We start from the raw sequence: 41,429 nt of genomic DNA, 5'->3' as shown, positions 1-41,429 counted from the left end.
TGAGACGTCGAACACCTCCCTCAACGGCGTAGGGGCCTTGTCCGTTGCGGACGCCGACGTCGTCACCTGATCAGTGGCCACACTGAAACGGCTCAGTGACTTCGGCGTCCCTGTCGCCGTGGAACGCAGTGACGGGGGCCCGGCCCGCAACGTCAGGGTCACCGTGGACACCTCGGGGTTGGACGGCGTCGCCCGGGCGAGCAAGGGCGGCGGCGGGAACTGCACCCAGGACGGCCCGGTGTTCACCTGCCTCTACGGCGACGTGCAGAACGGTGACGGCGAGTCCAACAACCCCTTCACCCTCAACGGCGTGGACGGTGTCGAGCCAGGCGACAACGGGACCGTGACATACACCGTCGTCGCGGACAACGCGGCACCGGTGACCGGGACCACCCGGATGACCGTGGGCGAACCTTCGCTCCACACCCCGGCGGACGGCGAGTCGGTGAAGGCGGTGGCGCCGGGCACGTCCCGGAAAACGACGCCCCGGTTCGCGAACCACAGCCGTTTCACGGCGGAACAGGGTGTCGCGCTCCGTATCACCGCGGACGACGGGCTGCTGCTGACCTCGCGCCCCGACAACTGCTACTTCGACACCTCCTCCACCTCGGCCTGGTGCGAGTTCCCCACCAGGGCCGCACCCCACACGGCCTACCGCACCAATGCCCCGGTCCGCTACACGGCCGCCGCCGGAAAGCTGCTGGGCACCCTCTCCTACACCTGGTCGTCCGAACCCGAGCGTCCCACCGAACTCACGGTGCGCGGCACCGAACCCCCGCTGACCCTGACCAGGACGGCCGACCGCGGCCTCACCGGCGACACCGGGTACGTCAGGGCCACCACCACCGTGCAGGTCGACTACCAGCCGGTGACCGCGACCGTCCGGGGCCGGGTCGGCACCACGGTGACGGTCCGGCTGGGGGTGCGCGACAACGGACCCGGGCGGCCATGGGGTGCGGAGGCACTGGGCCGCTTCGAGGTGGTGCCGCCGGAAGGCACCACGGTGACCTCCATCCCGTACACCTTCGAGGACGATGGCGGCGACTGGGCGTGCACACGGCCGAAGAAGCACGGCGGGGCGTTCGTCTGCGAGATCGGTTACGACGGGTTCTCCGAGGTACGGTACGTAGGAGGGACGACCGTCATCGGGTTCAAGATCCGCATCGACCGCCGGGTCCCCGGCGCGAAGGGCACCATACGCACGTTCAACCCGTTCGACCGGACCCCCGGCAACGACAAGGCGGTCATCGCGTTGGCCGCGTCCCCCGCGCTGCTGGCTCGCGACAGCGCGGCGTTGTGGACCGCCGTCTCCGCCGCTGGGGTCGCCGTGATCGTCACCCTGGCGATCGTCCTCCGGCGCCGCCGCAACAGCGCCGCCGCCGGCGCGAACTCCTGATAGCGCTACAAACTGTCCGCCCCACCTGCGCCGTACAGATGCGCTGCCTGTCCTTGCTCCTGGGCAGCCGGGTCTCCGGCGCCAGAACCCACTACGACCGCGGGCGCGCCCATTGCGCTCGGCGTATTTCCGCACTGCGCGATCTCTTCAACCGCATGATCTGATGCCTGCACGGCTTCATCGACAACCGCGTCCGCGGAGCTTGCCTATGCACCACCGGGCCCGTGACCAGGCCCAACTCGCCGCCGAAACCAGCAGGTTCTTCCCTCGGCGTCAATGTCAGCCACACATCGTCCGCGGCTACTTCGGTGGCCCCACGTGCCCTACACCCTCGAACACGAACCTTGCGGTGTGAGCGGTTGTGCGCCCTTTTCCAGGCTGAGAGTTCGGCTTTGCCTGGTTCACGGCGGTGCGGGATCACCAGGCCGGTGGCGCGGTAGCCGCCGTCAGCGATCACCGTGGTGTTGTCGACGACGGCTTTCGCTCCGGACAACTCGCATGCCTTGCAGTCGTTTGCGGTTGCCGGGCAGAGGTCGCCCAAGCGCGACGACCATCCGGGTATCGGCGTGGATGACGACCTGGTGACTGGTGGAGTACCCGTATTTTTCCGACTGCTCGGCCACCGCGTGGTCGCGTGTGGGGACCAGGGTGCCGTCCACGATGAGCACGGTGTCCTTACGGAATCGTTGGCGCGGCCGCAGTGCGAGCAGGGTGCGAGGCGGTTGATGATGCGGTCGGCCGCAGACTTCGAGATTCGGATCCGCGGCGCGAGCCGGTGCAGCGTCAGGTTCGTGCACCAGGACGCCGCGACCAGCAGGACGCGGTCCTTCAGAGGCCGGCTCGACGGCCGGCTTCGGCGGACCGTGTCCGCCCCTCGTGGCGCAGGGCGGTCACCGGCTTGCCGAGGCGGCGCGGGCTCAGCCCAGTGAACGGGCCTGTCCGGTACGGCTACGACGCCGTGATCGCACCTGTGACGGGAAGATCGTGGCACCGCGCTGCGAACAGCTCTGGACGGAGGCACGCATGGAGACAGACTTGGTCAGTCGTCTGGAAGAGGCGGCGAATCGGTTCGTGGCTCTTCACAGATGAGGGGGTAGCTGCGGGCCTGGCTTGCGGGTCTTGGGCCACCCGATTTTTTTTGCTGTCGTTGGGAGTTTGCGCCCCGAGAGCGCAGACTTGCACGTTTGGGTCCGCTGCTGAGACCTCTTACCGGGCCGTGCTGATGCCAGGCTGATCGAGGTGGGTCAACATCGAGACTCCCTCCTTCGGCGTCCGCCCCGGGATGCCCCGCGAACGCCCTTGGCGCCGTGGTATCGATTGCGTAGGCATGAGGTCCTTTGGTGGCGGTGGGACTCTGTCGCGGTCGGCCGGACTCAGTCGTCGGTGGACGCCCCTGGTCCAGTCGCGGCGTACCGGGCGGCGATGGTGCGGACGGCCTCGTCGACCACCTGGGCGACACGTTCGACGCTCACCTCCCAGCCGGGCACCAGGAGGGTCGGCCAGAAGACGTAGTTGGAGATCATGCCCAGGAACTGGGTGGCTGCGAGGTCCACGTCCTCGATCCGCACCGTTCCCGCCTCGTGCTCAGCCAGGAGGTAGCTGCGTACGGACTCGAAGTAGGGCATCTTCCCGTGCGAGAACTGCGCTTGGGCCAGCTCGGGGAACCGCGGCAGCTCGGCGATGACGATCCTGAACAGGTCGGTCATCTGGGCACGGCCCAGCAGCTCGGCGTAACGGCGACCGATGATGCCGAGCCCGTCGACGACGTTGCCTGTCGGCGGAGGATCCTCCTCGTCGGAGGTCGACCAGGACTCGGTCACGATGGCGTCGAACAGGGCGGCTTTGGTCGGAAACTGCTTGAACAGGGTGGCCCGCGAAACGCCCGAGCACTCCGCGATCCGCGCCAGCGACGTCCGGTCGTAGCCCAACTCGAGAAACAGCGCGGTCGCGGCCGCCACGATCAGCGCGCGCTTCTCCTGGGCGACCCGCTGGTGATACGTCGTCACGACCTTGCTCATGGGCCGAGCATACGAGGTGAGTGGCTTGACTCGCCACTGCCGTCGACCTAGTGTCACGGCGATGGTGAGTGGTCTGGCTCACCACTGGCCGCCGTTCATCACTGGTGATCCCGGTCATTCAGCCACGTACCGAAGGAACATCTGATGCCCCGCTTCGACAACCAGACCGTGCTCGTGACCGGTGGGACCGGCGGCCAGGGCTCGAGCCACGTGCGCGCCTTTCACGCGGAGGGAGCGAACGTGGTGATCGGCGGCGTCGACGCGGAACGCGGCGCCGCTCTCGCCGACGAGCTCGGGACCCGCGCTCGCTTCGTCCGCCTCGACGTCACCGACGAGAGCTCGTGGTCCGCCGCAGTGCTGGCCGCCGAGAGCGCCTTCGGTGCCCTGAACGTGCTCGTCAACAACGCGGGCGTGCAGAATCCGCCTGCGACGATCGAGTACACCGAGCAGTCCACGTGGTCGCGCATCCTCGACGTCAACCTCACCGGCACCTTCCTCGGCATCAAGGCCGCAGCCCCCGCTCTGCGCCGCGCGGCAGGGGGCGCCATCGTCAACATCGCCTCGACCATGGGCCTGGGCGGCACTGCGTACTACGCGCCGTACGTCGCCAGTAAGTGGGCCGTGCGAGGTCTCACGCAAACGGCGGCGATCGAGCTCGGCCGCGACCACATCCGGGTGAACACCATCCACCCCGGCGTGATAGCGACCCCGTTCATCCAGGAACCAGCAGTCGGCGCCACCACGGCGATCGCCGACTTCTACTCACCCGAACCGTTCGCTGTCCCCCGCCTCGGAGAGCCGACCGAGGTCACCCGGCTCCTCTTGTTCCTCACGTCATCGGACGCGTCGTTCATCACGGGGTCGGAGTACGTCATCGACGGTGGACTCCTCCTCGGCCCCGCCCTTCAGACCGAGACCGCGTGAGCACTCCAGACACGACCGGGTCGAACGACTCCGCACGGGACGCGTCTTCGTCCCACCTGCCCGATCACATCCGACGAGCCATCGAGATCACCCCCGCCGCGGGCACCGGGGAACGGATCATCGACATCACGACGCTGGGGCGCCGCACCGGCCGAGCGCGCCGCATCGAGATCTTCTTCTACCGAGCTGCGGCCACCACCTACCTCTGCAGCGGCGCCGGCGGTGCCGCGACCGACTGCCATGCGAACCTTCTCGCCGATCCCGACTTCACCTTCCACCTCAAGAACGGGATCCGTGCGGATCTGCCAGCACGGGCCACGCCTGTGACCGACCCAGCCGAACGGCGGGCCGTGCTGGCGGAGATCGTCGCGGATCTCAATCAGCCCCACGACCCCGGCACTATCCGGCCGACCCGGCACGAAGACTGGGCTGACAGCCGACTGATGCGCATCAGCTTCCGCCATCGGACGTGATCGCGGATCCCTCGGCAGATGACCTGCTCCCAGGGGCTGGGGTGTGGTCGCGGCCAGAGCACGGCTGGGGTCTGCTGCGAAAGTTGATCTCGATCGTTGATGGTCATGTCCTGAGGGACGTTGGGATGTGACGAACGGCCAGTGGGCCCGACTTGAGCCGCTGTTGCCGCGAGGCGTCAAGTCGGACCGTCCGCTCCCTGTGTGGTGACCGGCGCCGCGGGGGCGTCGTACGGGCGAGGGCAGGCGCTGATCCGCTTGCTTGAAGTGCACTCCACGGCCATAGCGTCGAGACAGCGAACCGAACGCCCGACGCGTCGACGCGGCATCCGGCACGACCAACGAGAAAGACGGCAAGTGGTAGACAACCAATTCACAACGCATGCAGAACTCTTCGATCTGCGTGGAAAGCGCGCGCTCGTCACCGGTGGCACCAGAGGCATCGGGATGATGATCGCGCGTGGCCTTCTCCAGGCGGGCGTCCGCGTGGTCATCAGTTCACGCAACGCAGAAGCGTGCGCCAAGGCGCAGGAAGAGCTGTCCACATTCGGTGAGGTGCGGGCGATCCCCGCAGACCTGTCCCGCCACGACGAGTGTCGGCGACTGTCCGACCTCGTCACCGCCGACTCCGAGCGTCTCGACATCCTCGTCAACAACGCGGGCGCCATATGGGACGAGCCGCTGGCGACGTTCCCGGACGCGGCCTGGGACACGGTCGTCGACCTCAACCTGAAGTCGCCGTTCTGGCTGGTCCAGGAGCTGCTGCCCGCACTTCGCAAGGCGGGCACCGCCGACGATCCCGCGCGGATCATCAACATCGGCAGCATCGCCGCCATCCACATCCCCCAGCGCCCCAACTACTCGTACTCCAGCAGCAAGGCCGCACTGCATCAACTCACCAGAGTGCTCGCCAAGGAACTGGGACCGCAGCACGTCACCGTGAACGCGGTGGCGCCGGGACCGTTCCCGTCGGCAATGATGGCTGCGACCCTCGATGAGTTCGGCGAGGCGATCGCGGCGTCGGCCCCCCTAGGCCGGATCGGCCGCGACGACGACATGGCGGGTGTCGCCGTGTTCCTCGCGAGCCGGGCAGGCGCATACCTGACGGGCACCGTGATCCCTGTCGACGGCGGCATCGCCACAACCGCGTAGGCCGCCCAAGGGCGTTGCAGAAGGCCGCAGTCAGCGCATTTTCCTTGTATGCGTGGGGTGTTGAGGGCTGATCCGTTGTGGGTGGGGACGTTCACGGGGCTGCGGATGAAGCAGTGCGAGCGGTTGCGGGAGGTGGGGCGGGAGCGGGGTGGCGATGGGCCGGGTATCGGTCAGCCGTGGTGTCTGCGGCTCGCCGACCGGGTGCTGCTGGTGGCTGTTTACTACCGGCCGAACCCGACCGGCTCACCCCCACCCCAGTCCGCCGGGGGTTCAGAAACCTCCGTCTGAACCTGCCTTGCCCGGCCCGTGCACCCGAACCCAACCGGCCTGGCCCCGGCGGGCCGCTCGGCTCGAAGAACCAGCACCGGGATACGGGGCGCAGGTGCAACGGGTTGGATAGCTGTCGTGGGGTCGAGGTGTGTGGCGGTTCGTGTGAGCCGTCGTCGTATTTGAGGGGGATATTCGGGCTGCTCTGCCAGCGGCAGAACAGCGGCCGGACGGGCTCGACGATCACTACAGTCCCGTCTTGTGACGACGATGACGACGCGTACGGTCGCGTACCCGGCCGACGGTTTGACGATGGTCGGGCATCTCGCGCTCCCGGCCGGTGTCGGCCGTCGGCCCGCGGTGCTGCTCGGACCGGAGGGTATGGGGCTGAGCGACGTCGAGCGCCGCCGGGCCGATGCTCTCGCCGAGCTGGGATATGTGGCGCTGGCCTTCGACCTGCACGGCGGGCGCTATGTGAGCGATCCCGAGGAGATGCTGGCCCGTTGCATGCCTCTGCTCGCTGATCCCGACCGGATGCGGCGCATCGGCCACACGGCACTCGACGAGTTGCGCACCGAGCCGCGGACCGATCCGGACCGGATCGCCGCCATCGGCTACGGCACCGGGGGCGCCATCGCGCTGGAACTCGGCCGCGACGGCGTCAACCTCCGCGCGATCGGGACAGTCAACGCAACGACCACGGGCCGACCGGGCGAGGCAGCGCGCATCCGTTGCCCGGTGTGGGCCGGGGTCGGGTCGGAGGACCCGATCATGCCGCCCGCGCAACGCGAGGCGTTCACCGCTGAGCTGCAGGCCGCGGGCGTCGACTGGCGCCTCTCGGTCTACGGCGGCGCTTTGCACGCCTTCCACCACCCGACGGTCGACCACCCCGTGGTCCCCGGTGTCGGCTACCACCCGCGGCACGCGCAACGAGCCTGGCGCGACGTCGTCGACCTGCTCGCCGAGTGCCTGCCCATGACGGAGGACCTGGGGGCATGACCCGGGCAGACATGCTGGCATCAGGCTTGGTCGGCGTCAGGCCTGGGACGCCTCCTGCTCATCCTGGCGAACCTCGAACTCGACCGCTGACAGACGATCAGGACCCAAGACAGCCGCCCACCACCAGCACGAGCACCCACGAATCCCGCCACACCATCAGCCGCACCAGCGAAAATCAAGATGGTGGATCTTCAGCGATGAAGATGCGACTGGACCTCGGTCAGTCGATGCCTTCGATGATGCGGAAGTCGCGCTCGACGCCGTCAGCAAGTGCGGCCAGCGCCTCCTGGTAGGCCGGACTCTCGCGCGCCGCGACGGCCTGTTCGAAGCTGTCGAACTCGATCAGGATGGTGCGCTCGGCGATTCCGGCGTCATACGCCACCACCCCTCCGCCACGGGAGATGACCCGGCCGCCCCCTGCCTGGACGGCCGCAGGGGCCAGCTTGTTGTACGCGGCCAGCTTCTCAGGGTCTGAAATGGCGCGGTAGACGCTGACCCAGTAGCCCTTGGGCATGGAACCTCCAGTGTTGAGATGAGTGCATCCAACTTACGAGTTGGTCGCGGACGAGCGTCGGCGGGCGAGAGCAAGGCTTGCCAGCGTCGTGATCGCCATGGCACCGATGCCGACCAACGCCACGGTGGTGTAGGCGCTGTCGTCGGGGAAGAGGTGGCCGGGGCCGGTGCCCGCGGCGAGGATCAGGCCGCCGATCGCGCTGCCCAGGGAGTACCCGACGCTGCGGACGGCGTAGTTGAAGCTCATGGCGCTCGACGTCTCGCTCTTGGGGGTGACGGCCAGGATGACGCCGGGCATGGCGGCCGAGAAGCTGCCGACGCCGAAGCCCAGCACGCCCATGGCCGCGAGCAGTTCGGCCAGGTTGGACCGGGCGGTGGCGAACAGGACGAACTCGCCGCCTACGATGACGGCGCTGCCGGCCAGGAGCAGGGGGCCGTCGATCCGTTCACGGACCCACGGAGTGAGCTTGCCGGCGACGAACCCCAGCACGGAGAACGGGATGAGGACCAGCCCCGCCACGAAGGTGGTCAGTCCGAAGCCGTAGCCGGCGCTGTACGGCGTCTGCGCGTAGCGGGTGATGAGCGTGAGCAGGAGGTACATGCCGCTCCCGCCGACGAACATGGCGATGTTCGCCCCGGCGACCGCCGGGTGCCGCACCGCCCGGACGTCGACCAGGGGCGTCTTGGCCAGCAGTTCGGAAACGATCCGGACGCAGAGCAGGAGTACGGCGGCGACGGCAAGGGTCACCGCCACGGCGAGGTGTCGGCTCCACAGGCTCCTCTCGCCGGCCAGGAACAGGACGAGGAGCAATCCACCCGCCAGGACGAGCGCACCGGCCACGTTCATGTCAGCGGAGCGGCCTTCGGGAGCCGCGGGCATGGAGCGCCACGCGGTCACGAAGGCGATGGCGGTGACGAGCAGGCCGAGGCCGTAGGCGGCCCGCAGTCCGCCGAACTCGGCGAGCAGCGCGGCTAGTGGGTAGCCGACGCCGGCTCCGATTATGGAGACCACGGAGATGAGGGCGATTGTGGCCGCGCTGCGCTCCTCGGGCAGATGGTCGCGGGCCACGCCCATCATCAGCGCCGTGAGACCGAGCCCGACACCTTGGGCCGCTCTGCCCACGAGCAGCCAGGCGAACGGCAGCGGAAGCACGGTGAGGGCGCTGTCGGCGACGACGATCGCCAGCGTGGCGAGAATCGTGGCCCGCCGGTGCGGACCGGCTCCGAGCCGGCCGAGGACGGGTGTGGCGACGGCGCCGCTGAGCAGGGCGATGGTCAGCGTCCACTGCGCGCTGTCGAGGGAGACGTGGAACGTGGTCGCCACGCTGGTGATCAGCGGTGTCCCGAGGCTGGCGACCGCGGCCACGACCAGGGCGATGAACGTCAGGGCGGGGACCAGCAGACGTCCCTCGGAACGTATCAGGGCAGTGCTCATGGGCTGGTCATGGGCCTGGGCCGCGGTCACCGGTCCGACTCCTCCCGGGCGTGGCTTTCGAGCTCCGCCAGATGCTGCAGCGCCGGAAGGGCTGCCGCCAAGGCCTCGACCTCGTCACCGGTGAGTTCGTCGATCAACCGCGCGTACGCGTCGACGCCCGCCCGGCGTCGCGTCCGGACGTACGACGCGCCGGCCTCGGTCAGGCACACCAGCGTGACCCGCTTGTCGGACGGATCGCCCTTCCGCTCGACCAGCCCGGATTCCTCCATCACCCGGACCAGGACGGTCATCGCGGGCTGGGTGACGCCCTCGGCCACCGCCAGATCGGTGATCCGTCGAGGGCCGGTCTTGTCCAGGGTGGCCAAGGTGGCGGCGGACGTCAGGCTCATGTCGCGGGGAAGGCGTCTCACGGCCCTGGTGGCCAGACCGTAGAGGGCTGACCCGATGGCATCGGAAGCGCCGTGCGCGGCGTCTCGGCGACTCACGCCTGAAGCATAGCTGCTTTATATGAATCCTTTATGTATCTCTCGATCTGGCGTGCGGCGACGAATCGCGCACCGCAGCTTTGAACACGGTGCACATGTCGATCGCGACCACCTGGCCCCGGCCCGCCAGTGGCAAGTCCGGGCGCCGATCCACGTCGACACACTTGCCTCGATGCGGCCCTCGACCTGCCCCAGCAGCGCGGCACCGCCGACCGGGCGTGGCTACGGCGGCGCGATTCGGGCTCTGGCACAGATCTTGGGGAGCGGTCGCGGAGCGTCACCAGGTCCCCGTCCCGAGCGATTTGGTCCCCGGGGTGGGGCGGGGAAGCCTGCCCGGCTGTATCCCCGCGCTCAGAGCCAGGGAGCCTCGCCCGATGTGTTGTCGGTGGTGGATGCAATGATCGCCGTTGCTGGCGTGAGTGCGCTGGTTTCACGACTCGGGGATGGCTCGTATGGACACGTGGCAGGAGCTTTCGGTGCTGGTGGAGGAGCGGCTGAAGGCCATCTCGCCTGGGGAACGCGGCGTTTTTGCTGCTGGTGTCGCGGAACGGCTCATGAGCTGGCACGAGGGACTGCCCACTGACGAGCAGGCGCCGTTCACGGTGAGCCTTCGTCCCCTGTTGAACTCCGTGTGGGAGGGCGTCCTCGGTGACTCGACGGCCTTCTCGGCGGTGAAGCGCGGTGTCGCCGAGTACATGCTCAGCGAGTACTGCCACAACGACGGCCAGGACGGGCCCGATGATGCAGACGAGTCTGCCGCAGCGGCGACGTTGTATGCCGCGCACGCCTATCTGTTCGGCTGCCACGACTTCGCCACCTGGACCAGTCGCCGGGCGGTGGAGGCCGTTGACCAACACCTTGAGTTCCTGGCCGAGCAGGAAGAAGACGACCTCGTCCCTGATTCGGACGAAGCGCTGACCTCTGAGTTGCAGCGGCAACTGCGGGACCTCGACCTCATCGCGAGCTACTCGAAAGATCTTCGCTATTCCAGCATGGGACTGACCATCGACACTTCGATCCGACTGCGGGTGGAGCTTCGAGCTCCTCTCTCCAGCCGGGCGTGAGTGTCCGAGACTCAGGAGTGGCTCGTCGCCCGCCTTGACCACGGCCACGGCCTCACCTGGCCCGTGCTGATCCGCCATCGCGCCCGAGGCAGCTGGATCCATCCGCTCACCCCGCAACTCGATTGCGGACGGCTGCTCGTGCGTGAGACGGCGTGCGCCGTGCCGGCGAAGAGCGGTTGCTGACGCTCCATCAAGTAGGTGCGGAGCTCCGTACTTTGGAGCGGTCTTCAGTGACGGTTCCGTTCACGCAGGCCGACGCACCGTTCTGGAAAGCGCTCGTGTTCGACGGGATCGACGAGGTGGACGTCGAGGAGGTAGCCACCGCCTTCGGGACGGTCGAGATCGTGGCCAGAGGCAGCAAGGCCGGTGCGGCCTGCCCGGGCTGCGGCCACTGTTCGGAGCGAGTGCACGGCTCCTGTCAGCGCAGACTGCGGGATCTCCCGCTCGGCGAGCGGAGTGTCGTGATCCGGCTGAAGGTCCGGCGCTTCGTCTGTGACACGAGTGCCTGTCTTCGACGCACGTTCGTCGAGCCCTTCACACGGCTGACCTGTCCGTACGCGCGTTTCACCACCCGGCTCGACCGCGTCCTGGAGCGTATCGGGCTCGCACTGGCAGGACGGGCCGGCGCGAGGGTGGCGGCCCAACTGGGCCTCGGTGCCGGGCGGATGACGCTCCTGCGCCGGGTAATGGCCTTGCCGGACCCGCAGTTCAACACGCCGCGGGTCCTTGGGGTCGACGACTTCGCCACCCGCCGCGGCCACTCGTACGTCACCGTGATCACGGACGGCGAACGGCACAAGCCCGTCGATGTCCTGCCCACACGCGAAGCCGCACCGCTGGCGGCCTGGCTCAAGGCACACCCAGGAGTAGAAGTGATCTGCAGGGACCGTGCGGGCGCTTACGCCGAGGGCGCCGCGCTCGGCGCCCCGGACGCGCTGCAAGTCGCGGACCGGTTTCATATCCTTCAAAACCTCGGCCAGGCCGTCGAGAAGTGCGTCGCGGCGGATCGCGACTGCCTGCGCACCGCTGTCCCTCCACCGGACCGCGAGTCCACCGGCACACGGACTTTCGACAGCAAGGCCGAGCGGCCCGTCACCGTAGTGCCGACCGGCCGTCGAGCGGAGCGGATGCGGGTCCATCACGCCCTGGTCCATGGCCTGTTGAGCGAAGGTTGGGCTTGCGGGCCATCGCCCGCCACCAGGGTTGGGGACGCCATACCGTCCAGCGGTACGCACGGGCCGCCCGCTGGCAGGACATGGTCACCGGACGCCGAACCCGTCCCAGCCGCCTCGACGTGCACCGGCCCCACCTGCAACGACGCATCGACGAAACCAATGGCACGATCACCATCAAGGAACTGCGCGAAGAACTCGCCGGCTGCGGCGACCAGGTGCCCTACACCAGCCTGCGGGACTGGGCCCGCAGGCGCCTGGAGTGGCCCGACGCACCTGTTCCGGCCGCTGCGGGGCCATCGGTGCAGACCGTCGTCGGCTGGATCACCCGCCACCCCGACACCCTCACCGAAGAAGAAACCACCGGGCTCAAGGCCGTTCTCGACGCCTGCCTCTAGCTGCATCAAACCCACAACCTCGTACGCGACTTCGCCCAGATACTCGCCCGACGCACCGGCGCTGACCTACCGGTCTGGATCAGCGCCGCCCGCACCTCACGGCTTCCCGGAATCACTGGATTCGCTCACGGGCTCACCACCGACCTGGAAGCCGCGATCGCCAGACTCACCGTGTACTGGAACTCCGGCGGCACTAACCTCGGGTTTTCACGAGCGGTGCCGTCTACCGCTTGCTCAGAGACGCGAGAAGTGCTCCTGACCTGCAACGGTGAGACCTGTGGAGGGTCCTGGCCGTTGCTGTCGAAGGAGCACTTCCCAGGTGAAGACCGCATGTCCGTGTCCAGCGCCACGGGGGGAATCGGACGGGTGGGGTGCTGCTGGTCGAGACAGTCCGCAGTACGGGCCCGCGTCCGGCGATAATGATCGTCAGCTGCCTGTGCGTATCACTTGGGGGGTCTTGTGAGTCTGAGTCCGCGCGAGGTGTTTCTCCAGCTTGTTCATGGGGTCGCCGACGGGAACTCGAGCGAGTTGCCGGACCTGTATGGCGAGGTCACCGATGTCCGGCATCCGATGGCGACGCCGGAGTCCGAGCCGTTGACGAGTCGGCGTGCGCTTCGGGAGCACTTCACGGTGCCGCCGGAAGTTCGGGAGTCCTTGCCGAAGAGGAGTGTCGTCGATGTCGTCGTTCACGAGACCGTCGATCCTGAAGTGATCGTCGCCGAGTTCGCCTACGAGTTCACGTTGCCGGACGATTCCAGGTCCAAGGTGCCCTGCGTCTTCGTCATGCGTGTGCGGGACGGTCAGATCATCGAGTCTCGCGACTACATCGACCCGATCCGTACGTACACGGCACGCGGGGACCTGGACCGCCTCCTCGCGTCGTTGCGCAAGGGTGTTTCCTAACCTCGCGCTTTCACATGGCAGAGCGTCAGGTAGGTGATCAGAAACGCGGAGAGTGCTCCTGACCTGCAACGATAGGACTCGTCTAGGGTCCAGGTCGTCGCGTGGTGGTCTCCCAGGCCGGCGGTGTGCTGCTTGTGGAGACGATCCGCAAGGGCGGCCCGGACAGGGCGATACCGGCGGCGTCGGCGCCGTGGCGCAAGGCGCGGGCGGTGCATGATCCAGGCAAGGTCCTGCTTGATGTGGCGCTCGCCCTCGCGCTGGGCGGGGACTGCCTGGCGGATGTGGGCATGCTTCGGGCCGAGCCTGCGGTGTTGGGGCCGGTGGCCGCCGATCCGACGGTGTCCCGGTCGATCGACACCCTCGCGTCGGGCGGGGATCGAGCCCTGACGGCGATCCGTACTGCCCGGGCCGAAGTACGTGAACACGTCCGGACGTTGGCCGGTCAGGCAGCTCCGGATGCCGACGGTCAGGTGACCGCGGACCTGGACGGGGTGCTCGTCATCGCACACTCCGAGAAGCAGGATGCGGCCGCGACCTGGAAGAAGACCTTCGGACACCACCGGCTGGTGGGGTTCGTCGACCACGGCCGGGGCGGGTCCGGCGAACCCGTGGCCGGTCTGCTGCGGCGCCGAGATGTGTACACCTGACGAGGAATCCAGCACTGGGGTCGAGCCCGAGTTCCAGCAGCGACCTACGGTGGTGTCAATTGACGATCGGCAGTTGCACGTAGCCCAGGCGGGATGGTCCCGTGTGCACTCTGTTGACGGTTCCGTCGTGGTAGGTGGGGTCGTAGGCGTGGTGCGTGCCGTGTGCGACGCCGTCGTAGGGCTGCACGTCGACGCGGATGCGTTGGCCTTTCCTGAGCAGTCCGGTGCTGGGGATCAACTCGATTTCGACCTCGACCTCCTCGTCCGGGACGAGCTCGGTGTAGTCGGCTTTGCGGTGGGTGTGTTTGACGGTGTAGTTCGTGCTGCGTTCTTCGTCGATCTTCCGATGTGAGGCTTTCAGCCAGCCCTTCATGAGAGGAATGGGGCGATCGCCGAAGCCGCTCGTGGCGAATCCGGTGAAGTCGACTTCGCGGCCTACCTCGTCGATGACCCGTATCGACACGTAGATGTCCATGTCGTGGCTGGTGGACGAGACCGTCAAGCCGACTCTGCCGTATCCGGCGAGGATCGCGTCGGCCGCCAGCGGCGCGCTGAGGAACGAGATGCCGGTCGCGCGCGGATCGGACCGGGCCGAGGCGGCGTCGACGCGCAGGGCCGCTCCACGGGCAGGGGGAACCAGCGCGATCTCAGCGGGATACGCCTGCTGCGCCGAGGCGGTCGGCTCGTTTGTCTCCAGCCGGAGGAACTGTCGTTCTCCGGCCGGATGGGCTGTCTGTGCGGAAGAGGTGTCGAGGTACCAGCGGCGGTACTCGGTGCGGGCGAGGGGCCACTCGTTCTCGTGAACGACGAGCGCGGCGCCGTTGCCGGACCGGATCTCCAGGCGCACGGGCGGGGCCGCCATGATGTCGTTGTCGATCCCCTTGAGCCAGTGGTCGAAGAACGCTTTGTGGGCGGCGACGGTCTCCTCGGCGTAGGACTTCTGGAACCAGTCGTCCCAGAGGTCGAGCTTCTTGCTGGCGGTCGGTGTGGCCAAGTAGACGTTGCTGCCGCCGAGTTGGTGGAAGTGGGCGGAGTGCGTGGTGGCGGCGACTGCCCAGAGGGGGACGGTGACGTCCGTCAGGTCGGGGCTCATGAAGACAGCGGCCCGTGGTCCGAAAACGGCGTCCGGGTCGGTGTCGCGGAAGGGGCTGTCCTGCAGCGTTTGGATGAAGTCCGCGATGTCGGGCGTTCCCACGACCGCGGGGTCGATCCCGGACGCCTTCCAGACGTGCCAGAACTGCTCGTTGAAGATTCCGCCGTTGTAGGCGACCTCCTCGTAGAGGTCCACGTCGGTGCCGATGGCGATCATCGCTTTGAGGTGCCCGGGCTTGAGGCTGGCGGCCTGGTGCTGGCTCATCGCGAGGTAGGACATTCCCCAGGTTCCGACGTTGCCGTTCGACCAGGGTTGAACGCCGGCCCACTCGATGCAGTCGCGAAGAGCCTCGGCTCCGGCGATCCCCCAGGGGGCGAGCTGTCCGGGGTTGTTGCCGGCGCCGGGCATGTCCGTTCGTACGACCGCATATCCGTCGGGGACCCAGGAGGCGGTGTTGACCGTTTCGTGGTTCTCGAACGGCTGCCCGCCGGGATTGCCGCAGAAGTAGTCGTCCTCCATGAGCTCGTGCTCTTCGAGGTCGGCAACGGTCGCGATGGAGTGGTGGTTGAACGCTTTGCCGTAGGGCCCCGAGCTGATGACGACCGGGCTGGTGCCTGGCCGGTCGGGCCGGAAAACGTCCGCGAGGACGTGTTCGCCGTTCCGCAGCGGGATCTTGACGTCGCGGAACCGCAGGATGCCCATCGCGTTGCGGCGCACTTCATTGCGGGCGTTCGCCGGCGTGCACAGAGTTCGCGGGCCGGTGTCCTCGAAGACTCCGGCTTCGTTCAGATCCCGCAGGAGCTGAGTGATGACGGGGTCGTCGGTGAACGCCTGGAGCTTGTCGGCGACGGCGGTGCCCGCGAAGTCGGCGTCGTGCCGGAAGTCGATGTGCCGGCGGCCGATGATGTCGTGGACCTCCGGTGCGATCTGTGTCCCGTGGTCCCGGACGTTCTTCCGGCCGAGGGTGAACACGAATCGGGCGATGTTCGTCAGCCCGGGGTCGCGCAGCTTGGCGACATCGCCGTCTGTACGGGCGACGATCTGCGCCAGGTTCACCCGGGAGCGGGCGGAGACGTTGCCGATGGGTGTCGCCCCGACGAGGAAGGCGACCCGCTTTCCCGCCTCGTACAGGAATTCACCTTGGGCGCCCGTGAGCCCCTGGTGAGTGGGGGTTTCGTACTTGAGACCGGTGATCGGGCCGGCCAGGAAACCTGTCTGCGTCATGGGTTCTTCCTCAGGGGTGCAGGACGGGAAGTTGGAGGGAGGAGGCGTGGCCTACGGGGAAGGGGGCGATCCCGTCGACGATGTAGGGGTGTGAACCGCAGCACTGAGTGGCGTGTTCATCAGTGCGCGCGGCCGAGGGGATCGCGTGGGTTCCCCGTTTCCCGGCCGGCAGTGCTTTCCCGGCCATGCCGAGAGCGACCGACGAGCCGGCTGTGCGGGACGCAGCCCGGTGGCTCGACGCGAAACCATCGCAGGCCGGGTTCGTCTGGCTTCTGCAGCACGCGCAGGACACCCGTTCGTGGCGGGTTGAGAAGGATCGCGATTCCCGAATGGGCGGCGTACGTGCTGCCGTGGGCGGCACCCGCCACACGTCAGTTGGCAGACGTCTCCGAAACGCTCCTGATCAAATCCTCGGTCGTGATCACCTGCCCAACGAGATAGTCCATCCGTGCGATCGAGAAATCATGTGCGAGTTCGGCTGAGTACGTGCCGATCGGCTGCGAAGCCGTGGCATCGGCCAGCACCGCGACACGGATCCCGGCCATGCTCAGCCCGTCGACGGTCGTCTGGACGCAGATCGGGGTCGTAAGGCCCCCGACGACGGCGGTGTCGAAACCGTGGTTTCTGAGAACCTCAAGCAGGTTGCTGCCGGCGACGGCGCTGAAACCGAGCTTGCGGATCAGGATGTCGCCGTCCTCGACGAGGTCCGGATAGAAGGACGCGCCGACGCTTCCCTCCATGAGCGCCGACCGTGACTCCGGAACGCTCTCTCCCTTGTAGAAAGTGGTGTGGACGTGAATGACGATGCCTCCCGCCGCGCGCCACTGGGTGGCGAGTTCGCTGAACCTCTCGACGGCGGCCTCCGCGTGCGGCACGTGCTCCCAGCTCCCGTTGCCGAAGGCGAGCTGGAAATCGACGCTGACGAGTGCGGTGCGCGCCGGGGTGAGGTCGTAACTGACGGGAACGCCAGGAATCTTGCTCATGGGAACGCCGACGCCCCTGCTCTCAGGGGTGGACTGCGCTTCTGTCATTGGTCCGCCTTCACGATGTCGGGATGTGACCGTCGGGCAGGTCGACATGCCAGGACCGCCGCTCGACGAACCCCGGCCGGCGGCCTCCGGTCCCGGAGCGGAGGTGTGTCGCTCCTCCTGGTGTCGGGATCTCTGATCGAACTCTCGCTTCGACACCATACGGAATGATCAATCTGTTTGGCTAGGGGGATTCGGCGGCGGTTAGGCTGCTTCCATGCCCCGACTGAGTGAGGCGTCGCGCCTGCGGCGACGCGATGACATCGCAGCGGCCGCTATGCGGTGCTTCGCGCGCGATGGGTTCTCGAGCACTTCAATGGCGGACATCATCCGCGAGGCGGGCTCCTCCGCCGGTTCCGTGTACTCCAACTTCGAGAACAAATCCGAACTCGTCCGGTACGCGGCCTCCAGCGCGCTCCGCGACCTCATCGCGAGAGTCACCGCGGAGCTGCCGTCGGAACGCACCCCGTCGAGCGTGCTCCTCAACCTTCTGCGGGCGAGCGCCGATCGGACACATGCGCAGACTCTGCTTCAGATCTGGGCCGAGGCTCCCCGGGACCCGGTGCTCGCGGAGGTCGCACAGCAGAGCACGCTCGAGTTGCGTGCCCTGGTGGCGGCCCTGCTCATGCCGTGGTGTCGGGAGAACGCGTCGATCTCGGCTCCCGCGGAGCCCGATGCGCTCGCCGATGCGGTTCTCACCGCCCTGCAGGGATTCCTTGTGCGGCTGACGATCGATCGCGACATCGACCCCGAGATCCTCGCCGACCGTGTGGTCGCGGTATTCCCCCGTCCCTGATTCGCCTCGGACCGCGCGACGCATCCACCTCTCTGCTTGCGGAATGAATGCTCTGTTTGAGTGGTCGTGCTCACTCCCGCGCAATGTGGCGGGGTGGAGCGCTCTGCGTGAGCGGGGTGATCCGCAGAGGAGGTTCCACTGCGTGGGCGCCGCCGCGCACGGGCGTTCTCGGTCGGCGGTCAGCCGGGTCCGGCGGGGTGAGCGGGGCAACGGCGACGGCGACGCCGGGCAGCGGGCGGATGCCGGCGGCCGCGGAGGCCTTGGCGAAGCGGACCGTGCCCGCGACGGTGTTCCGGTTGCTGCATCGGCTGGGTCGCTCGCGGGAGGCTGCGGCCGCCCGCCGCCCGCCGCCCGCCGCCCGCCGCCAGGTGTTGGAGTTGATGGGGAGCGACGCCGAGCGCGCGTTCCTGGCCGAACGCCTGGCCGGTCCGCACGAGGCATGGTTGCCAGGTGGACTGGATCGTCCACGGGGCCCATTCGAAGTCGCGCCGCGGCCCTCGGTGCATCCCGGCTCGGTGTCGCGCGTCAGCGGTGGTCGACGTAGGTGACGAGCCCGGCGGCGTTCAGGCCCAGTGTGCATCCGTGGCGGAAGGCTTCGTGGCGCATGCCCGGGGTGTGCTGCGCGTCGGTCATCGCGTACACCCCGCGGATCCCCAGTTCCACGCCGCACAGGCACACGACGTAGCCGTGACGCAGGGCGGCGGCCTCCCACTCGGGGTCGTACGGAACCCAGGTCCGGGAGTAGATCTCGCCGTCGGGTGTCCGCAGTTCCAGCCGGGAGTAGGTGTCGCCGTAGTGCTTCGTCAGCTTTGGCTGTTCGTCGGGTATCTCGTGCAGCTCCCATCCGGGGGGCGAGGGCAGGTCGCAGAAGACCTCGGGCGGTAGGCGCCTCATGCCGAACAGGATGGCGCCTTCGAGCTGCGGTTCCTCGGGTATCTCGTCGGGCGGGGTTCCCTTCGGCACGATGTACCCGAAGTAGCCCACGCCCCGGGCCTTCCTGAACTCGAAGAGGGCAACGGGCAGGCGGGGTGTCTGTGCGGGATGGATGGTGATTGAGCCTTCCGCGGTCTCCAGGCCCCCCAGCACGCACTCGAGCTGCAGCGCGGGGTCGTCGCAGAACAGGGTCCGCCCAAGGTCGTCGACCTGTTCGAACTGATGCCAGCTCATCTTCTGCAGCCCTCCGGTCGGTTGCCGTTCCGCGTCCGCGAAGTGGACGACTTAATGTTGAACCATCCTATTGAAGGATCGTTGAACAATCCATACCTTGGAACGCGTGAGCGTGGAGGAAGCAGGCAACGGGCGGACAGGCATGGGCCGGCGAGCAATGGTGGGGGCCGCGAGCACCGGCGCGGCGTTGGCGCTGTGGGCGATCACGCGTCTGATCGGGCACACGGTCTACGTCGCGCACACCCAGTGGATCGAGGTGCTGGGCGTGCTGGCGATCCTCGGCTGCGTGTTCCTGAGCACAGGGCGCCTGAACATCCGGTGGCCGCTGTGCGCGGTGTGCCTCTTCGGGGTGCTGATCCTCCAGCACCTGGAGCTGAATCAGCAGGCACTGCACCGGCACGGGCGTACCGAACACGTCAGAGTCCGGCAGATCCAGTGGACCGCCGGTGACGGCATGGGTGACAGCGCCCACCTCTACACGGTCACCGTCATCGACGGTCCGCCGCTGGCTCCGATCGAGGAGAACGGGCTCCTGGGCTGGAAGTGGGTGGTGGGCGGCACGTACACGGTGACCGTCGATCCGCAGGGCATTGCCCCGCTCAGGCGGGGGGACAGGCCCGGGCCTCCGGTGATCCAGCAGTCGCTGCAGGTCCCCCTCGGCCTCGGCCTGACCTTCGCTCTGTGGCGGCCCGCAAGCCTGCTCCTGCGCCGACAACGCGTCCCGCCCGCCGGACCCGCCCAGCCGTAGGGGCTGTGATCGAGCGGCGGTCCGGCGTCGACCATCGCACCGGTTCCGGTCCGGGGAGTGTGGATGGTCGCCGACGGCCCGCCGCCCGCGGACTGAACCGCAAGATCAGCGACTGGCGGCTTTTGAGCTGACCTCGGCGATCCCCCCAGTGGGCCCTTGAGCGCAATTGATGAACCCGAACCGCATGGCGTCGCCGGGCACGGAGACCTCGTATCCGCCCGATCCGGCAGGGCGGAGCGTCGGATCCGGTGTCGGGCAGGGTCGGTGCGACCCGGCCTGTAGGCTTGATCCACTTTGCCTGGCATGTCGCTTCGTGGCCTGCACACGAGCCGCCGACCGCGCCCGGTCGAGGACGAGGCGGGGCACACCGCGTAGGTTTCACGGACACCGGCATGAATCACCGGTGTCACGGACAGACGGAGAACCCGCCGCGCGATCGCGGACGTCCGCTTCATGCATGACGGGGAATCGACATTGAACGAGACCAGAACGACGCGTGAGACGAAACGCCACGGACCCGACACGGGTCTCGGCTCGGCGAGAGCCCTGGCCCGTCTCGCTCTGCTGTGCATCGCGGGAGCGGTGGCCGCGGTGGTGGCCGGCACCAACCATTGGTTCGTCCTGCTGCTGGGCCTGGCGGGTCTGGGACTGGCCGGCGCGGGCCTGTGGTGGGCGTTGGCGCACCGCGGATTCGCCCGGTTCCTCGGTGCCCTTCTGGCGATCACCGCACCCGTCGGCGTCCTGGTGCTGTACGCCGTGTCAGGCCTGTGGTTGGTCGCGGTGATCGCCCTCGCGGCGTGGACGGCCGCGCTCGGCTGCGCGCGCAGTGCCCTGCGCCGGCTGCGCAAGCCGCACGGCATGCACACCCGCACGGTGCGCCCGCCCCGCCGGGCCGTGCTGATCATGAATCCGAAGTCGGGTGGCGGGAAGGTCGTGCAGTACGGGCTCGTGGAGCGGGCCGAGGCACTGGGCGCGCGAGTGATCCTGCTCGACCTCGACACGGATCCGGATCCGGTGGCACTGGCCCGGCAGGCCGTGGCCGAAGGAGCCGACCTGCTCGGTGTGGCCGGCGGCGACGGCACCCAGGCCCTGGTGGCGGGTGTGGCCGCCGAACACGGACTGCCGTTCATGGTCGTGACGGCCGGCACCCGCAACCACTTCGCCATGGACCTCGGCCTGGACCGGGACGATCCGGTGAGCAGCCTGGACGCGCTCTCGGACGGAGTGGAACTCCGCGTCGACCTCGGGGACATCGCCGGCCGGCCGTTCGTCAACACCGCCTCGTTCGGTACGTACGCGCATATCGTGCAGAGCCCCGACTACCGCGACGCCAAAGCGGTCACCGCGCTCGACCAGTTGCCGGACCTGCTGGCGGGCGAGGCGGGCGCCGTACTCAATGCCCGGGTCGACGAAGAGCGGTTGGAGGCTCCACAGGCGGTGCTGGTCAGCAACAACCCCTACGCGCGGGCCGACCCGCTGACCGGTGGCCGCAGGGAGCGGCTCGACACGGGCGAGCTCGGCGTGATCGCGGTCCGGGTCGGGGGCGCCGTACAGGCCGCCGAACTGGCGCTGTTGGGGGAGCGGGCCAGCGGCATGACGGTCCTGACGTCCCGCAGGGTCGTCGTGGAGTCCGACGAGGAGACGATCCCGGTGGCCGTGGACGGTGAGGCGCTCGTCCTGCCCGCGCCCGTCGTGTGCTCCATACGGCCCGGCGTGCTGCGGGTCCGCGTGCCACGGGAACGTCCCGGGGCACCGTACGTCGCACCGACCGTCGACTGGTACCGCGTCATGCGCCTCGCCTTCGACCTGTCGCCCCGCGCACGCGAGAGCCACGACCGATCAGCCCCCTCACGCGACAAGAACCAGGAGCAGAGCGATGATTGACCGTCGGACTCGGCAGCAGCAGGTACCGCAGGGCCTGTTGCGCGACCTCGCCAGCCTCGACCAGGCCCTCTACGAGGCCGTGACGGTCACCAGCACACCCGCCCTGGACTCGGCGCTGCGCCGACTGTCCGCGGCGGCCGACCACTCCAAGATCTCCCTTCTGATCGCCGCCAGCCTGGCCCTGCGCCCCGGCCGCTCCCGCCGCGCCGCGGTGCTCGGCGTGGCAGCGATCGGCGTCGCGTCCACCACGGCCAACCTCCTGGGCAAGCGTCTTGTACGGCGGCCGCGCCCGCACCGTGCCGAGGACTCGCCGTTCCCGGGTCGGCACGTCCCCATGCCGGCGTCCGCGTCGTTCCCCTCCGGTCACACGGCGTCCGCCGTCGCCTTCGCCGCGGCGGTCGGGCCCGCGTTCCCGGCCGTCACGATCCCTCTCGGACTGCTGGCCTGCGCCGTGGGCTACTCGCGTGTTCACACCGGGGTGCACTACCCGGGCGACGTGGTCGCCGGTGCCGTCCTCGGAACGGGCGCGGCCGCGGCCGTCCTGGCGGCGGCCGCACACTGGGACGGCTCGGCCGACGGCAGGGCTGCGCGCCTGACCTGTGGCTCTTCTGCCCGGTGAGCGCCCGTCGTCCGGGCGCACGGGCGTCCGGACGGCAGGCATCTCCCGATACGCGGATCACCTCACCCTGTAGTTGAACGCGTTCAAAAATGCTGCCATGATGGGTCTCGTCATCCGGGGAGGATGCCGGGGGAGAGGATCACCGTCATGACGAGCTCACTTCTCATGCCGCGAGGTCGTGTCCGCACACGTGGCTCAGACATGGGAGAAGCGGCGGGCAGCACGGCTCCGACGCGGATTCTCGACTGGCGGCATCCGGACGTCTCGTCCCTGCTGCGCCGTCTCGACCTGCCGACGGACACGGAAGACGCCTCGGAAGCCCGCCGGACGGCGGCCCTGCGGCAGGCCCACCGATGGATCGCCACGGCCGTGCGGCCGGTGTACTCGGTGCAGGACGAGCGACCCGTCTCGGCGGTGCTGCGCCGCGGACGGGGCTCGTGCAGTCAGCGGCTGGCGGTGCTGGAGGCGGTCGCGCGGGCGACCGGAGTGGCCACGCGCGTGCGCGGCCTGTTGGTCGACGGCAGCTTCTGGTACCCGCGCTTCCCCCGGGTCCATCGGCTGGTCCCGCACCAAGTCGTGCTCGCATGGCCGGAGTTCCACATGGAAGGTCCGCCGCAGAACGGCCGTCCCACCGCATCGTGGCTAACGGTCTCGGAACTCTTCGGAGACCTCGACGAGTTGAACGGATCCAGCGGCGGCGGCTTCACCAACACCGGCCCGGAGACACTCTTCGAGGCACTGTCCCGGACGGCGATCGACTGGGACGGCACGACGGTCTGCCCGGCCACCGGTCCCGCGTGCGACCTCTCGGCCTACGTCCTGACAGACCTGGGCCATTTCGACTCACGTGACGCACTCTTCGCCCAGCACGGCCAGAGCCTCTGCGGAACGGCGAGACTGCTGGCCGAACCCGTCATGAGCCGCCGTTCGGCAGGGGCCTGAGAGCTCACGGCGAATCGACACGGGGGTGCTCGCCGCCGGGAGGCCGTACTGTCCGCGAGGCGATCGGCGCCCTCGGCCACCGCGTCAACATCGCCGGCCGTCAACCGCGCGAGGGCCGCACGGACATGATCGCCCTCGCCGTCCCGGAATTCGACGTCGCCTACTTCTCCGAGCTGGCCAGACACGTCATCGAGGCGACCGCGAACCGGCCGCGCTGCACGGCTTCGACACCCGGTTCCGCGACGGCGTCATCCTCTCCCTGCTCTCCCTGCTGCCCCGCGGCCTCGCCACCCGCGACCGCCGGATGCCCGTGGTGCTGCTTGGCGAACGCTCCGCGGAGGGTCACACCGGCAACGTCGGCGTCGACAACGTGCGCGCCGCCCGCGGGGCCACCGAATACCTCCGCTCCCGCGGCCAACAGGGCACCGACCGCCTGCGCACCGTCGGCTACCGCCAGGCTCTCGCGACGGCTGGCCTGCCCATGGCGCTCGGCGCGCTACGGGCCCTGCGCGAGAGTGGGGTGCGGGTGCCCGGCGTGATGGACCTGGTCGGCTTCGACGGCATCGAGCCCGCTGGCTTTGGCGTGCCCCGCCTCCCCTCGGCCTCGCCCGGCAAACGGGAGATCGCCCGCACGGCGGTGTCCCTGCTGCTGAACCGTATCGACGCCGCCGACTCGGGAGTCCCCTGCCGGGATGTGGTGATCGGGCAACGGATCGTGGTGGGGGAGCGCAGCGGAGGCTGAGGCCGTCGGTGGGGCCACCGGCTCTCCGTGGGGGACGAGGACGATCCGGCAGACGGTGGTGTTGACGGTCTCGTCCGGAGGCGTCCGCGTCCGGCGACCAGCGCGGCCCGTCCCGGACACCCTGCAGCCCGGGTCCTTTCACGGTGGGCCGTCCGCCGCTGTCCCGGCCGTCGTCGCGTCGTCATCGTGGGGTTCTGCCTCGGGCGGGATCAGACGCCGGTGCACGGTCAGGTTCTCGACGCGGTACGACAGTTCGGTGGTTTCGGCGTCGGGGCAGGGGTGGTAGCGGCCGGCGCAGACGGAGAGGTTGACGATGAGGTGGGCGTGCCAGCCGGATCCGACGCCGCGTCCGTCGGCGAAGACCTGGGTGCCGTTGAGTGTCCAGACGACACTGCGTCGGCCGAAGGTCACTCCGAGGTCGATGACGGCACCCGGACTCACCGCCGGGTGGTGGAGGTAGGCGTGTCCTTCACGTACGTGGTTGCTGAGTTCGAGCAGGTCGGGGTTGTCGGGGTGGTACTCGAAGACGTCGACCTCGTTGCCTCCGTCGCGCCAGGTCCAGATCGCCGGCCAGGCACCGAGCCCGCTGGGCAGTCGGACGCGGGCCTGGAGCCGGTCCCAGGTGCGGACCATGAAGGCCTCGTCGCTTCCCTCGGTGGTCAGCAGTCCGGTGTTCCACCGGCCGTCGGTCCTGCGGGTGGCGCGGAAGGCTCCGGTGCGGGAGTACGCCGGGTCGGGGGTGAGGTGGTCCAGCTTGTCGTCGCCGGGGTTGGTGGGGCCGCCGTCGGGATAGGCCCAGGAACGGCTGGCCACCCATTGGCTGGTGGAGGTGAAATCGGCTGTGAAGACGACATCGCTCACATACGGCTCCCTCGGTGGGGTGGAGGTGGAGGCGTAGCGTGCCGCAGTGCTGCCCGGTCCGGCGGCCGGCCATGCCGTGGCCGTCTGAGCTCCGGGAATCCTCGCACGTGCGGGTGACGGGCCCGCTGTCCGTGCCCGAACGCCTACGTGGGACACGAACACGTTCTCCCGGCATATGCGTGAGTGGTCTCAGTGCCCCGGCTTCCGCTTGTCACTCACGGACCCGGAACACCCCGGCGCACAGCAGGCCGCCGCATGCGAGCGCTCCACCGTCGACGGACTGGCGGTCGTCGTCCGCTGCGTCGGCGAGGTGGGCGTCAACCTGCGGCGTGGCCGTACGGCCGGTCTCGCCGCGCGGTGTCAGGGCCGGGTTCGCATCGCTGGAAAGGACCTCCCCGGTCCGCATCCACAAGCGCGTCCGGCGCGGAAGGAAAGGCGGAATGCGCGCTGGTGTTCTCCTGCACCGGGACCGACGGGCGGCGCTTCCCCGGGACTCTCCGGCGTCGGCGACGGAGGGACCCGGCAGAATGGAAGACAGGTCGGCGGAAGGCCATGAGTCATGAAACCCACCATCGCCGGGTGTCCCGGCCCGCGGGAACGGCTGGGCGCCGCTGTGTTCGCGCGTGTCGCCGGACCGGACGGCCCGCGCAACCGCGCTCGGATCCACGACACCCCCGGCCCGCGCTGGTTCGGCCCGGAGCAGCCTGTCCGCCGCGTGCACGGCGACGCCTCGATGTTCATCGGCGGGTTGTCCGCCCTGCTCCTCCAGTCGCTGCATCCGTTGGCCATGGCGGCCGTGTCCGCCCACTCCGGTTTCCGTGGTGACCCCTGGGGCCGACTGCAACGGACCAGTACCTTCCTGGCCACGACGACATACGGCACCGCCGACCAGGCACAGCAGGCCTGTGACCAGGTCCGAGCCGTGCACGAGAGGGTGCGGGGCGAGACCGACCGGGGGGAGGCGTACCACGCCTCCGATCCGCACCTGCTCTGCTGGGTCCACGTCGCCGAGGTGGACAGCTTCCTGCGGGCCCACCAGCGCTACGGAGCGCGTCCGCTGACGGATGCGGAGTGCGACGGATACGTGGAGAACACCGCCAGGGTCGCCGTCGCGCTCGGGGTGCCCGATCCGCCACGGAATCGCGCAGAACTCACCGAGCGTCTCCTCGCGTACCGCCCGGAGCTGGAAGCGACCCCGCAGGCACGCGACACCGCCCGCTTCCTCCTTCTGAACCCGCCGCTGCCTCTCGCGGCCCGTCTCCCTTACGGCGCGCTCGCCGCCAACGCGGTCTCGCTCCTGCCGCGTTGGGCGTCGCAGGAACTACGGCTGCCCCGGCTCGCGGCGGTGGACACGCTGTGTGTCCGCCCGCTCGGCTCCGCCCTGACCTCGATGATCCGGTGGGCGCTGGCACCCGCACCGCGTCCGGCGAACGCATGAGCCAGCGGCTGGCTTCGCCGGACGTGGGGTGGACTCGGCGAGTGCGTTTCTGTGGGCCGGTCTGCCGACATGGGCACCCGGAGAGGAGCCCTTCGTCGTGCGGGTCCAGTCGCCCGTGTCCGCCAGGGTGCCGAAACACGGGCCGACGATGGTCACCGTCTGGGTGTCGACCCGATCGGCGTCCGGCATCGCTCGTGGGATCAGGGCGAGGGAGCGGGCGGGCGGCCCGGCGAACGTGTCCACGTCCGTGGTGGTCGCCCCGCAGTCGGCGAGCCACCGCGTGAACCTGTCCCGGTACGGGTCGGCGCTGATGTCGTAGAGGTGCAGGTCGGTCGGATCGCTTGGACGGCGTCGTCCAGGAAGAGGCTCGCCGGCGCGATGGGATCGGCGGGCCGGTTGTTGTCCGCGACGGGCAATGGGGAGGTGCACGGCACCAGTTCCGCGCCGGAGGAGTGGATGAAGTCAGCCATGAACGGGTCGTTGGCGTAGGTGACCCGGTGCCCGCGGGCCACCAGTTCACGGATGAGCGCGAGGCTGGGCAGGGCATGACTGACGATGGGGGCACCGACGGTCGCGATGTGGGCGCGGCGGCGGGACATGGGCGATCACTCGTCATCTTGCGCGGGACGCGTGCGGCGGTGTGGTGAGGAGGCGCTGTCAGGGCTGGTGCTCGGTGATGTGCTGCACCGTCCAGTCCCACCACGCCACGGCGAGGAGCCGGGCGGGGTTGCCGCTGGCGACGCCGTGGTTGGGGACGTCGCCGGTGACCACGGCGCCTGCGGTGATGATCGCGCCGTGACCGATGCGTACACCGGGCATGACTGTGACGCCGTAGCCGAACCACAGATCGTTGCCGACGACCGTGTCGCCCCGGCCGGGCAGGTCGGTGATCAGGTCGAAGTGCTCTGCCCAGGAGCCGCTCATGGTGGGGGAGGGGAAGGTGGAAGGGTCGTTCATGATGGACCGGGTGCCCGTCCGGATCGTTGTTGTAGGAGGAAAGCCACCGATCTCGATCAGCGGCGACTTCACCAACTCGCATGCGCCGGACTTGGCACATTTCACCGCCGGTGGAACACGACAGGACGTTCGGCGCCGGAACGGCTGTGGCCACCCTTCCCTGAGAAGAGTGGCCAACCGCCGTTGGACGGAGGCCGCCCACCAGCGCCCGTGTCCTGCGTGCCGCGGTGTCTCTTCTGGCAGCGGGCTTCAACAGCCCTCGTGGGGATGGCCGTTGGAGTGGTAGCGCCGGAGGCCCGCTGATTCTGGAGATTGTCGGGAGCGGTGTAGTTGATTTGCCCCCGGTTGGTGTGGCGTGCGTTGCGAGGTGAGTGTTGTCTGGTGGATGGGACATCCCGATGTACTGACGGTACGGCTGACGAGTTTCCTCGAGGAGCACACCATGACGCAGAAGATCTGGTTCATCACCGGTGCCTCACGCGGCTTCGGCAGGGAGTGGGCCATCGCGGCCCTCGAACGCGGCGATTCGGTTGCCGCGACCGCGCGTGACCTTTCCACGCTGGAGGACCTTCGGGTGGAGCACGGAGAACGGCTGCTGCCCCTGCGCCTCGACGTGACGGACCGTGACGCCGACTTCGCCGCCGTACGGCAGGCGCACGAGCGGTTCGGGCGCCTCGATGTGGTCGTCAACAATGCTGGTTACGGCCACTTCGGCATGGTCGAGGAACTCACCGAGTCCGAAGCACGTGCGCAGCTGGAGACCAACCTGTTCGGTGCCCTGTGGGTCACGCAGGCGGCGCTGCCGTTCCTGCGCGAGCAGGGCAGCGGCCACATCCTCCAGGTCTCATCCATCGGAGGCATCAGCGCCTTCCCGCTGGTCGGGATCTACCACGCGTCGAAGTGGGCGCTCGAAGGCATGAGCCAGGCGTTGGCCCAGGAAGTGGCGCCGTTCGGCATCAAGGTCACACTGATCGAGCCCGGTGGGTTCGCCACCGACTGGGCGGGCTCCTCGTCGAGCACCTCCGAGCCGTTGCCCGCGTACGCCGACTTCCACAAGGAAGTGCAGGAGCAGCGCCGCAAGCGCGTTGGCACGCCGGGCGATCCGACCGCGTCCGCCGCCGCCGTACTGGAGATCGTCGACGCCGACGAGCCGCCGCTGCGCTGCTTCCTCGGCTCGGCGCCGCTGGGCATTGCCAAGGCCGACTATGAGCAGCGTCTCGCGGTGTGGGAGGAGTGGCAGCCCGTGGCAGAGCTGGCGCAGGGCTGAGCCGGGCAAGGGAGGCCCGGCGAACGGAAGGGACAGCCGTGCGCGCAGGCAAGTGCGCGCGACGAAGGGGTCGACCGGAGTGAATCCGGCCGGCCCGCCTTCCCGAGTGGCGCTGCGTGGTCGCCCACCTGCTCGTGACAGGTCGGCGACGTTGCGGTGCTGTACGTGAGTCGCCGAGGAGATCTCCTTGAAGCTGTCTACTTGGGGGTGCTGACCTGCGGTGACGCGGATCGACTGCCTCTGACACCTGGCTAGTTCCTTGGTCATGCGGTCGAGCATGTACGCCGAGGGCTCGCGAGCGCGTTCCTCCCAGGCGAAGACGCGGGACCTGGCCACGCCGCGATGTCCGCGGACGGTCCGAGCCCGAGAGGTGGAAGGAGCGCGGGGCGCGGTAGAGGTAGGTCACCCACGGCTTGTTGATGGCCCGGACGACGTCGACGGCGGGAGTGTTCTCCTCGAAGAAGGTGTTTCTCCAAGAACCGCCAGAACGCCGCCTCGCTCTCGGCGCGGCTCCACGGCCAACGGGGCGAGCCTGGACCAGTCGACCTGCGGCGCACGCGCGAACTACCAGTGGATGTTCGTCGGACGGTTCTGGCAGGCGGCACGTTCATGGCCCGAGGACACTAAGCACCCGCCCAGGGAATCCGCGAGGCACGTCAAGTGGCAGATGACGTCGTGGGCCCGGAGGCCGTGGTGTGGTCGGCCTGCGTTCCGACGGGTCAGCTGCCCGCCCAGGGCTGCACTGTGGTCGTCACGGGCGCCCCGGTGCGGGCCGATTCCTCGCAGGCCAGCGCCAGCAGGTGATCCTGGCAGCCGTCGGCCAGGGGGTACGGTTGCGGGCCGGTGTCGCGTACCCACGCGCCCGTCCGGCACAGCAGATCCACGACGGCGAGGTCGTCCTCGGACAGACTCGCGCCCACGTACTCGTTGCGCCACACCACGTCGCCGTCGAAGGAGATGTGGTGGACCTCGGACCCCTCCAGGTTGAGGTCGGTGCCGGTACGGCGGCGCGTCAGCGCGGACTCCACGGGTGTGCGCGGGTCGGCCATCCGCACCACCGCGTCGTCGACGATCTCGCCGAGCGACCCCCGCACCACGATCCGGCGGGCCCGCAGCGGGTTCCACCACTGGTTGTCCGTGAAGTCGTAGAGCGCCGTACGGGCCGCGCCGAAGTCCAGCAGGGCGAGGGTGGTGACGGCGTCCTTCGGAGTCAGGTCGTCCGTCCATCCGGCCGGCGTCAGCGGGTCGGCCAGAGGGGCGGTGAAGGCCCGTGCGGTGACGGTCGCGGGTCCGAAACCGACGCCCAGCGTGTGCCGGATCAGCGACATCGCGTGGTACATGTGCGTCGAGGACACCTGTACGGAGCTGACCTCGCCGATCACCCCTCGCCGTACGAGGGCGAGCCGGGCGGCGTGGCCCGGCATGAGTGTGTACTGCTCCGCGACCTGGACGAGGGCGCCGCCCCCCGGTCGCTTCGCGGCGCCCACGGCGTCCCACAGCCGGCCGAGTCCCTGCGTGTCGGGTGCGGGCGGGGTCTCGGCGAGCACCGGTGTCCCGCGCTCGACGAGTTCCTGTACGACGTGCGGCGTGACCTCCCACGGGACCGAGGGGATCACGAACTCCGGTGCGGTGCCGCACAGTTCGTCGACCGTACGGAAGGCCGGCACGCTCCATTCCGCCGCCACGCGGGCGGCGCGGTCGGCGGAGCGGGTCACCACGCCGGCGACCGCGAGTCGTTCGGGCAGCGCTCGTGCCAGCCGTACGAAGAACTCGGCCCGCCAGCCGCTTCCCACGATGCCGAACCGTATGGGTGCTGCGCTCACTGCCCGCTCCTCCCGCGTCAGGGCGGCAAGTCTAGGTGATCACTTCCAAGGGGTGCCTGCGGAGGGCGTGGGGGTGGGCGGTCAGGCGTCCGGGTCGACTTCGGGGTGCGTGAACCGCATGGGCTTGCCCAGCGACCGGGCGTAGGCGATTTCGGCTCGGGTGCTGTCTCCGATGTAGTCGCCGACTACGAGCACCTCATCGGCGAGCCGGATCTTCGCCCGGTGCAGATCGTCGAGTCGAACCTTGAGTGCCTCGGCCTCGACAGGATCGGACCAGAGTGTGTGCGGCGACTTCAGGTCACAGCCCGGTTTGACGACGATCTTTCCGGCTTTGGTCTCCCGCAGATCGGCCTGTGCGCCGACCGATCACATGCTGAAGGAGCATCCCGACCTGGCGCCGTGGCGTCCGCCGCCCTGATGCGAAGCTCCACCGGATCCTGGCCACCACCTCGGTGTGCAGCGAAGACGTATGGGTCGGTGACTCCACCCCGGTGGAACGCGGCCGCTCCCGCGCGACCGACGAACGCGCGCCGATCCTGGACCTCCTGGCCGCCGAATGCGGGTTTGTGACAGGTCATCGAGTCGGTGAACGAGACCTCCAAGGGACAGCTCGACCTCGAGCGGCACCGAGGGCGCTCACCCGGAGGTGTCATAGCCCGCGTCGTGCAACGCATCCTCACGCTGACCGCCGCGATCCGGCACCACAACGCCACCGGACAAACCCGCTTGCCCTGGCTGTGCGCAGTCCCTGACGGTTGCCGGCCACGTGCTCGATGCGGTGCCAGTCCCGGTACGACAAGTTCCGCCGTGCCGTCGGCGTCCAGGCCGGTCGCGATGGCCTGGCGGGCCGCGGTGAGAGGGCTTGTAGTGGCGGTCGCGGTCAGGGGCGGCGCCCGGTGGCCGGGCTGCTGTGCCGGCCGCCGGGCGCCCAGTGCGTCAGCCCTGGAGCCCCGGCCTCGGAGGCCGGTCGACGATAACGTTGTCCTCCGGTTCGGCAGGACACCACCGGCGCACGCCGCACCCCCTTCCGTTGCCGGAGACCAGGACGAACCGGCCGACCGGTTCGTTCTGAAGACCTGGTGCAACCAGGCCGCGGCACTGCGGTCCGGGAATGTCAGGCGCCCACATAGCCGACCACCTGACCGGGAGTCGTCGTGTGTTCCTGCGGGAGGCGGGTCCAGGTGCTGGCGAGCTCGACGCGGGAGGACACGTCCAGTTTGCGGAAGATCTTCTTGAGGTGGAAGGCCACCGTGTGGGGCGAGATGAACAGTTGGCGGGCGACCCGCCCGTTGGTGAGACCCTGGCTGACCAGGTCGGCGACCGCGTACTCGGTGTCGGTCAACTGGCTTCCTGTCCGGCGGAAGCGTCCGGTCCTGTGGGGAATCCGGCCGCCGTTGACCTCCAGTTCACGGAGTTTGCTGGCCACGCGCAGGACATCACGCCGTGCGCCGACCGTCCTGTACCCGTCTGCCGCTCTCTTGAGGAGTTCGGCCGCCTGGTCGTGCTCGGAGCGGCGGGTGAACCGTACGGCGCTCGCGTCCTCCAGGGCCGAGGCGCGCGCCCAGCTGTCCAGGTGGAGGGCGGAAGCCCTGTCCAGAGCCGCGGCGTTCTTCTCGTGGAGGCCCTTGGCGTGGGCGGCGGAGGCCTGGATCGTGCGGAACGTCCGGTTGCGGGCGCCCAGTTCGCCGGCCAGCGAGACGATGCGGGCGGCGATGGTCTCGTCACCCAGCTGCTGGGAGGCCCGGACCAGCCAGGCCGCCGCGGCGGGTTGCGACACGAGCAACTCCTGGGTCATCGCCTTGTCGTGTACGAGGTCGACGAGTAGGCAGGCGATGCTCGCGGTCCCGTCCCGGGCTTCCAGGGCCTGTGCGACAGCCCAGGCGCACTGCCCTGCCATCAGGGATGAGTGGCCGAACAGGGCGTTGTCCCGCAGGCGGTTCGCGTAGACGAGGCCGACGTTCGGATCCAGCTGTCGCGTCGCGCTGACAGCCATCACGAGATTTCCGATCGGCACCGGTCGACGGTGTCCGGTCTGCTGTGCCAGGCGCAGGCCCGCCTCGGCCGCTGCCGTGGCGGAGTCCAGGTCCCCCCGGGCGAGTGCGGTTTCCGCCTCGCACATCAATTCTTCCGGCTGTCCGTCAACTTCGGCGAAACTATGGACAGCTGACTGATCTTCAGTAAGTATCCTCCTGGCAGACGCTAGGCCTCGGGCTCGTGTCACCAGGGTTGCGTACCAGATTCTCGCGCTCGGTGAACCGCCTACCCTCGCTTCGGACGCCTCCATCGCTGTGGCCATTGAGGCGAGGCCCATGCTCCTGCCCAACTGGCCGTTGTTCCAGGACTGCACCGAAGCGGAGACCAAGCGACCCACTTCGCTTGATCTGTGAAGGAGGGGGCCGGTAACCGCGGATGCCTGAAGGGACACTCTTGCCTCCGAATCGGGACCAGTGAAGCCTGGCGGCGGCCCACTGTTCGCTGAGCGTGGTCAATCGCTCGTTGTCTTCCCGGGGTGAACCGTGTGGCAGACATACGGCTTGGGGGTGCTCAAGGTGCGTCTCAGGTTGCGATCGGGCATGGAATTCTGTCAAGCAGATGCAGGCTGGCGTGTCGTTCGCCTATTCCCGAATGTCCGAGGAACCGGAATGCGGGATTCAGTCCAGGTGAATGAGTCGAAAAGCTGAGGTGGGCCGTGCTGCCGACGCGCGAAGCCGAGCTGTGGCCGGTCACGGGTGGCCGTCCTTTCGGTGACGGGACTTTGAGGATGCGGACTAGGCCTATCCGTACCGTACGGCCGTTCGATGATGACCAGAATTCGGCTGAGAATGGCTGAGAGGCCCCCGTCTCCTTTTTGGTGCGGCCCTCGGCTACCGATATCGCCGTGGAAGGTGTAGAGACGCCCGCCATGGCATGATCGCGGGTTGAATCGGGCCTGGTGTCGATTGCTGCGGGTCGATGGTGCGACTGGCGCGGTGGGTCACGGCGCCCGCCGAACCGTGGGTCCGTCGGCCGGGGCGGAAGCGCTGGGCGGTGCGGTGCGCGCGGGACGGCTGCGGTCCGAGGTGGCGGGAATCCGGCCATGGGGAAGCGTGGGAGATGGGCGGTGAACCCGGGAAAACAGGTCGCCCGGCTGGTGGTTTCGGCGGTGTCCAGGGTGGGGCGGGAAGCTGGTGAGCACCGGTTGGCCGCCCTTGCTCGCGGTGGCCTTCGTGACCAACGCGCCCAGGAGCCAGCGGACTTGGAGCAGTGGCAGGGGGATCCGCTCCGTCATCGGCCGGCACTCGGTGGGTGACCCGACTGCTCCGTGGCCGCCCCGCACCGCTCGGCCGGCCCCGCGACCTGTCCGCGTGCGGTGTCGCGGTCGGGACGTCACCGTGCGCCAGGGCGTCGACCGTGACGGCGGCGGGCGCGCTTGCTCCTCGCGGCCCGCGGCCTGAGCCACCACGGCTCGAACGGTTCCTCCCGGGCCCTCGCCGCCGGCAACCCGATCGGCGCGTTGTCCGTCGACCGCCTCGCTGCCCATCCTCAACCCGCTCCATCTGAAGATCATCACACGCGGAACGTCGGCTCATGACCGCTGGGACGCAGGTGGCCGCCTTTTCGGTGGCCGGATATGGAGGTCCCGGAATTGACCTGTATCCGACGTACGCCCGATCGGCGATGACTGGAATTCGGCCGAGAATGGCCGAGACGTTTCCTTTCCCAATTTTTACACTGCAGCACGGTCGCCGATATCGGCGCGAAAGGCGTCGAGACCCCCACGACGTCCCCCTCGAACACCGTGCCCTGGTCGGGAGCTACCAGACTGAGGGATGCCACGCGAAGGCGGTCCTGTCTAGACTCGGCGAAGTCGGATCTGCGCTTTCGCGTACCGTCTGCCGTCCTTACGAACTACCCAGGAAAATTCAGAGGTCTTCTGTGTCTTCTCTTCTTCACATCGATGCGAGCATCCGTACCGAGGGTTCCACCTCGCGCCAGCTGACCTCGTACTTCGCGACCCAGTGGCGGCAGAACCACCCCGATGCCGACTACGTTTACCGTGACCTGGGCGCGCAGCCCATCCCGCACATCACCCACGCGGTGCGCGAGTACGTTCTCGACCCCAGCCGCGACCACGGTCAGACGGCCGACGAGCAGGCGCTCGTCGACGCGGTGACGGCCGAGGTGCGCGACGCCGACACGATCGTGCTCGGCGTACCGATGTACAACTACACGATCCCTTCGAGCATCAAGGCCTGGATCGACCTGCTGGTCAGCCCGGCCCACATGGTTCCTCCGGGGGCCGAGTCCGGTGCGCTCAGCGGCAAGTCCGTCATCGTGGTCACCGCGCGCGGGGGCTCCTACGCGCCGGGCACTCCCCGCGAAGGCTGGGACTACCAGGAGGCGTACCTGCGGGCCGTGCTCAGCTCGATCGGCCTCGCGGACGATCTCACCTTCGTGCACGCCGAGTTGACCCTCGCCGCGATGGTGCCGGCCATGGCGGCGCTCAAGCCGCTGGGAGAGAAGTCCCTGGCGACCGCCCACGAGACCCTCAAGAAGTTGTCCGTCTGATTCCTGCGCGCCTGCGGACCCGGTAGGAGTCCGCACCGGCTTGCCGTCCCCTCCACTCCTCTTGGGCGGGGCCGGCGGGCCGCCGCGTGAGAGCGGCAGCCGCGTGCAGCACGAGGCGAGACGTTCCGAAGATGCCCCGCGCGTGCGGACGCCCTCTTTCCGTGCGCGCAGGCATGGCCCGAAGCCATACGGATGCACGGATCGGAGAAGAGGCTTCATGAGTGAAGCGATCTCGTACGAGGACGCCTGGGCCCGCATCGACAAGTTCGACCCGCCTGCGCTCTTCGACGAGCTGCGGAAGGAACGCCCGCTCGCCCGGATGGTCTACCCCGACGGCCATGTCGGCTGGATCGCCACCAGCCACGAGTTGGCACGGGAGGTCCTGGGCGACCCCAGGTTCAGCCACAGCCTGGAGATCGGACACTTCCCGGTCACCAAGTACGGCGGCCCGGTACCGCAGTTCCCGGCCATGCCGGGCATGTTCATCCACATGGACCCGCCGGATCAGACCCGCTTCCGTAAGCTCCTGACCAAGGAGTTCACCGTGCGCGGCGTCAGTCGGCTCACCCCGGTCGTCGAGGCGGTGGCCGCCGAGCAGATCGCGGAGATGCGTGCCCAGGGTGACACCGGCGACTTCCTGGAGGTCTTCGCCAGGCCACTGGTCCTCAAGGTGCTCGCCCCGCTGATCGGCCTCGACTACGGCGAACGGCACCGCTTCGCCGACGCACCGGCCGTGATGAACGACCCGTTCGGCGACCCGCAGGCCGCGATGGCCGTGTTCCAGCAAGTGGGCGAGTTCGTCCACGAGACCATCGCCCGCAAGAAGGCCACGCCCGGCGACGACATCGTCAGCCGCCTCATCGCGACCGGCGAGCTGTCCGACGAGGAACTCGGCAACATCACCACCCTGCTGCTCTTCGCGGGGTACGAGACCACCGAAGGCGCGCTGGCCACGGGCACCTTCGCCCTGCTGCATCACACCGACCAACTGGCCGCCCTCCGCGGCGACCTGTCGAAGATCGACGACGCGGTGGAGGAGATCCTCCGCTACGTCACCGTCAACCAGTACGAGACCTTCCGCACCGCCCTGGAGGACGTGGAGCTGGGCGGCGAGTTCGTCACCAAGGGCGAGACGGTCACCGTCTCTCTGCCGGCGGCCAACCGCGACCCCGCGAAGTTCGGCTGTCCCGCCGACCTCGACCTCGACCGCGACACCGCAGGGCACGTCGCCTTCGGCTACGGCGTCCACCAGTGCGTGGGCCAGAACCTGGCCCGCCTCGTGCTGCGCACCGGCTTCCGCTCCCTCCTGGAAGCCTTCCCCGACCTTCGGCTGGCTGTGCCGGCCGACGAGATTCCGCTGCGGACAAAGGGGTCCGTGTTCTCGGTGAAGAGTCTGCCCGTCTCCTGGTAACCCGCTCCCGGACCGTGAGGGGGAGCGAGTCCGTTCTCCGGCACGTCCCGAACCGTCCTGGGTGATTCCTCACTGTCTCAAGGGTGTGTGAAGTGCCCGCGGTCGTCCGCCGACGGCACCCAGGGCGGCGACGGATCCTGTCCAGGGTGCGGTCCGGCGGGCGGAGTCCCTCACGAACGGGCCAAGTGCATACGGCCGATGGTGAGGGGGAGCCCCTGAACCACCGGGCTGACGGAGCAGAGGCACCGTGGGCCGGCACCGCATCCGGTGTCCCGGATCGCCTCATTCACGTCGGTCCAGCCGGACCAGGACAACGCAAGCCCGGAAGCCGGTCATCACACGATCGAGCCGACTCACCCCTGCGCGTCGTTCCCGGACCAACAGTTGCCCACCCCTGATCTCCGGAAGGAGTTCGCGGCAAGGTGCGTCCTGACCTGATCACCCCGCTCCCGGTCATCCTCCGGGAGAACGCAGTCCGGTTCCCGGACAAGATCGCTTTCGAGGACGACCGGCACGCGGTCACCTACGGAGAACTCGACGCCCGGACACGGAGGCTCGCCGGTCACCTGGCCGGCCTCGGTGTCCGGCGCGGCGACCGGGTAGCCCTGTGCCTCGGCAACTCGGTCGCCATGGTGGAGAGTTACCTCGCAGTGGTACGGGCCGGTGGCATCGGCGTACCGGTCAACCCGCAGGCATCCCCGGCCGAGACGGCATACCTCCTGGCCGACAGCGGCGTGGTGTTCGCCTTTACCGGCAGCGCCCATGCCGAGACGTTTCTGCGTTTGGTTCCCCGTGGGACACGTGAGGTGTCCGTCGTCGTGGCCGGTGGCTTCGGCGCCGGTACCAGCGCCGGGCACACCGCGGTGCCGGGCGCCGCGGCGTACGAGGATCTCGCCGTCACCGAACCCGTCACCGAGGCCCCGGACGACCTCGGTCTCGACGAGGTGGCCTGGATGTTCTACACCTCGGGCACCACCGGCCGTCCCAAGGGCGTCCTCTCCACCCAGCGCAACTGCCTCTACTCCGTGGCCTCCTGCTACATCCCCGTGCCCGGGCTCTCGGAGCACGACCGCGTCCTGTGGCCGCTGCCGCTCTTCCACAGCCTGTCCCACATCGCCTGCGTCCTGTCCGTCACCGTCGCCGGCGCCACCGCCCGGATCATGGACGGCAGTTCGGCCGACGACATCCTGACCGCGCTGCGCGAGCACCGGTCCACCTTCCTGGCCGGCGTCCCCACCACCTACCGCCACCTCGTCACCGCCGCCCGGCGCACCGGCCTCTCCCTGCCCGACCTGCGCATCGGCCTCGTCGGCGGAGCCGTCACCGGCCCCGGTCTGCGTCACTCCTTCGAGGAGAGCTTCGGCGTCCCCCTCGTCGACGCCTACGGCAGTACCGAGACCTGCGGCGCCATCACCATCAACCCGCCCGACGGCGACGTGGTCGAGGGCTCCTGCGGCCTGCCCGTGCCCGGTGTCGGCGTCCGGATCGTCGACCCCCGCACCGGGCGGGACGTACCCGTCGGGCAGGAGGGCGAGGTCTGGGTCAGCGGGCCGAACGTCATGGTCGGCTATCACAACAGCCCCGAGGCCACCGCCGAAGCGGTGCAGGACGGCTGGTTCCACACCGGCGACCTGGCCCGGCGCGACGAGGCCGGCTACTTCACGATCTGCGGCCGCCTCAAGGATCTCGTGATCCGCGGTGGCGAGAACATCCATCCCGATGAGATCGAGGCCGTCCTGCGCGGGGCCGAAGGTGTGGCCGACGCCGGAGTCGCGGGCATGCCCCACGACACCCTCGGCGAGGTACCCGTCGCCTGGGTGGTCCCCGGTCCGGACGGCATCGACCTCGCCCGGCTGCTCGCCCACTGCCGCGCCGTACTCTCCGTCCACAAGCTTCCCGAGCGGATCCACGAGACCCGGACCATCCCCAGGACCGCCTCGGGGAAGATCGTGCGCCGCCTCCTCGCCGACCTGCCGGCCCGGCTGCGGTACGCCGCGGACGGCCACCACGAGGGACTCCTGCGGCCGGACTGGAGCGAGGTGGCGGTCGCCTCCGACGCCCCGGAACACCTCCGGTGGGCTGTGGTGGGGCGGACTGCCGTCGCCGATGGCATAGTGGCCGGCCTTCGGCGGGCCGGTGCCGCCGAGGTACAGCACTACACGGACCTCCCGACGTCACGTGCCGCCGGTGACCCGGCCCCCGAAGTGACGGTGCTCGCGGAAGCGGACACGGACGGGGACCGCCTCGCAGGCTGGGGCGAGGGGACCGGGTCGCGGCTCGTCGTCCTCACCCGGGGTGCGGTGGGCGTCACCGACCGGGACGGAACGCCGGATCGCTCCGAGGTCGAGCTGTGGGCGGCCGCGCGGGCCGTACAGACCACCGGGAGTGGCGCCACGCCGCTGACGATCGTCGACCTCGACACCCGTACACCGGAGTCCGAGTGGGCCGCGGCGCTGATCGCCGCCGTCGCCTCGGGCCTGCCTCAACTCGTCGTACGGGACGGGCGGCTGCTGCGGCCCGCGCTCCTCCGGGTCCCTGTCGTCGACGGGCCGGGCTCCGCGGTGCCGGGGCTCGACGGCACCGTGGTCGTCACCGGCGCCGACACCGAGACCGGTGCGGCCCTCGCCCGCCACCTGGTCACCGCGCACGGAGCACGGCGCCTCGTACTCGTCCGAGCAGCGGACACCGACGACGGGCTGAGCCAGGACGACTCGGCGACGAGTGGCGCGGAGATCGTCCGCGTCGTGGCCGACGGCTCGGATCCGCAGGAACTGCGTGTGGCGCTGGCCGGTCTCGGTCCGGTGACCGCGGTCGTGCACACCGCCTCCGACCACGAACTCGCCCAGGCACTCGACGACTTGACCGCCGCCGACGAGCCCGCCGCGTTCGTCGCGGTGACCGACGCCGCGGCACTGCTGGGTGCGGAGTCCGAGAGCCGCGCCCCAGCGGTGGTCACCGCCGCCCTCACCGAGTCCGTCGTCCGCGGTCGCCGACGCCGCGGACTGTCCGGCTCGTTGCTGGCGCTCGGTCGGCCGGACGAGGGCCCCGGCGCCTTCGACGTACTGATCACTTCCGGATCCCCGGCCCTGCTGGCGCTCCGGCCGACCACCACCGACCAGGGCGACCGGGTGCGGAGGCTCCTCGAGACCCTGATCGAACAGGAGCCCCGCGCCGCAGCCCAGGCCGACGAGGCGATCACCGCCGCCCTGCGCACGCGCCTGGCCGAGCTGGACGAGCGGGCCCAACTCACCCTGCTCGACGGGCTGGTCCGCGAACTGACTGCCGCCGTCCGTACGCCCGCGAGCACCGAGCCGATCCCGGCGGGCCGGTCCTTCCGCGACCTCGGCCTCGGCTCCCTCGCCGTTGTCGAGCTGCGCGACCGCCTGACCGAGCGGACCGGACTGCGCCTGCCGACCACCGCGATCTTCGACCACCCGACCCCCGAGGCCCTCACCGCACACCTGCGCGGCAGGATCCTGGGACTGCACGACACCGCCGGGCAGGCGGTACCCGACGAGGCCCCGGACGGGACCGTAGACCCCGCGGAGCCCATCGCGATCGTGGGCATGGCCGTCCGTCTGCCGGGCGGTGTGGGAAGCCCCGAGGACCTGTGGCGACTGGTGTCGGAGGGGCGCGACGCGATGTCCGCGTTCCCGACCGACCGCGGCTGGGACCTGGAGAGGCTGTTCGACTCCGACCCGGACAAGACGGGCACGTCCTACGCCGGCCAGGGCGGATTCCTGGACGGGGCGGGGGAGTTCGACGCGGGATTCTTCGGGATCTCGCCGCGTGAGGCCCTCGCGATGGACCCGCAGCAGCGGTTGTTGCTGGAGACGTCGTGGGAGGCGCTGGAGCGGGCCGGAATCAACCCGGGAACGCTGAAGGGCCGTGATGTCGGGGTGTTCTCCGGCCTGATGGGCCAGGGCTACGGGCCGACGGGCGCGGCTCCGGCCGAGCTCGAAGGCTTCGTCGCCACGGGCACCGCGTCGAGCGTGGCGTCGGGGCGCGTGTCGTACGTGTTCGGCTTCGAGGGCCCCGCGGTGACCGTCGACACGGCCTGCTCCTCGTCCCTCGTCGCCATTCACCTGGCGGCCCAGTCGCTGCGCCAGGGCGAGTGCTCGCTGGCGCTGGCGGGGGGCGCGACGGTGATGGCGACCCCGGACACTTTCGTGGAGTTCTCGCGCCAACGCGCACTGTCCTCGGACGGCCGGTGCAAGTCGTACGCGGATGCAGCGGACGGTACGGGCTGGGCCGAGGGCGCCGGTGTCGTCGTCCTGGAGCGGTTGTCCGAGGCGCGCCGCAAGGGCCACCGGGTGCTGGCGGTGGTGCGGGGTTCGGCGGTCAACCAGGACGGCGCGTCCAACGGCCTGACGGCGCCCAACGGTCTGTCGCAGCAGCGGGTGATCCGCAAGGCGCTCGCCAACGCGGGCCTGTCGACGGTTGATGTGGACGTGGTCGAGGGACACGGCACGGGGACGGTACTCGGAGATCCGATCGAGGCGCAGGCGCTGCTGGCGGTCGTCGCAGGTGGACTGGTCGGCGGGTGCGGTGGAGTTGTTGACGGAGGCGCGGGAGTGGCCGGTCACGGGTAGGCCGCGTCGGGCTGCGGTGTCGTCCTTCGGTGTGAGCGGGACGAATGCGCATCTGGTTCTGGAGGAGCCGCCGGCCGGGGAGGCGGAGGCGGTCGCGGTTGGTGCTCCGGTGGCTGATGGTGTGGTGCCGCTGGTGGTGTCGGCGCGGAGTGTCGGTGCGCTGGCGGGGCAGGCGGAGCGGCTTGTGTCCTTCGTGGAGGCGGGTGAGGAGTCGCTGCCGCAGCTTGCGACAGCGCTCATCTCGCGGCGGGCGGTGCTGTCCGAGCGGGCGGTGGTGGCTGCTGGTTCGCGGGAGGAGGCGTTGGCGGGGCTGCGTGCGCTGGCGCGGGGGGAGTCGAGTCCTCTGGTTGTCACCGGTGGTGGCAGTGCGGTGGGTGCGGGTCGGACGGTGCTCGTCTTCCCGGGTCAGGGTTCGCAGTGGGTTGGTATGGGTCGTGAACTCCTGG

General features: G+C 69.2%; 33 protein-coding genes and 10 pseudogenes. 26 read left to right on the top strand and 17 right to left on the bottom strand.

The window, feature by feature from the left end:
- Positions 1-118: 118 nt before the first annotated feature.
- A complete protein-coding gene (locus OO69_RS44760; protein ID WP_158713497.1) occupies positions 119-1,396 on the top strand; it encodes a hypothetical protein in 1,278 nt (425 codons plus the stop codon).
- Positions 1,397-1,727: 331 nt separating this feature from the next.
- On the opposite strand, the pseudogene OO69_RS50980 reads toward OO69_RS44760, so the two are convergent.
- Positions 1,728-2,317, bottom strand: a pseudogene (locus tag OO69_RS50980) (transposase); the annotation flags it as partial.
- 452 nt (positions 2,318-2,769) lie between these two features.
- Positions 2,770-3,414: a TetR/AcrR family transcriptional regulator gene (locus OO69_RS44750; RefSeq protein ID WP_033286751.1), complete on the bottom strand. Its 645-nt coding sequence runs from the start codon at positions 3,412-3,414 to the stop codon at positions 2,770-2,772.
- Between the two features lie 144 nt (positions 3,415-3,558).
- Here OO69_RS44750 and OO69_RS44745 point away from each other — a divergent pair, with 144 nt between their 5' ends.
- From OO69_RS44745 to OO69_RS44730, 6 genes and pseudogenes are all read left to right on the top strand, one after another.
- Positions 3,559-4,338: an SDR family oxidoreductase gene (locus OO69_RS44745; RefSeq protein WP_033286750.1), complete on the top strand. Its 780-nt coding sequence runs from the start codon at positions 3,559-3,561 to the stop codon at positions 4,336-4,338.
- Complete coding sequence (locus OO69_RS44740) at positions 4,335-4,811, top strand: nitroreductase/quinone reductase family protein (RefSeq protein WP_051801738.1); 477 nt, start codon at positions 4,335-4,337, stop codon at positions 4,809-4,811. The genes OO69_RS44745 and OO69_RS44740 overlap by 4 nt, the downstream gene beginning before the upstream one ends.
- 354 nt (positions 4,812-5,165) lie before the next feature.
- The gene (locus tag OO69_RS44735; RefSeq protein ID WP_033286749.1) at positions 5,166-5,960 is read left to right on the top strand and encodes an SDR family oxidoreductase; all 795 of its coding nucleotides are present in this window, start codon (positions 5,166-5,168) and stop codon (positions 5,958-5,960) included.
- Positions 5,961-6,008: 48 nt separating this feature from the next.
- Positions 6,009-6,200 (top strand): annotated as a pseudogene (locus OO69_RS50975) (IS5/IS1182 family transposase); the annotation flags it as partial.
- Positions 6,185-6,334: pseudogene (locus OO69_RS54020) on the top strand (transposase); the annotation flags it as partial. The pseudogenes OO69_RS50975 and OO69_RS54020, both read left to right, overlap by 16 nt.
- Before the next feature lie 154 nt (positions 6,335-6,488).
- Positions 6,489-7,226 (top strand): dienelactone hydrolase family protein, encoded by a 738-nt coding sequence (locus OO69_RS44730; protein ID WP_033286748.1) that lies wholly within the window; start codon positions 6,489-6,491, stop codon positions 7,224-7,226.
- A 220-nt stretch (positions 7,227-7,446) separates the two neighbouring features.
- On the opposite strand, the gene OO69_RS44725 is transcribed toward OO69_RS44730, so the two are convergent.
- The 3 genes from OO69_RS44725 to OO69_RS44715 are packed head-to-tail and all read right to left on the bottom strand — an operon-like array spanning position 7,447 to position 9,659.
- On the bottom strand, positions 7,447-7,740 hold the full coding sequence (locus OO69_RS44725) for a DUF1330 domain-containing protein (RefSeq protein ID WP_033286747.1): 294 nt from the start codon (positions 7,738-7,740) through the stop codon (positions 7,447-7,449).
- 33 nt (positions 7,741-7,773) lie between these two features.
- Positions 7,774-9,174 carry an MFS transporter gene (locus tag OO69_RS44720; RefSeq protein WP_033286762.1) on the bottom strand — a complete coding sequence of 467 codons (1,401 nt, stop codon included), beginning with the start codon at positions 9,172-9,174 and terminating at the stop codon, positions 7,774-7,776.
- A gap of 26 nt (positions 9,175-9,200) precedes the next feature.
- Entirely contained in the window at positions 9,201-9,659 is a 459-nt protein-coding gene (locus tag OO69_RS44715) for a MarR family winged helix-turn-helix transcriptional regulator (protein ID WP_234444694.1), read from the bottom strand.
- Positions 9,660-10,111: 452 nt separating this feature from the next.
- Here OO69_RS44715 and OO69_RS44710 point away from each other — a divergent pair, with 452 nt between their 5' ends.
- From OO69_RS44710 to OO69_RS44690, 6 genes and pseudogenes are all read left to right on the top strand, one after another.
- Complete coding sequence (locus OO69_RS44710; protein ID WP_158713496.1) at positions 10,112-10,723, top strand: hypothetical protein; 612 nt, start codon at positions 10,112-10,114, stop codon at positions 10,721-10,723.
- On the top strand, positions 10,724-10,906 hold the full coding sequence (locus tag OO69_RS44705; RefSeq protein WP_033286744.1) for a hypothetical protein: 183 nt from the start codon (positions 10,724-10,726) through the stop codon (positions 10,904-10,906).
- Positions 10,876-11,688, top strand: a pseudogene (locus tag OO69_RS53340) (ISL3 family transposase); the annotation flags it as partial. The gene OO69_RS44705 and the pseudogene OO69_RS53340, both read left to right, overlap by 31 nt.
- A gap of 212 nt (positions 11,689-11,900) precedes the next feature.
- Complete coding sequence (locus tag OO69_RS53335) at positions 11,901-12,293, top strand: hypothetical protein (protein ID WP_234444696.1); 393 nt, start codon at positions 11,901-11,903, stop codon at positions 12,291-12,293.
- Between the two features lie 459 nt (positions 12,294-12,752).
- Positions 12,753-13,196 (top strand): nuclear transport factor 2 family protein, encoded by a 444-nt coding sequence (locus OO69_RS44695; protein WP_324604587.1) that lies wholly within the window; start codon positions 12,753-12,755, stop codon positions 13,194-13,196.
- Positions 13,197-13,297: 101 nt separating this feature from the next.
- The gene (locus tag OO69_RS44690) at positions 13,298-13,843 is read left to right on the top strand and encodes a transposase (protein WP_267885244.1); all 546 of its coding nucleotides are present in this window, start codon (positions 13,298-13,300) and stop codon (positions 13,841-13,843) included.
- Positions 13,844-13,898: 55 nt separating this feature from the next.
- On the opposite strand, the gene OO69_RS44685 is transcribed toward OO69_RS44690, so the two are convergent.
- Together OO69_RS44685 and OO69_RS49645 are read right to left on the bottom strand one after the other, a co-directional pair.
- Positions 13,899-16,160, bottom strand: coding sequence for a CocE/NonD family hydrolase (locus tag OO69_RS44685; protein ID WP_033286743.1), 2,262 nt, complete (start codon positions 16,158-16,160; stop codon positions 13,899-13,901).
- A 371-nt stretch (positions 16,161-16,531) separates the two neighbouring features.
- Positions 16,532-17,191, bottom strand: coding sequence for a cysteine hydrolase family protein (locus tag OO69_RS49645; protein WP_158713495.1), 660 nt, complete (start codon positions 17,189-17,191; stop codon positions 16,532-16,534).
- A gap of 214 nt (positions 17,192-17,405) precedes the next feature.
- Between OO69_RS49645 and OO69_RS44675 the strand changes: the two genes are divergently transcribed.
- The gene (locus tag OO69_RS44675; RefSeq protein WP_078652866.1) at positions 17,406-17,984 is read left to right on the top strand and encodes a TetR/AcrR family transcriptional regulator; all 579 of its coding nucleotides are present in this window, start codon (positions 17,406-17,408) and stop codon (positions 17,982-17,984) included.
- Positions 17,985-18,509: 525 nt separating this feature from the next.
- On the opposite strand, the gene OO69_RS44670 is transcribed toward OO69_RS44675, so the two are convergent.
- Positions 18,510-19,151 (bottom strand): hypothetical protein, encoded by a 642-nt coding sequence (locus OO69_RS44670; RefSeq protein ID WP_033286741.1) that lies wholly within the window; start codon positions 19,149-19,151, stop codon positions 18,510-18,512.
- A 106-nt stretch (positions 19,152-19,257) separates the two neighbouring features.
- Between OO69_RS44670 and OO69_RS44665 the strand changes: the two genes are divergently transcribed.
- From OO69_RS44665 to OO69_RS44650, 4 genes are all read left to right on the top strand, one after another.
- On the top strand, positions 19,258-19,899 hold the full coding sequence (locus OO69_RS44665; RefSeq protein WP_158713494.1) for a hypothetical protein: 642 nt from the start codon (positions 19,258-19,260) through the stop codon (positions 19,897-19,899).
- A gap of 474 nt (positions 19,900-20,373) precedes the next feature.
- Positions 20,374-21,783 (top strand): diacylglycerol/lipid kinase family protein, encoded by a 1,410-nt coding sequence (locus OO69_RS44660; protein ID WP_033286739.1) that lies wholly within the window; start codon positions 20,374-20,376, stop codon positions 21,781-21,783.
- Positions 21,776-22,402: a phosphatase PAP2 family protein gene (locus tag OO69_RS44655; protein WP_051801731.1), complete on the top strand. Its 627-nt coding sequence runs from the start codon at positions 21,776-21,778 to the stop codon at positions 22,400-22,402. The genes OO69_RS44660 and OO69_RS44655 overlap by 8 nt, the downstream gene beginning before the upstream one ends.
- A 147-nt stretch (positions 22,403-22,549) precedes the next feature.
- Positions 22,550-23,344, top strand: a complete 795-nt coding sequence (locus OO69_RS44650; protein WP_033286738.1) for a transglutaminase domain-containing protein — start codon at positions 22,550-22,552, stop codon at positions 23,342-23,344.
- A 160-nt stretch (positions 23,345-23,504) separates the two neighbouring features.
- On the opposite strand, the gene OO69_RS53325 is transcribed toward OO69_RS44650, so the two are convergent.
- The gene (locus OO69_RS53325) at positions 23,505-23,690 is read right to left on the bottom strand and encodes a hypothetical protein (protein ID WP_234444692.1); all 186 of its coding nucleotides are present in this window, start codon (positions 23,688-23,690) and stop codon (positions 23,505-23,507) included.
- 24 nt (positions 23,691-23,714) lie between these two features.
- Between OO69_RS53325 and OO69_RS53320 the strand changes: the two genes are divergently transcribed.
- On the top strand, positions 23,715-24,086 hold the full coding sequence (locus OO69_RS53320) for a substrate-binding domain-containing protein (protein WP_234444691.1): 372 nt from the start codon (positions 23,715-23,717) through the stop codon (positions 24,084-24,086).
- Between the two features lie 138 nt (positions 24,087-24,224).
- Here the strand turns inward: OO69_RS53320 and OO69_RS44640 are convergent, their stop codons facing one another.
- Complete coding sequence (locus OO69_RS44640) at positions 24,225-24,947, bottom strand: beta-glucanase (RefSeq protein ID WP_051801727.1); 723 nt, start codon at positions 24,945-24,947, stop codon at positions 24,225-24,227.
- Positions 24,948-25,158: 211 nt separating this feature from the next.
- A complete protein-coding gene (locus OO69_RS44635; protein WP_033286737.1) occupies positions 25,159-25,353 on the bottom strand; it encodes a hypothetical protein in 195 nt (64 codons plus the stop codon).
- Between the two features lie 153 nt (positions 25,354-25,506).
- Between OO69_RS44635 and OO69_RS44630 the strand changes: the two genes are divergently transcribed.
- Positions 25,507-26,385: an oxygenase MpaB family protein gene (locus OO69_RS44630; protein ID WP_033286736.1), complete on the top strand. Its 879-nt coding sequence runs from the start codon at positions 25,507-25,509 to the stop codon at positions 26,383-26,385.
- 99 nt (positions 26,386-26,484) lie between these two features.
- Here OO69_RS44630 and OO69_RS53315 read toward each other — a convergent pair.
- A pseudogene (locus OO69_RS53315) lies at positions 26,485-26,984 on the bottom strand (glycosyl transferase); the annotation flags it as partial.
- Between the two features lie 58 nt (positions 26,985-27,042).
- The gene (locus OO69_RS44620; RefSeq protein ID WP_420707963.1) at positions 27,043-27,417 is read right to left on the bottom strand and encodes a hypothetical protein; all 375 of its coding nucleotides are present in this window, start codon (positions 27,415-27,417) and stop codon (positions 27,043-27,045) included.
- Between the two features lie 367 nt (positions 27,418-27,784).
- Here OO69_RS44620 and OO69_RS44615 point away from each other — a divergent pair, with 367 nt between their 5' ends.
- Positions 27,785-28,609 carry an SDR family oxidoreductase gene (locus OO69_RS44615; RefSeq protein WP_033286755.1) on the top strand — a complete coding sequence of 275 codons (825 nt, stop codon included), beginning with the start codon at positions 27,785-27,787 and terminating at the stop codon, positions 28,607-28,609.
- 249 nt (positions 28,610-28,858) lie between these two features.
- Here the strand turns inward: OO69_RS44615 and OO69_RS53310 are convergent.
- The 3 genes and pseudogenes from OO69_RS53310 to OO69_RS53305 all read right to left on the bottom strand — a co-directional run.
- Positions 28,859-29,127 (bottom strand): annotated as a pseudogene (locus OO69_RS53310) (hypothetical protein); the annotation flags it as partial.
- Between the two features lie 201 nt (positions 29,128-29,328).
- The gene (locus OO69_RS44610) at positions 29,329-30,432 is read right to left on the bottom strand and encodes a Gfo/Idh/MocA family protein (RefSeq protein WP_033286734.1); all 1,104 of its coding nucleotides are present in this window, start codon (positions 30,430-30,432) and stop codon (positions 29,329-29,331) included.
- 81 nt (positions 30,433-30,513) lie between these two features.
- Positions 30,514-30,786: pseudogene (locus OO69_RS53305) on the bottom strand (hypothetical protein); the annotation flags it as partial.
- Positions 30,787-31,002: 216 nt separating this feature from the next.
- Here OO69_RS53305 and OO69_RS53300 point away from each other — a divergent pair.
- A pseudogene (locus OO69_RS53300) lies at positions 31,003-31,152 on the top strand (IS982 family transposase); the annotation flags it as partial.
- Positions 31,153-31,546: 394 nt separating this feature from the next.
- Here the strand turns inward: OO69_RS53300 and OO69_RS44600 are convergent.
- Positions 31,547-32,551 carry a response regulator transcription factor gene (locus tag OO69_RS44600; RefSeq protein WP_051801724.1) on the bottom strand — a complete coding sequence of 335 codons (1,005 nt, stop codon included), beginning with the start codon at positions 32,549-32,551 and terminating at the stop codon, positions 31,547-31,549.
- A 1,796-nt stretch (positions 32,552-34,347) separates the two neighbouring features.
- On the opposite strand from OO69_RS44600, the gene OO69_RS44595 reads away from it, so the two are divergent.
- The 4 genes and pseudogenes from OO69_RS44595 to OO69_RS54010 form a co-directional block, all read left to right on the top strand.
- Positions 34,348-34,980, top strand: a complete 633-nt coding sequence (locus OO69_RS44595) for an FMN-dependent NADH-azoreductase (RefSeq protein ID WP_033286733.1) — start codon at positions 34,348-34,350, stop codon at positions 34,978-34,980.
- A gap of 217 nt (positions 34,981-35,197) precedes the next feature.
- Entirely contained in the window at positions 35,198-36,391 is a 1,194-nt protein-coding gene (locus OO69_RS44590; RefSeq protein WP_033286732.1) for a cytochrome P450, read from the top strand.
- A 422-nt stretch (positions 36,392-36,813) separates the two neighbouring features.
- Positions 36,814-38,325: pseudogene (locus OO69_RS54015) on the top strand (class I adenylate-forming enzyme family protein); the annotation flags it as partial.
- A gap of 1,014 nt (positions 38,326-39,339) precedes the next feature.
- Positions 39,340-41,429: pseudogene (locus tag OO69_RS54010) on the top strand (type I polyketide synthase); the annotation flags it as partial.

The organism is Streptomyces sp. NRRL F-525 (assembly GCF_000716605.1).
Classification (GTDB): domain Bacteria; phylum Actinomycetota; class Actinomycetes; order Streptomycetales; family Streptomycetaceae; genus Streptomyces.
The sequence above is the reverse complement of the archived record's forward strand: the minus strand, read 5'-3'. Positions and strand labels throughout refer to the sequence as shown.

What these genes read in the sequence shown, in the direction of transcription:
- OO69_RS44670 (WP_033286741.1), bottom strand. Translation starts at nt 19,151, where the DNA reads ATGAGCTGGCATCAGTTCGAACAGGTCGACGACCTTGGGCGGACCCTG.
- OO69_RS44615 (WP_033286755.1), top strand. Translation starts at nt 27,785, where the DNA reads ATGACGCAGAAGATCTGGTTCATCACCGGTGCCTCACGCGGCTTCGGC.
- OO69_RS44630 (WP_033286736.1), top strand. Translation starts at nt 25,507, where the DNA reads ATGAAACCCACCATCGCCGGGTGTCCCGGCCCGCGGGAACGGCTGGGC.
- OO69_RS44710 (WP_158713496.1), top strand. Translation starts at nt 10,112, where the DNA reads ATGGACACGTGGCAGGAGCTTTCGGTGCTGGTGGAGGAGCGGCTGAAG.
- OO69_RS44745 (WP_033286750.1), top strand. Translation starts at nt 3,559, where the DNA reads ATGCCCCGCTTCGACAACCAGACCGTGCTCGTGACCGGTGGGACCGGC.
- OO69_RS44600 (WP_051801724.1), bottom strand. Translation starts at nt 32,551, where the DNA reads ATGTGCGAGGCGGAAACCGCACTCGCCCGGGGGGACCTGGACTCCGCC.
- OO69_RS44725 (WP_033286747.1), bottom strand. Translation starts at nt 7,740, where the DNA reads ATGCCCAAGGGCTACTGGGTCAGCGTCTACCGCGCCATTTCAGACCCT.
- OO69_RS44655 (WP_051801731.1), top strand. Translation starts at nt 21,776, where the DNA reads ATGATTGACCGTCGGACTCGGCAGCAGCAGGTACCGCAGGGCCTGTTG.
- OO69_RS44720 (WP_033286762.1), bottom strand. Translation starts at nt 9,174, where the DNA reads ATGAGCACTGCCCTGATACGTTCCGAGGGACGTCTGCTGGTCCCCGCC.
- OO69_RS49645 (WP_158713495.1), bottom strand. Translation starts at nt 17,191, where the DNA reads ATGACAGAAGCGCAGTCCACCCCTGAGAGCAGGGGCGTCGGCGTTCCC.
- OO69_RS44635 (WP_033286737.1), bottom strand. Translation starts at nt 25,353, where the DNA reads ATGCGGACCGGGGAGGTCCTTTCCAGCGATGCGAACCCGGCCCTGACA.
- OO69_RS44685 (WP_033286743.1), bottom strand. Translation starts at nt 16,160, where the DNA reads ATGACGCAGACAGGTTTCCTGGCCGGCCCGATCACCGGTCTCAAGTAC.
- OO69_RS44650 (WP_033286738.1), top strand. Translation starts at nt 22,550, where the DNA reads ATGACGAGCTCACTTCTCATGCCGCGAGGTCGTGTCCGCACACGTGGC.
- OO69_RS44590 (WP_033286732.1), top strand. Translation starts at nt 35,198, where the DNA reads ATGAGTGAAGCGATCTCGTACGAGGACGCCTGGGCCCGCATCGACAAG.
- OO69_RS44675 (WP_078652866.1), top strand. Translation starts at nt 17,406, where the DNA reads ATGCCCCGACTGAGTGAGGCGTCGCGCCTGCGGCGACGCGATGACATC.
- OO69_RS44750 (WP_033286751.1), bottom strand. Translation starts at nt 3,414, where the DNA reads ATGAGCAAGGTCGTGACGACGTATCACCAGCGGGTCGCCCAGGAGAAG.